At 50.3% G+C, this 57,671-nt stretch carries 54 protein-coding genes and 2 pseudogenes (1 of these 56 running past the window's edge); 41 read left to right on the plus strand and 15 right to left on the minus strand.

Annotated features, from left to right (window positions below; genetic code table 11):
- Positions 1 to 143: 143 nt before the first annotated feature.
- The gene (gene ubiF / locus FFT88_RS08335; protein WP_135404599.1) at positions 144 to 1,319 is read right to left on the minus strand and encodes a 3-demethoxyubiquinol 3-hydroxylase; all 1,176 of its coding nucleotides are present in this window, start codon (positions 1,317 to 1,319) and stop codon (positions 144 to 146) included.
- A gap of 145 nt (positions 1,320 to 1,464) precedes the next feature.
- On the opposite strand from ubiF, the gene miaB reads away from it, so the two are divergent.
- The 5 genes from miaB (at position 1,465) to lnt (ending at position 7,252) form a co-directional block, all read left to right on the plus strand.
- Entirely contained in the window at positions 1,465 to 2,889 is a 1,425-nt protein-coding gene (miaB, locus tag FFT88_RS08340; RefSeq protein WP_000162740.1) for a tRNA (N6-isopentenyl adenosine(37)-C2)-methylthiotransferase MiaB, read from the plus strand.
- Between the two features lie 327 nt (positions 2,890 to 3,216).
- A complete protein-coding gene (locus FFT88_RS08345; RefSeq protein WP_001018040.1) occupies positions 3,217 to 4,257 on the plus strand; it encodes a PhoH family protein in 1,041 nt (346 codons plus the stop codon).
- Positions 4,254 to 4,721: an rRNA maturation RNase YbeY gene (gene ybeY / locus FFT88_RS08350; RefSeq protein WP_130206518.1), complete on the plus strand. Its 468-nt coding sequence runs from the start codon at positions 4,254 to 4,256 to the stop codon at positions 4,719 to 4,721. Before FFT88_RS08345 ends, ybeY begins: the two co-directional genes overlap by 4 nt.
- 89 nt (positions 4,722 to 4,810) lie before the next feature.
- Positions 4,811 to 5,689, plus strand: coding sequence for a CNNM family magnesium/cobalt transport protein CorC (gene corC, locus FFT88_RS08355; RefSeq protein WP_001278605.1), 879 nt, complete (start codon positions 4,811 to 4,813; stop codon positions 5,687 to 5,689).
- Between the two features lie 24 nt (positions 5,690 to 5,713).
- Complete coding sequence (gene lnt, locus FFT88_RS08360) at positions 5,714 to 7,252, plus strand: apolipoprotein N-acyltransferase (protein WP_135404600.1); 1,539 nt, start codon at positions 5,714 to 5,716, stop codon at positions 7,250 to 7,252.
- A 126-nt stretch (positions 7,253 to 7,378) separates the two neighbouring features.
- On the opposite strand, the gene FFT88_RS08365 is transcribed toward lnt, so the two are convergent.
- Positions 7,379 to 9,256, minus strand: a complete 1,878-nt coding sequence (locus FFT88_RS08365) for a rhomboid family intramembrane serine protease (RefSeq protein ID WP_135404601.1) — start codon at positions 9,254 to 9,256, stop codon at positions 7,379 to 7,381.
- 454 nt (positions 9,257 to 9,710) lie between these two features.
- Between FFT88_RS08365 and gltI the strand changes: the two genes are divergently transcribed.
- From gltI to hscC, 6 genes are all read left to right on the plus strand, one after another.
- Positions 9,711 to 10,619, plus strand: a complete 909-nt coding sequence (gene gltI / locus FFT88_RS08370; protein ID WP_001177085.1) for a glutamate/aspartate ABC transporter substrate-binding protein GltI — start codon at positions 9,711 to 9,713, stop codon at positions 10,617 to 10,619.
- 169 nt (positions 10,620 to 10,788) lie between these two features.
- Complete coding sequence (gene gltJ / locus FFT88_RS08375) at positions 10,789 to 11,529, plus strand: glutamate/aspartate ABC transporter permease GltJ (protein WP_000020944.1); 741 nt, start codon at positions 10,789 to 10,791, stop codon at positions 11,527 to 11,529.
- A complete protein-coding gene (gene gltK, locus FFT88_RS08380) occupies positions 11,529 to 12,203 on the plus strand; it encodes a glutamate/aspartate ABC transporter permease GltK (protein WP_000272824.1) in 675 nt (224 codons plus the stop codon). Before gltJ ends, gltK begins: the two co-directional genes overlap by 1 nt.
- On the plus strand, positions 12,203 to 12,928 hold the full coding sequence (gltL, locus tag FFT88_RS08385) for a glutamate/aspartate ABC transporter ATP-binding protein GltL (RefSeq protein WP_130219454.1): 726 nt from the start codon (positions 12,203 to 12,205) through the stop codon (positions 12,926 to 12,928). Before gltK ends, gltL begins: the two co-directional genes overlap by 1 nt.
- 117 nt (positions 12,929 to 13,045) lie before the next feature.
- A complete protein-coding gene (gene rihA, locus FFT88_RS08390; protein ID WP_135404602.1) occupies positions 13,046 to 13,981 on the plus strand; it encodes a pyrimidine-specific ribonucleoside hydrolase RihA in 936 nt (311 codons plus the stop codon).
- 83 nt (positions 13,982 to 14,064) lie between these two features.
- Entirely contained in the window at positions 14,065 to 15,735 is a 1,671-nt protein-coding gene (gene hscC / locus FFT88_RS08395) for a molecular chaperone HscC (protein WP_135404603.1), read from the plus strand.
- A gap of 110 nt (positions 15,736 to 15,845) precedes the next feature.
- Here the strand turns inward: hscC and djlC are convergent, their stop codons facing one another.
- Together djlC and FFT88_RS08405 are read right to left on the minus strand one after the other, a co-directional pair.
- Positions 15,846 to 17,297, minus strand: coding sequence for a co-chaperone DjlC (gene djlC, locus FFT88_RS08400; RefSeq protein ID WP_135404604.1), 1,452 nt, complete (start codon positions 17,295 to 17,297; stop codon positions 15,846 to 15,848).
- Positions 17,294 to 18,001 carry a DUF1266 domain-containing protein gene (locus FFT88_RS08405; protein WP_130222606.1) on the minus strand — a complete coding sequence of 236 codons (708 nt, stop codon included), beginning with the start codon at positions 17,999 to 18,001 and terminating at the stop codon, positions 17,294 to 17,296. The genes djlC and FFT88_RS08405 overlap by 4 nt, the downstream gene beginning before the upstream one ends.
- A 101-nt stretch (positions 18,002 to 18,102) precedes the next feature.
- On the opposite strand from FFT88_RS08405, the gene FFT88_RS08410 reads away from it, so the two are divergent.
- Positions 18,103 to 18,657: a tetratricopeptide repeat protein gene (locus FFT88_RS08410; RefSeq protein WP_130222604.1), complete on the plus strand. Its 555-nt coding sequence runs from the start codon at positions 18,103 to 18,105 to the stop codon at positions 18,655 to 18,657.
- Between the two features lie 9 nt (positions 18,658 to 18,666).
- Here FFT88_RS08410 and FFT88_RS08415 read toward each other — a convergent pair whose 3' ends face one another.
- Both FFT88_RS08415 and FFT88_RS08420 read right to left on the minus strand, forming a co-directional pair.
- A complete protein-coding gene (locus FFT88_RS08415) occupies positions 18,667 to 20,094 on the minus strand; it encodes a J domain-containing protein (RefSeq protein ID WP_135404605.1) in 1,428 nt (475 codons plus the stop codon).
- On the minus strand, positions 20,091 to 20,798 hold the full coding sequence (locus tag FFT88_RS08420) for a DUF1266 domain-containing protein (RefSeq protein ID WP_135404606.1): 708 nt from the start codon (positions 20,796 to 20,798) through the stop codon (positions 20,091 to 20,093). Before FFT88_RS08420 ends, FFT88_RS08415 begins: the two co-directional genes overlap by 4 nt.
- Before the next feature lie 163 nt (positions 20,799 to 20,961).
- Here FFT88_RS08420 and ybeQ point away from each other — a divergent pair, with 163 nt between their 5' ends.
- Positions 20,962 to 21,939, plus strand: coding sequence for a Sel1 family TPR-like repeat protein YbeQ (gene ybeQ, locus FFT88_RS08425; protein ID WP_135404607.1), 978 nt, complete (start codon positions 20,962 to 20,964; stop codon positions 21,937 to 21,939).
- A gap of 69 nt (positions 21,940 to 22,008) precedes the next feature.
- Here the strand turns inward: ybeQ and FFT88_RS08430 are convergent, their stop codons facing one another.
- Entirely contained in the window at positions 22,009 to 22,491 is a 483-nt protein-coding gene (locus FFT88_RS08430) for a zinc ribbon-containing protein (protein ID WP_001044880.1), read from the minus strand.
- Positions 22,492 to 22,726: 235 nt separating this feature from the next.
- Here FFT88_RS08430 and leuS point away from each other — a divergent pair, with 235 nt between their 5' ends.
- From leuS to lipA, 14 genes and pseudogenes are all read left to right on the plus strand, one after another.
- The gene (gene leuS, locus FFT88_RS08435; RefSeq protein WP_135404608.1) at positions 22,727 to 25,309 is read left to right on the plus strand and encodes a leucine--tRNA ligase; all 2,583 of its coding nucleotides are present in this window, start codon (positions 22,727 to 22,729) and stop codon (positions 25,307 to 25,309) included.
- A gap of 14 nt (positions 25,310 to 25,323) precedes the next feature.
- The gene (gene lptE / locus FFT88_RS08440; protein WP_064528965.1) at positions 25,324 to 25,902 is read left to right on the plus strand and encodes an LPS assembly lipoprotein LptE; all 579 of its coding nucleotides are present in this window, start codon (positions 25,324 to 25,326) and stop codon (positions 25,900 to 25,902) included.
- Positions 25,902 to 26,933, plus strand: a complete 1,032-nt coding sequence (gene holA, locus FFT88_RS08445) for a DNA polymerase III subunit delta (protein WP_135404609.1) — start codon at positions 25,902 to 25,904, stop codon at positions 26,931 to 26,933. Before lptE ends, holA begins: the two co-directional genes overlap by 1 nt.
- Before the next feature lies 1 nt (position 26,934).
- The gene (gene nadD, locus FFT88_RS08450) at positions 26,935 to 27,576 is read left to right on the plus strand and encodes a nicotinate-nucleotide adenylyltransferase (RefSeq protein WP_135404610.1); all 642 of its coding nucleotides are present in this window, start codon (positions 26,935 to 26,937) and stop codon (positions 27,574 to 27,576) included.
- Between the two features lie 23 nt (positions 27,577 to 27,599).
- Complete coding sequence (locus FFT88_RS08455) at positions 27,600 to 28,211, plus strand: adenosylcobalamin/alpha-ribazole phosphatase (RefSeq protein ID WP_135404663.1); 612 nt, start codon at positions 27,600 to 27,602, stop codon at positions 28,209 to 28,211.
- Positions 28,212 to 28,470: 259 nt separating this feature from the next.
- Entirely contained in the window at positions 28,471 to 28,788 is a 318-nt protein-coding gene (rsfS, locus tag FFT88_RS08460; protein ID WP_001161662.1) for a ribosome silencing factor, read from the plus strand.
- Positions 28,789 to 28,791: 3 nt separating this feature from the next.
- Positions 28,792 to 29,259 (plus strand): 23S rRNA (pseudouridine(1915)-N(3))-methyltransferase RlmH, encoded by a 468-nt coding sequence (rlmH, locus tag FFT88_RS08465; RefSeq protein ID WP_000776104.1) that lies wholly within the window; start codon positions 28,792 to 28,794, stop codon positions 29,257 to 29,259.
- A gap of 30 nt (positions 29,260 to 29,289) precedes the next feature.
- Positions 29,290 to 31,191 (plus strand): peptidoglycan DD-transpeptidase MrdA, encoded by a 1,902-nt coding sequence (mrdA, locus tag FFT88_RS08470; RefSeq protein ID WP_130219433.1) that lies wholly within the window; start codon positions 29,290 to 29,292, stop codon positions 31,189 to 31,191.
- Between the two features lie 2 nt (positions 31,192 to 31,193).
- The gene (mrdB, locus tag FFT88_RS08475) at positions 31,194 to 32,306 is read left to right on the plus strand and encodes a peptidoglycan glycosyltransferase MrdB (RefSeq protein WP_000131717.1); all 1,113 of its coding nucleotides are present in this window, start codon (positions 31,194 to 31,196) and stop codon (positions 32,304 to 32,306) included.
- Between the two features lie 9 nt (positions 32,307 to 32,315).
- A pseudogene (gene rlpA / locus FFT88_RS08480) lies at positions 32,316 to 33,391 on the plus strand (endolytic peptidoglycan transglycosylase RlpA).
- Positions 33,392 to 33,531: 140 nt separating this feature from the next.
- On the plus strand, positions 33,532 to 34,743 hold the full coding sequence (gene dacA, locus FFT88_RS08485) for a D-alanyl-D-alanine carboxypeptidase DacA (RefSeq protein WP_064528971.1): 1,212 nt from the start codon (positions 33,532 to 33,534) through the stop codon (positions 34,741 to 34,743).
- Between the two features lie 109 nt (positions 34,744 to 34,852).
- Entirely contained in the window at positions 34,853 to 35,116 is a 264-nt protein-coding gene (gene ybeD / locus FFT88_RS08490; RefSeq protein WP_130206481.1) for a DUF493 family protein YbeD, read from the plus strand.
- 99 nt (positions 35,117 to 35,215) lie between these two features.
- Positions 35,216 to 35,857 carry a lipoyl(octanoyl) transferase LipB gene (lipB, locus tag FFT88_RS08495; protein ID WP_130206479.1) on the plus strand — a complete coding sequence of 214 codons (642 nt, stop codon included), beginning with the start codon at positions 35,216 to 35,218 and terminating at the stop codon, positions 35,855 to 35,857.
- A 302-nt stretch (positions 35,858 to 36,159) separates the two neighbouring features.
- The gene (lipA, locus tag FFT88_RS08500; RefSeq protein ID WP_000042625.1) at positions 36,160 to 37,125 is read left to right on the plus strand and encodes a lipoyl synthase; all 966 of its coding nucleotides are present in this window, start codon (positions 36,160 to 36,162) and stop codon (positions 37,123 to 37,125) included.
- A 99-nt stretch (positions 37,126 to 37,224) separates the two neighbouring features.
- Here lipA and tatE read toward each other — a convergent pair whose 3' ends face one another.
- A complete protein-coding gene (gene tatE / locus FFT88_RS08505) occupies positions 37,225 to 37,428 on the minus strand; it encodes a twin-arginine translocase subunit TatE (RefSeq protein ID WP_064528973.1) in 204 nt (67 codons plus the stop codon).
- Positions 37,429 to 37,556: 128 nt separating this feature from the next.
- Positions 37,557 to 38,345 (minus strand): deaminated glutathione amidase, encoded by a 789-nt coding sequence (locus tag FFT88_RS08510; protein WP_135404611.1) that lies wholly within the window; start codon positions 38,343 to 38,345, stop codon positions 37,557 to 37,559.
- 92 nt (positions 38,346 to 38,437) lie between these two features.
- On the opposite strand from FFT88_RS08510, the pseudogene crcB reads away from it, so the two are divergent.
- Positions 38,438 to 38,822 (plus strand): annotated as a pseudogene (crcB, locus tag FFT88_RS08515) (fluoride efflux transporter CrcB).
- 53 nt (positions 38,823 to 38,875) lie between these two features.
- On the opposite strand, the gene cspE reads toward crcB, so the two are convergent.
- A complete protein-coding gene (gene cspE / locus FFT88_RS08520; RefSeq protein WP_000034825.1) occupies positions 38,876 to 39,085 on the minus strand; it encodes a transcription antiterminator/RNA stability regulator CspE in 210 nt (69 codons plus the stop codon).
- 174 nt (positions 39,086 to 39,259) lie between these two features.
- Positions 39,260 to 39,820 carry a lipid IV(A) palmitoyltransferase PagP gene (gene pagP / locus FFT88_RS08525; protein ID WP_135404664.1) on the minus strand — a complete coding sequence of 187 codons (561 nt, stop codon included), beginning with the start codon at positions 39,818 to 39,820 and terminating at the stop codon, positions 39,260 to 39,262.
- Between the two features lie 561 nt (positions 39,821 to 40,381).
- Here pagP and dcuC point away from each other — a divergent pair.
- Positions 40,382 to 41,767 (plus strand): anaerobic C4-dicarboxylate transporter DcuC, encoded by a 1,386-nt coding sequence (gene dcuC / locus FFT88_RS08530; RefSeq protein WP_130206471.1) that lies wholly within the window; start codon positions 40,382 to 40,384, stop codon positions 41,765 to 41,767.
- Between the two features lie 38 nt (positions 41,768 to 41,805).
- On the opposite strand, the gene dpiA is transcribed toward dcuC, so the two are convergent.
- Together dpiA and dpiB are read right to left on the minus strand one after the other, a co-directional pair.
- Entirely contained in the window at positions 41,806 to 42,486 is a 681-nt protein-coding gene (dpiA, locus tag FFT88_RS08535; protein ID WP_130206469.1) for a two-component response regulator DpiA, read from the minus strand.
- Complete coding sequence (gene dpiB, locus FFT88_RS08540; protein ID WP_135404612.1) at positions 42,455 to 44,113, minus strand: sensor histidine kinase DpiB; 1,659 nt, start codon at positions 44,111 to 44,113, stop codon at positions 42,455 to 42,457. The genes dpiA and dpiB overlap by 32 nt, the downstream gene beginning before the upstream one ends.
- A 378-nt stretch (positions 44,114 to 44,491) precedes the next feature.
- Here dpiB and citC point away from each other — a divergent pair, with 378 nt between their 5' ends.
- The 10 genes from citC (at position 44,492) to uspG (ending at position 53,585) form a co-directional block, all read left to right on the plus strand.
- Entirely contained in the window at positions 44,492 to 45,550 is a 1,059-nt protein-coding gene (citC, locus tag FFT88_RS08545) for a [citrate (pro-3S)-lyase] ligase (protein ID WP_135404613.1), read from the plus strand.
- Positions 45,551 to 45,564: 14 nt separating this feature from the next.
- Positions 45,565 to 45,861, plus strand: a complete 297-nt coding sequence (citD, locus tag FFT88_RS08550) for a citrate lyase acyl carrier protein (protein WP_135404614.1) — start codon at positions 45,565 to 45,567, stop codon at positions 45,859 to 45,861.
- Positions 45,858 to 46,766, plus strand: a complete 909-nt coding sequence (gene citE, locus FFT88_RS08555) for a citrate (pro-3S)-lyase subunit beta (RefSeq protein ID WP_000622357.1) — start codon at positions 45,858 to 45,860, stop codon at positions 46,764 to 46,766. Before citD ends, citE begins: the two co-directional genes overlap by 4 nt.
- Positions 46,767 to 46,776: 10 nt before the next feature.
- Positions 46,777 to 48,309, plus strand: coding sequence for a citrate lyase subunit alpha (gene citF, locus FFT88_RS08560; protein ID WP_130219423.1), 1,533 nt, complete (start codon positions 46,777 to 46,779; stop codon positions 48,307 to 48,309).
- 3 nt (positions 48,310 to 48,312) lie between these two features.
- Positions 48,313 to 48,864 carry a citrate lyase holo-[acyl-carrier protein] synthase gene (gene citX / locus FFT88_RS08565; RefSeq protein ID WP_000550408.1) on the plus strand — a complete coding sequence of 184 codons (552 nt, stop codon included), beginning with the start codon at positions 48,313 to 48,315 and terminating at the stop codon, positions 48,862 to 48,864.
- Positions 48,839 to 49,717 (plus strand): triphosphoribosyl-dephospho-CoA synthase CitG, encoded by an 879-nt coding sequence (citG, locus tag FFT88_RS08570; RefSeq protein WP_135404615.1) that lies wholly within the window; start codon positions 48,839 to 48,841, stop codon positions 49,715 to 49,717. The genes citX and citG overlap by 26 nt, the downstream gene beginning before the upstream one ends.
- A gap of 50 nt (positions 49,718 to 49,767) precedes the next feature.
- A complete protein-coding gene (gene citT, locus FFT88_RS08575) occupies positions 49,768 to 51,231 on the plus strand; it encodes a citrate/succinate antiporter CitT (protein WP_135404616.1) in 1,464 nt (487 codons plus the stop codon).
- A 113-nt stretch (positions 51,232 to 51,344) separates the two neighbouring features.
- On the plus strand, positions 51,345 to 52,151 hold the full coding sequence (rna, locus tag FFT88_RS08580; RefSeq protein WP_135404617.1) for a ribonuclease I: 807 nt from the start codon (positions 51,345 to 51,347) through the stop codon (positions 52,149 to 52,151).
- 239 nt (positions 52,152 to 52,390) lie between these two features.
- Complete coding sequence (gene rnk / locus FFT88_RS08585) at positions 52,391 to 52,801, plus strand: nucleoside diphosphate kinase regulator (RefSeq protein WP_130219417.1); 411 nt, start codon at positions 52,391 to 52,393, stop codon at positions 52,799 to 52,801.
- A 355-nt stretch (positions 52,802 to 53,156) separates the two neighbouring features.
- Positions 53,157 to 53,585 carry a universal stress protein UspG gene (gene uspG, locus FFT88_RS08590; protein ID WP_130206453.1) on the plus strand — a complete coding sequence of 143 codons (429 nt, stop codon included), beginning with the start codon at positions 53,157 to 53,159 and terminating at the stop codon, positions 53,583 to 53,585.
- Positions 53,586 to 53,704: 119 nt separating this feature from the next.
- On the opposite strand, the gene ahpF is transcribed toward uspG, so the two are convergent.
- Complete coding sequence (gene ahpF, locus FFT88_RS08595; protein ID WP_000887629.1) at positions 53,705 to 55,270, minus strand: alkyl hydroperoxide reductase subunit F; 1,566 nt, start codon at positions 55,268 to 55,270, stop codon at positions 53,705 to 53,707.
- Between the two features lie 170 nt (positions 55,271 to 55,440).
- Complete coding sequence (gene ahpC, locus FFT88_RS08600) at positions 55,441 to 56,004, minus strand: alkyl hydroperoxide reductase subunit C (RefSeq protein WP_130222584.1); 564 nt, start codon at positions 56,002 to 56,004, stop codon at positions 55,441 to 55,443.
- A gap of 373 nt (positions 56,005 to 56,377) precedes the next feature.
- Between ahpC and dsbG the strand changes: the two genes are divergently transcribed.
- Positions 56,378 to 57,124 (plus strand): thiol:disulfide interchange protein DsbG, encoded by a 747-nt coding sequence (gene dsbG / locus FFT88_RS08605; protein ID WP_135404665.1) that lies wholly within the window; start codon positions 56,378 to 56,380, stop codon positions 57,122 to 57,124.
- Between the two features lie 209 nt (positions 57,125 to 57,333).
- A protein-coding gene (locus FFT88_RS08610) for a LysR family transcriptional regulator (RefSeq protein WP_135404618.1) crosses the window boundary here: on the plus strand, positions 57,334 to 57,671 show its start. The gene runs 565 nt beyond the window's last position; only the first 338 of its 903 coding nucleotides appear in the window; it begins with the start codon at positions 57,334 to 57,336; the stop codon falls past the right edge of the window.

Raw genomic sequence — 57,671 nt, forward strand, 5'->3', positions numbered from 1 at the left:
GCTCGCTTCGGCGAGCTTTTTGCTTTTCTGCGTATATTCAATGCCGAATGTGATGCTGACACGTCTTATCCTTCAATGTCGGATGCGACGCTGGCGCGTCTTATCCGACCTACGGTTGGCATGCATCCGGCAATGTTGTAAGGCTACAACCCTAACGCATATTTCAACGCCTGACGTTTCAACACGCCAGCACGTTCCGCCGCCATCAAACCAAGATTACGTATAAAACGCAGCGGCGGCAGATTATTGCTGAATCCGGCATAAAACAGATCCATACCGCTTTGCATAATGAAGTTATCCGCCATGCGCCGCATCTGGTAACGTTTGAGCACAGGATAACTGGCCCACGCTTCGCCATAGCTGCGGGCGTTGACCAGAACATCAATCAGGGCATCAACATCACGATAACCAAGATTCACTCCCTGCCCCGCCAGCGGATGGATGGTATGCGCGGCATCGCCCACCAGTGCCAATCCCGGCTGAACATACTGCAACGCATGGCGACGCGTCAGCGGAAAAGCGCCAGCGGCAAGCGGCGTCACGTACCCAAGACGCGACGGGAAATGCTTCGCGATTTCCGCCTGTAACTGCGCCATATTCATATTCTGCAACTGGCGAATGCGCGCCGGAGAGTCATACCACACCAGCGATGCCCAGTTATCAAACAATGGCAGAAACGCACGCGGTCCGTCCGGGGTAAATTGCTGCCAGGTGCTGTCGCCGGGATCGTTCTCACACTGTACGCTAATCAACATACACGACTGCGCATACTGCCAGGCATGAACGCCAATTCCCGCCATCTGTCGCACCTGCGAATTTGCGCCGTCGGCACCAATCACCAGCTTCGCGCGGATCGTTTCACCGCCATTCAGTTCCAGCTCCTGAAGATCATTATGGCGATGCAGCGCAATCAGCGAAGTTGGCACACGTAACGTTACTTTCGGATGCGCTTCCAGCGTCTGCCACAACGCCTGTTGCAGGACAGTGTTTTCTACCATATAGCCCAGCAACGGTAACTTAAGTTCAGCGGCGTCAAACGCCACATGCGCCGTTTCCCACTCCCACGTTTCCAGTCTGCGATAAGGATGGCAACGCATGGCCTGTACCGCATCCCAGACGCCTAAACCTTTAAGCAATGATACCGAAGCCGCGCTGATCGCCGAGATCCGCACATCCGGCTGGCTGTCAGCGACAAACGGTGCAGGTTCTGCATGCTCGATTACCGTTACCGCAAATCCGTGCTGTGCCAGCCCCAGCGCCAGTGCGCCGCCGACCATTCCTCCGCCGACAATGGCAATTTCCGTTGGTTGATTTGTCATGGTCAATCATCCTGTTAGCAATATGCTTTAAGTTTACAGGATTTTTACCCCCAAGGGCTGATAACGCTCATACTGGTCACAACGGCAGCAAAGCATTACACTATGCGCCCTGCATTCCTGGCTACTATTTCGCAAGAGCAAGTCGATGACCAAAAAACTCCATATTAAAACCTGGGGCTGTCAGATGAACGAGTACGATTCATCGAAGATGGCCGATCTGCTGGATGCCACCCACGGCTATCAACTGACCGACGTGGCGGAAGAAGCGGATGTGCTGCTGCTGAACACCTGCTCAATCCGCGAGAAGGCTCAGGAAAAAGTCTTCCATCAGTTGGGTCGCTGGAAACTGTTAAAAGAGAAGAATCCAGACCTGATTATCGGCGTCGGCGGCTGCGTGGCATCGCAAGAAGGCGAGCACATTCGCCAGCGCGCCCACTATGTCGATATTATTTTTGGGCCGCAAACGCTGCACCGTCTGCCGGAGATGATCAACTCCGTGCGCGGCGACCGCAGCCCGGTTGTAGATATCAGCTTCCCGGAAATCGAGAAGTTTGACCGTCTGCCGGAACCGCGCGCCGAAGGGCCGACCGCGTTTGTCTCCATCATGGAAGGCTGCAATAAATATTGCACCTACTGCGTGGTGCCTTACACCCGTGGTGAAGAGGTAAGCCGTCCGTCCGACGATATTCTGTTTGAGATTGCCCAGCTTGCTGCTCAGGGCGTGCGTGAAGTCAACCTGCTCGGTCAGAACGTGAACGCCTGGCGTGGTGAAAACTACGACGGCACCACAGGATCGTTTGCCGATTTGCTGCGTCTGGTTGCTGCGATCGACGGAATCGATCGTATTCGCTTTACCACCAGCCATCCGATCGAATTCACCGACGATATCATCGAAGTGTACCGCGACACGCCGGAGCTGGTGAGCTTCCTGCACCTGCCGGTACAGAGCGGTTCCGATCGCATTCTTAACCTGATGGGCCGTACTCATACGGCGCTGGAGTACAAAGCGATCATCCGTAAACTGCGTGCGGCGCGTCCGGATATTCAGATCAGTTCTGACTTCATCGTTGGCTTCCCTGGCGAAACCACCGAAGACTTCGAGAAAACGATGAAGCTGATTGCCGACGTCAATTTCGACATGAGCTACAGCTTTATCTTCTCTGCACGTCCGGGTACGCCAGCCGCCGATATGGTTGATGATGTTCCGGAAGAAGAGAAGAAGCAGCGTCTGTATATTCTGCAAGAACGTATCAATCAGCAGGCGATGGCATGGAGCCGCCGGATGCTCGGTACCACCCAGCGTATTCTGGTAGAAGGTACATCGCGTAAGAGCATCATGGAGCTTTCTGGGCGTACCGAAAATAACCGCGTAGTCAACTTCGAGGGCACACCGGATATGATCGGTAAATTCGTCGATGTAGAAATTACCGACGTCTACCCGAACTCTCTGCGCGGTAAAGTGGTGCGAACTGAAGATGAAATGGGTCTGCGCGTGGCAGAAACACCAGAATCGGTGATTGCCCGTACCCGCAAAGAAAACGACCTTGGCGTGGGTTATTATCAGCCGTAATTCTCAGGCCCGCCGGTCTGGTAAGTTTTGAGACTGACGACAAACGCAAATTGCCTGATGCGCTACGCTTATCATGCCTACATAATTCCAGCAATATATTGAATTTGCATGAATTTGTAGGCCGGACAAGGCGTTTACGCCGCATCCGGCATGAACAACACGCACTTCGTCAATAATCACTGGCCCGCCGTTCCGGTGGGCCTTGTTTTTTCTCTCTTTATCCCCATCTTTATCGCAATGCTTGCGCCTTTTTCCTGTGGCGTGAATAATTTCGTTATAGGCCGGTGAATGTTCAGCTTCCGGCGGCATACAGATAAGAGGAACGGTTTGAACATAGACACTCGCGAAATCACCCTGGAGCCAGCAGACAACGCGCGTCTGTTGAGCCTGTGCGGCCCGTTTGATGACAACATCAAACAACTCGAACGCCGTCTCGGCATCGAAATCAATCGCCGCGATAACCACTTTAAACTGACCGGCCGCCCGATTTGCGTCACCGCCGCGGCAGACATTCTGCGCAGCCTGTATGTCGATACCGCCCCAATGCGCGGTCAGATTCAGGATATCGAACCAGAACAGATCCACCTTGCGATTAAAGAAGCGCGCGTGCTGGAGCAAAGCGCGGAGAGCGTGCCGGAGTACGGCAAAGCGGTCAATATCAAAACCAAACGCGGCGTAATTAAGCCGCGCACGCCAAACCAGGCGCAGTACATCGCCAATATTCTCGACCATGACATCACCTTCGGCGTTGGCCCGGCGGGTACGGGTAAAACCTACCTGGCAGTGGCTGCGGCTGTTGATGCCCTGGAGCGTCAGGAAATTCGCCGTATTCTGCTGACTCGTCCGGCAGTAGAAGCCGGTGAGAAACTGGGCTTTCTGCCTGGCGATTTAAGCCAGAAAGTAGACCCGTATCTGCGCCCACTGTACGACGCGCTGTTTGAAATGCTGGGTTTTGAGAAAGTCGAGAAACTGATTGAGCGCAACGTTATTGAAGTCGCGCCGCTGGCCTATATGCGTGGTCGTACGCTGAACGACGCGTTTATCATTCTTGATGAGAGCCAGAACACCACCATCGAACAGATGAAGATGTTCCTGACCCGTATCGGTTTTAACTCAAAAGCGGTTATCACCGGCGACGTCACGCAGATCGACCTGCCGCGTAATACCAAGTCTGGTTTGCGTCACGCCATCGAAGTGCTGGCCGATGTCGAAGAGATCAGCTTTAACTTCTTCCACAGCGAAGACGTGGTTCGTCACCCGGTGGTGGCGCGTATCGTTAACGCCTATGAAGCCTGGGAAGAAGCCGAACAAAAACGTAAAGCGGCGCTGGCGGCAGAACGCAAGCGCGAAGAACAGGAACAAAAATGAGTCAGGTGATCCTCGATTTACAACTGGCATGTGAAGATAATTCCGGGTTACCGGAAGAGAGCCAGTTTCAAACATGGCTGAATGCGGTGATCCCGCAGTTTCAGGAAGAGTCGGAAGTGACTATTCGCGTGGTCGACACCGCCGAAAGCCACAGTCTGAATATGACCTATCGCGGTAAGGATAAGCCGACCAACGTGCTCTCCTTCCCGTTTGAAGTGCCGCCTGGCATGGAGATGTCGCTACTGGGCGATCTGGTTATCTGCCGTCAGGTGGTTGAGAAGGAAGCACAGGAGCAAGGCAAACCACTGGAGGCGCACTGGGCGCATATGGTGGTGCACGGCAGTCTGCATTTGTTAGGTTACGATCACATCGAAGATGACGAAGCAGAAGAAATGGAAGCCCTCGAAACAGAGATTATGCTTGCTCTGGGCTATGAGGATCCGTACATTGCCGAGAAAGAATAATTTGCCAGGTATTTGACTGGCAGACGTCCCCGCCGTTGGTGATTAACGACGGCGTTTTGATTAACTAACATGAGAACCCATACGACGCCATGAGCGACGACAATTCACACAGTAGTGACACGATAAGCAACAAGAAGGGATTTTTCTCCCTGTTACTCAGCCAACTTTTCCACGGTGAACCGAAAAACCGTGACGAACTGCTGGCGCTGATCCGTGATTCCGGGCAGAACGACCTTATCGACGAAGATACGCGCGATATGCTCGAAGGAGTGATGGACATCGCAGACCAACGCGTCCGCGACATCATGATCCCCCGCTCCCAGATGATCACCCTGAAACGCAACCAGACGCTGGACGAATGCCTTGATGTCATCATCGAGTCCGCCCACTCACGTTTCCCGGTGATTAGCGAAGACAAAGATCACATTGAAGGGATTCTGATGGCGAAAGACTTGCTGCCGTTTATGCGCAGCGATGCTGAAGCCTTCAGCATGGACAAAGTGTTACGTCAGGCGGTTGTCGTTCCTGAAAGTAAGCGCGTAGACCGGATGCTGAAAGAGTTTCGCTCTCAGCGTTACCACATGGCGATCGTCATTGACGAATTCGGTGGGGTTTCCGGTCTGGTGACCATTGAAGACATCCTGGAACTGATTGTTGGTGAGATTGAAGACGAGTATGACGAAGAAGATGATATCGACTTCCGTCAGCTGAGTCGTCATACCTGGACCGTGCGCGCACTGGCTTCCATTGAAGATTTCAACGAAGCGTTCGGCACCCACTTTAGCGATGAAGAGGTTGACACTATCGGTGGTCTGGTGATGCAGGCATTTGGGCATCTTCCAGCGCGTGGCGAAACCATCGACATCGACGGTTACCAGTTCAAAGTGGCGATGGCCGATAGTCGGCGTATTATTCAGGTTCATGTCAAAATCCCGGATGACTCACCCCAGCCGAAGCTGGATGAATAAAACCGAAACTGGATAGATAACTACATGGCTTTTGCCTCATTAATTGAACGCCAGCGCATTCGCCTGCTGCTGGCGTTATTATTCGGTGCCTGCGGAACGCTGGCCTTCTCTCCTTACGACGTCTGGCCTGCGGCGATTATTTCGCTGATGGGGCTTCAGGCGTTGACCTTTAACCGCCGTCCACTCCAGTCTGCCGCTATTGGCTTTTGCTGGGGATTTGGCCTCTTTGGCAGCGGTATTAACTGGGTCTATGTCAGCATCGCGACCTTTGGCGGAATGCCTGGCCCGGTTAACATCTTCCTGGTGGTGCTGCTGGCAGCGTATTTGTCGCTGTATACCGGACTGTTTGCTGGCGTGCTGTCGCGCCTGTGGCCGAAAACCACCTGGCTGCGCGTGGCGATTGCCGCCCCTGCTCTCTGGCAAGTGACCGAGTTTCTGCGCGGTTGGGTACTGACAGGCTTCCCGTGGTTACAGTTCGGCTATAGCCAGATTGATGGCCCGTTAAAAGGGCTGGCACCGCTAATGGGCGTGGAAGCCATTAACTTCCTGCTGATGATGGTTAGCGGCCTGCTGGCACTGGCGTTAGTCAAACGCAACTGGCGTCCGCTGGTGGTGGCCGTCGTACTGTTTGCCCTTCCCTTCCCGCTGCGTTACATCCAGTGGTTTACCCCGCAACCGGAGAAAACCATTCAGGTTTCGATGGTTCAGGGCGATATTCCGCAATCGCTGAAGTGGGATGAAAGTCAGCTTCTTAATACGCTGAAGATTTACTACAACGCAACGGCACCGCTGATGGGCAAATCATCGTTGATTATCTGGCCGGAGTCGGCGATAACCGATCTGGAAATTAATCAGCAACCGTTCCTCAAAGCACTGGACGGTGAGTTGCGCGATAAAGGTAGCTCGCTGGTCACCGGGATTGTCGACGCGCGTCTCAATAAGCAGAACCGCTACGATACCTACAACACCATCATCACACTGGGTAAAGGCGCACCGTACAGCTATGAATCAGCCGATCGCTATAACAAAAACCATCTGGTGCCGTTTGGCGAGTTTGTCCCGCTGGAGTCGATTCTGCGTCCGTTAGCACCGTTCTTTGATCTGCCGATGTCGTCGTTCAGCCGTGGGCCATATATCCAGCCACCGCTATCGGTAAATGGTATTGAGCTTACTGCGGCCATTTGCTATGAGATCATTCTTGGCGAGCAAGTGCGCGATAACTTCCGCCCGGATACCGACTATCTGCTGACTATCTCCAACGATGCGTGGTTTGGTAAGTCTATTGGTCCTTGGCAGCACTTCCAGATGGCGCGAATGCGTGCGCTGGAGCTGGCGCGCCCACTGTTGCGCAGCACCAACAACGGCATTACGGCGGTGATTGGCCCGCAGGGGGAGATTCAGGCGATGATCCCGCAATTCACCCGCGAGGTGTTGACCACTAACGTGACGCCGACCACCGGACTCACACCGTACGCGCGTACCGGCAACTGGCCGCTGTGGGTGCTGACGGCACTGTTTGGTTTTGCCGCTGTGTTGATGAGTCTGCGAGCACGTAAACGTTAATGTGCCTGATGCGCTACGCTTATCAGGCCTACGCGATTTTTGCAATATGTTGAATTTACGTGATTTTGTAGGATAAAGCGTACTTTCTCAACACGCTGTGGGGCATGATTATCATGCCCCTTTTTCTTACGGCTCAGGGATACAAGCCACATTGCCATATTGGGGATGACGAATAATTGCCTGCGGATCAAGCGAGCGCGTCCTGTCCAGTTGGATTAACCCGTTCTTCGCCATAACAAATATTTTTCTACCATCCGCTGAAAAACGAAGGTGATTAACGTAGCTGGCAGGATAAACGCCAATAATCTGCCCGGCATTAATATTGAGCAGGATGACATAACCTTGCAGGCCATATGACACCAACGCTAAATATTGACCGTCCGGGCTAATACCCTCAACGGAATAAACACTCCTGCTACACCATTGCGTCATAATGCTGGCTTGTTGATCCCCTACGCTTATACGTGAAATCCCCTGGCTATCGGCAAAAATAACCTCACCATTTTTGGGTCGGAATCCCATCGCAGAAACGACACCACGCGCATCACCTGCGGGAAAGTCTTCTTTCTGATGCGTGATGGTATTGATCCGCACGATGTTACCTCTGCCTGCTCCCGGAACCAGTAATGTTCTTTCATCCGGGGAAAGTGCCATAACCCAGGCGCCTGGTTTACCGCTTGTCCCCGTCCCGTCGTATTTCTCCAGCGGGATATCCGCCACATGCTGATAAGCCACCAGATCAATAGCTGACACACTATTACTGGTGCGATTCATCACCCAGGCTTTTGTTCCATCATGCGAGAGGATAAGGCTGTCAGGATGTGCGCCGGTGGTAATCGACTGAATAATCTCCCCCGTCGCCACGTTAATGACCGATAACGCATTCGCTTCAAATGACGTCGCATAAAGCAACTTTTCATCCGGGCTTAATGCCAGCGATCTGATGCCCTGATCTTTACAGCCACCACAATGTTTGACTGACTTTTCTTTCGCTATGGGCGCTGTAAAGGTATGCAGGATTTTCTTTTGTCCGAGGTCGAAAACAACAATACTGTTCGTGTTTTCAATTGCGGCATACAACGTATTACCATCCCGACTGATCGCCATATCATGGATATCGGCAATCTCAGCGAGCAAATCACCACTGGCCTGTTCACGACTTACCGGAGCGGATAATGTTTCCCTGAGGGCGTTGCGTTCCTCCGCTAACTGTTGCTTTTTTTGCCGTCGCTCTTGTTCAATCTCCTGCGGATAAAACGCTTCACGCAGGCTTTGCCTGACCTGTAAAACTGATTCATCAATCTGCTGCTGCGCAAGCCAGATAGCCCCGATAAGAAGAAGACTGCCCGCAACAATAATCCCGCCTTCCGTAACAAGCCGGTTTTGCCCAGATAAACGCGCACTCAGCCACCCCAACGCGCCACCCGCAATCAGGCCGCCAATATGACAAGCATTATCTATTCCTGTTTGCCGGGCACCATACAACAGTGTCAGCGCCACCATACCCAACAGAGAAAATACTCGCCGCTGGTTTTTATGGTGTGTACCCGCACCTGAAGTAAGCTGTGTTGCTATCGCAGCGCCAGCTATCCCCATAATTGCCCCGGATGCCCCAACGCTGATGACTATCTGCTCACTTTCGCGTAACGCATAACAGGCGCTGATGAGTCCACCAATGACGCCGGAGAACAACCAGATAATCAGGAGTCGCCATTTCCCCAGAATCCGTTCCGCCACAGCCCCCACCACCAGGAGAGCAAACATATTCATCAGCAAATGGGAAAAACTACTGTGCAGAAAGACACTGCTCAATAAGCGCCAGGGTTCACCCGACAACGTGAGAGAAGCAACGTTTGCGCCGAGATGGATAAGTGCGGATTGATCGACTTCTTCATAACTCATCCATTGTGCGAGGTAACAAAATATCCCAACACAGAGCGCAAAAAGGATAAGGGTTATTGCGGGTAATTGAACATTTAACGGCTTAACCGTAGATGCAGACATAAGGTGATTCTTCCTTGAAAAGACAGGTAAAAAGCATTTTTCCCGTGTGCAGTTATCATCCCGGCAAACGTCCCATACCGAAAAGTTAACCCTGTCCGAAATATGACTTTTTCAGTCTAAAATTACAACCGTAATTAATTCACACCTAAGTATTTTTTGGCATGTATGTTGCTTTATTTACTGTGTAAGCAATGAAATCAGCCGCGACGCAACCGGGTTGCACCATCACAAATCAGCGGTAGCACCAAAAAGGTGCGATTTAAGAATTTTGCTTCGGAATGGTGCGGCGCATCTCGCAAAAACAAACAATAAAACAGCATTATCTTTACATTTAGCCAAACTAAATGTTACCTAACAAGCACAACACTGCACAATAAAGTTGCAGATGATAACAACACAAACACTCACAACGGGTATCCATGCGTTTTTAACGCAGAAGATAAAGGAGTTGGATATGCAATTACGTAAACCTGCCACAGCAATCCTGGCCCTGGCGCTTTCCGCAGGACTGGCACAGGCAGATGACGCCGCCCCGGCAGCGGGCAGTACGCTGGACAAAATCGCCAAAAACGGTGTGATTGTCGTCGGTCACCGTGAATCTTCAGTGCCTTTCTCTTATTACGACAATCAGCAAAAAGTGGTGGGTTACTCGCAGGATTACTCCAACGCCATTGTTGAAGCAGTGAAAAAGAAACTCAACAAACCGGACTTGCAGGTAAAACTGATTCCGATTACCTCACAAAACCGTATTCCACTGCTGCAAAACGGCACTTTTGATTTTGAATGTGGTTCTACCACCAACAACGTCGAACGCCAAAAACAGGCGGCTTTCTCTGACACTATTTTCGTGGTCGGTACGCGCCTGTTGACCAAAAAGGGTGGTGATATCAAAGATTTTGCCGATCTGAAAGGCAAAGCCGTAGTCGTTACTTCCGGCACTACCTCTGAAGTTTTGCTCAACAAACTGAATGAAGAGCAAAAAATGAATATGCGAATTATCAGCGCCAAAGATCACGGTGACTCTTTCCGCACCCTGGAAAGCGGTCGTGCCGTTGCCTTTATGATGGATGATGCTCTGCTGGCTGGTGAACGTGCGAAAGCGAAGAAACCAGACAACTGGGAAATCGTCGGCAAGCCGCAGTCTCAGGAAGCCTACGGTTGCATGTTGCGTAAAGACGATCCGCAGTTCAAAAAGCTGATGGATGACACCATCGCGCAGGTGCAGACCTCCGGTGAAGCGGAAAAATGGTTTGATAAATGGTTCAAAAATCCAATTCCGCCGAAAAACCTGAACATGAATTTCGAACTGTCAGACGAAATGAAAGCACTGTTCAAAGAACCGAATGACAAGGCACTGAACTAATTACAAGAACCAGGGGCGGAAATTCCAGCCCTCTCGATTGTTACGTAGCACGGACAGACTATACGCCTGATGGTCGTTCCCCATCGGGCCTGAAAACCGCAATACGCTGGGTAACAATCTTCGAGGGTAGCAGTTAACGCTGCTACCCTCTTTTTTCTGGAGTAGATTTATGTCTATAGACTGGAACTGGGGTATTTTTTTACAACAAGCCCCGTTCGGCAACACCACCTATCTTGGTTGGATCTGGAGTGGTTTTCAGGTGACGATCGCTTTGTCGATCTGCGCCTGGATTATCGCTTTCCTCGTCGGTTCATTTTTCGGCATTTTACGTACCGTTCCAAACCGTTTTCTCTCCGGTCTGGGTACGTTGTATGTCGAACTGTTCCGCAACGTGCCGTTGATTGTGCAATTCTTTACCTGGTATCTGGTGATCCCGGAGCTGCTGCCGGAGAAAATCGGCATGTGGTTTAAGGCCGAGCTGGATCCCAATATTCAGTTTTTCCTTTCATCCATGCTCTGCCTGGGGCTGTTTACCGCCGCCCGTGTTTGCGAACAGGTACGCGCCGCCATTCAGTCGCTGCCGCGCGGGCAAAAGAATGCCGCGCTGGCGATGGGGCTGACGCTGCCGCAGGCTTACCGCTATGTACTGTTGCCTAATGCTTATCGCGTTATCGTCCCGCCAATGACCTCCGAGATGATGAACCTGGTGAAAAACTCCGCCATCGCCTCGACTATCGGTCTGGTGGATATGGCGGCGCAGGCGGGTAAATTGCTCGATTACTCAGCCCACGCCTGGGAATCGTTTACCGCTATTACGTTGGCGTATGTGTTGATTAACGCGGTTATCATGCTGGTGATGACGCTGGTTGAACGTAAAGTTCGCCTGCCCGGCAACATGGGAGGCAAATAATGTACGAGTTTGACTGGAGTTCCATTGTCCCTTCCCTGCCATATCTGCTCGACGGGCTGGTGATCACCCTGAAAATCACCGTCACGGCAGTCGTGATTGGTATTTTGTGGGGCACCATGTTGGCGGTGATGCGCTTGTCCAGCTTTGCGCCCGTAGCGTGGTTTGCCAAAGCCTACGTTAACGTATTCCGCTCGATTCCTTTAGTTATGGTTTTGCTGTGGTTTTACCTGATTGTGCCGGGTTTTCTGCAAAACGTGCTGGGATTATCGCCAAAAAATGATATCCGTTTAATTTCGGCGATGGTGGCGTTTTCGATGTTTGAAGCGGCCTACTATTCAGAGATTATCCGCGCCGGTATTCAAAGTATTTCTCGTGGTCAGTCGAGCGCCGCGCTGGCGTTGGGAATGACTCACTGGCAGTCGATGAAACTGATTATTCTGCCGCAGGCGTTCCGCGCGATGGTGCCGCTGCTGCTCACTCAGGGCATCGTACTGTTCCAGGATACCTCACTGGTGTATGTGTTATCTCTGGCTGATTTCTTCCGTACCGCCTCAACCATTGGTGAACGTGATGGTACGCAGGTTGAGATGATCCTGTTTGCCGGGTTTGTTTATTTCGTTATTAGCCTTAGCGCGTCGTTGTTGGTCAGCTACTTGAAAAGAAGGACAGCATAATGATTACCCTGAAAAATGTTTCAAAATGGTATGGTCACTTTCAGGTGCTGACCGACTGCTCAACCGAAGTGAAAAAAGGCGAAGTGGTGGTGGTTTGCGGCCCGTCTGGTTCCGGCAAATCAACGCTGATTAAAACCGTCAACGGCCTCGAACCGGTGCAGCAAGGTGAAATCACCGTCGATGGTATCGTGGTTAACGACAAGAAAACCGATCTGGCGAAGCTGCGTTCCCGCGTCGGGATGGTGTTCCAGCATTTCGAGCTGTTCCCTCATCTGTCGATTATCGAAAACCTGACCCTGGCGCAGGTGAAAGTGCTTAAACGCGATAAAGCACCGGCTCGTGAAAAAGCATTGAAATTGCTGGAGCGCGTGGGACTTTCCGCACATGCCAATAAGTTTCCGGCGCAGCTTTCCGGCGGTCAGCAGCAACGTGTGGCAATTGCTCGAGCATTGTGTATGGATCCTATTGCGATGCTGTTCGACGAACCGACATCGGCGCTGGATCCGGAGATGATCAACGAAGTGCTGGACGTGATGGTCGAACTGGCGAACGAAGGAATGACCATGATGGTGGTGACCCACGAAATGGGCTTTGCCCGCAAAGTGGCGAATCGGGTTATCTTTATGGACGAGGGAAAAATTGTCGAAGACTCGCCGAAAGAGGCTTTCTTCGATGATCCGAAATCGGACCGCGCAAAAGACTTCCTCGCGAAAATCCTGCATTAATCCTTCCGGCGCGCATACCCAGGTGCGCGCCATCTCACGCTTTCTCGTTTCGGCCCTCGTATCTGTTACATTCCGGCGTTACCCTTGTCGCAAAGAAACACACAACAAGGAGCAACAATGGCACTGCCAATTCTGTTAGATTGCGACCCAGGTCATGACGACGCTATCGCAATAGTTCTCGCCCTCGCCTCACCAGAGCTTGATGTCAAAGCCATCACATCTTCAGCCGGAAACCAGACGCCCGATAAAACATTACGCAATGTTCTGCGTATGCTGACCTTGCTTAATCGCACCGATATTCCGGTAGCAAGCGGTGCGGTAAAACCGTTAATGCGTGAGTTGATTATCGCGGACAACGTACACGGCGAAAGTGGACTGGACGGCCCGGCATTACCAGAACCGACGTTTGCACCGCAAAACTGTACGGCGGTGGAGCTGATGGCGAAAACGCTGCGTGAAAGTACGGAACCTGTCACCATTGTTTCTACCGGACCGCAAACTAACGTCGCCTTGCTGCTCAATAGCCATCCGGAACTGCATAGCAAAATTGCCCGTATCGTGATTATGGGCGGCGCAATGGGGCTTGGTAACTGGACGCCTGCGGCTGAATTTAATATTTATGTTGACCCGGAAGCGGCAGAAATCGTCTTTCAGTCCGGAATTCCGGTGGTGATGGCCGGTCTGGATGTCACTCACAAAGCACAAATCCACGTTGAAGACACCGAGCGTTTCCGCGCGATTGGTAACCCAATTTCAACCATAGTTGCCGAACTGCTGGATTTCTTCCTCGAATATCATAAAGACGAAAAATGGGGCTTTGTCGGCGCGCCGTTGCATGACCCATGCACCATTGCCTGGCTATTGAAACCCGAGTTGTTTACCACCGTGGAGCGCTGGGTCGGCGTTGAAACACAGGGGAAATATACCCAGGGGATGACGGTTGTTGATTATTACTATCTGACCGGTAATAAACCGAATGCCACTGTAATGGTCGATGTTGATCGTCAGGGCTTTGTTGATTTACTGGCTGAACGTCTGAAATTTTACGCTTAATACTCCTTATTGATTAAGATCACCACGTTTTACCAGGGTGGTCTTAATCTGGTTATCTCTTTTTCTTTCAAGATATAAATGCAATGGATAATGCAGAACTCGCCATTGGTATCGATCTCGGTACTACCAATAGTTTAATTGCTGTCTGGAAAGACGGTGCCGCACAATTAATTCCAAATAAATTCGGTGAATATTTAACACCATCCATAATTAGCATGGATGAAAATAATCATATTTTAGTCGGAAAACCGGCTGTATCACGGCGTACTTCGCATCCGGATAAAACCGCAGCGTTATTTAAACGTGCAATGGGCAGTAATACCAACTGGCGTTTAGGCGGTGACACATTTAATGCACCGGAATTGTCCTCTTTGGTATTGCGTTCATTAAAAGAAGATGCTGAAGAATTTCTGCAACAACCGATTAAAGATGTGGTGATCTCCGTTCCGGCTTATTTCAGTGATGAACAACGCAAGCATACCCGTTTAGCAGCAGAGTTAGCCGGGCTAAATGCAGTGCGCCTGATTAATGAGCCAACGGCAGCCGCGATGGCGTATGGCCTGCATACGCAGCAAAATACCCGCTCGCTGGTTTTTGATCTCGGTGGCGGCACGTTTGACGTCACGGTGCTCGAGTACGCCACGCCGGTGATTGAAGTTCACGCCTCCGCTGGCGATAACTTCCTCGGTGGCGAAGATTTTACGCATATGCTGGTCGATGAGGTTTTAAAACGCACGGAAGTTGCCAAAACCGCGCTTAACGAGAGCGAACTGGCAGCCTTATACGCCTGCGTGGAAGCGGCAAAATGTAGCAATCAATCGCCAATGCACATTCGCTGGCAGTACCAGGAAGAAACGCGTGAATGCGAATTTTACGAGAACGAACTGGAAGATTTGTGGTTACCGCTACTCAACCGCTTGCGTGTGCCGATTGAACAGGCGTTGCGCGATGCACGTCTGAAGCCGAGTCAAATCGACAGCCTGGTACTGGTCGGCGGTGCGTCGCAAATGCCGCTGGTGCAGCGAATCGCCGTGCGTCTGTTTGGCAAACTACCGTATCAAAGTTACGACCCGAGCACCATTGTCGCGCTGGGCGCAGCGATCCAGGCCGCCTGCCGCTTACGCAGCGAAGACATTGAAGAAGTGATCCTCACCGATATTTGCCCCTACTCGTTGGGCGTTGAAGTTAACCGCCAGGGCATTTCCGGCATTTTCTCGCCAATTATTGAACGAAACACCACTGTGCCCGTGTCGCGTGTAGAAACTTACTCAACCATGCACCCGGAACAGGATTCAATTACGGTTAACGTCTATCAGGGAGAAAACCACAAAGTTAAAAATAACATTCTGGTAGAATCATTCGATGTGCCATTGAAGAAAACCGGGGCTTATCAGTCGATTGATATTCGCTTTAGTTATGATATCAACGGGTTGCTTGAAGTTGACGTGCTTCTGGAAGACGGCAGCGTTAAGTCCAGAGTCATTAATCACAGTCCGGTAACATTGAACGCTCAGCAGATTGAAGAGAGTCGGGCGCGGTTATCCGCATTGAAAATTTATCCGCGCGATATGCTCATCAACCGTACCTTTAAAGCCAAACTGGAAGAGTTGTGGGCGCGTGCACTGGGTGACGAGCGAGAAGAGATTGGCCGGGTGATCACCGATTTTGATGAGGCGTTGCAGTCAAACGATATGGCCCGCGTCGATGAAGTTCGTCGACGGGCGAGCGATTATTTGGCCATTGAGATCCCTTAAACACGGCTGCCGGATGCGGCGTGAACGCCTTATCCGGCCTACTCGTAGGTCGGATAAGATGCATTAGCATCGCATCCGAAATTGAAAGATAAGATGCGTCAGCATCGCATCTAACTGAGCAACATCGCGATTTTGCCGAGAGCATAACCTATCACCAGCACCGTTAAGCTGATTTTAATAATGCTGGTAATGCTCTGTGGTTTTTCATCCTCATCATTTATCTCTTCATGATTTTCAGGTATAGGCTCATCGACATCTTCATCCACCGGCTCGAGTTTCACTTTCGTTAACAGCATCCGGGTGATAATGGCCTCTAATGGATGAGCGTCTCCGCCTTCCAGCCTTGTATTAAGACGGGCCAGCATCTCTTGTTTCGGAAATGCTTCCAGTACTACCTGTTCCGCTACCCGATACAGATCCAGTAAGGGTGAATCTTGCCCTGTCTCGCTACCGACTCTCGATTTCCACCACGCCCATGCTTTGCGTTTGAAGAATAACGACTCGATAAACGATTGACCTAACGGCGATAATTTTCCGCTATGTAAAATTTCCGCCCATAACAGCCGCGTCCGGGCGCTCTCACCAGGAACATATTTCAACGGTTTACCTTGCACATCAACCATGCTCTGCGCTTCGATAACCATCACTAACAGCGCGAAATAATCCGGGCAATGTTGTGCGCTCCACTGCAACAACAAATTATCGGCTTGTGTAGATGGGTAACTCTCCCGGTATGCGCAGAGATCGGCAAGCAGGCTTTCCCCCTCGCCGCAGTACAAACGTTGTGCACACTGGTAATACCGGGCATCTTCGCTTTCTGGTTCTTCCGTTTGCCACTGTTGGGCAACAGGAATGAGTTCCGCCATACCTGTTTGTACCGAGCTGTACCAGCGCAACAGTTTGCGATGTAACTTTGCATCATCAGGAATGAACCACGGACCTTCCATCGCCAAAAACGCAGTGACATAGTCAGGATGGTAACGGCAGCAACGTTCCAGCGCGAAGTAATACTCAACAGTCTGGTTCTGCAACGCAACAGGATATTCCAGAAGGCTACGGAAATCGAAACAATCACCAGCCTGAATAGCCTCAAGAAAAGCCTCCCGCTCTTCTTCATCCATTCCTTCGCTGTCACTAAATGAATGCCAGTTCAAACGCTCTGCCAGCAAAGAAGCACAATTTAATGAAAGATATCGCGCTTCTATAGCGATTGCACACAGCGGCCAGCGTAATTGTTCGACATCCTCCATGTTCCAGGTATTTAATTGCTGAATAAATTTCTGCCAGGCGGAGGGCTGAAAACGATCACTTTCTGAATCCAGTAATGTCCTGAATGCACGTAGTATTTCATGTTCAGCGGCGGCATCTTTATCTTCATCATCTACTTCCTCGACAGGATTGACCGCCAGCCGCAACGCCTCTTCATAGGCCTGACGTAACGCTTTAAACCCCTGCGGATCGGTTTCGGGATGACACAACGGTAAACGAGCAAGATAAGCCTGACGGATAATATCAACTTGTGTTGTGCTTTCGATTTCGAGGATTTGCCAACATGTTTTCATAGGTCGCTCACATCCTTAAGCGTTACCGGGCATTCAGGTTGGGCAGTTAATGGCTGCCAGGGAAGCGTGGCATAGAAACGATCGCTTCCCGCTACCAGCTCTTCGAACATCCGACTCCCGGCGCTATCATATTTGTACAAGGTCAGCGCCTCGCGTAGCGAAGCATTGTCTTCGCACTGAGCGGATTGCCAGTAGAGACGTCCTAACGAATAGGCGGAAAAATAGTGCATCCAACTCTGATAGTAATGGTGTGCTCGTTCATAGACGCGCGATTGCAGCCATAAACTCTCTTCTTCCGTCAGCCACTTGTTGAGCACACCGACCCGTGACAGAAACCCCATTCGAACATAATCCCAGGCTTTGATTCCCCCTTCCCCGCAGCACATAGCGGTTTGTGCAACAAATTGGGTATAAATCAGCCCTCTGTCAGAGCTACCAGCAATTAATGCTTTCCACTCTTCAGGTGAAGAGCGATGCCATGCCAGATATAACCCGGCTAAATCATTTGCGTGACCATCATCGGTCATTTGGTAAATAGTCTGAATTAAATCATCACGATTATTTATTCCCCAGGATGATGACAGATCAAACTCTTTTATTCCGGTATACATTTTTGGCGAGTCATGTGCCGGCTTGCATCCCTTATTAAGAATCTCCATTGGCGTAGAAAGCGCAAATAGAAGGCGTTGTTCTTCCTTATCCATTTATTAACAATCCTTTCAGTACATTAACTGACTACTTTTTTATTAATGATGAGTATAAACTTGACGCTTTCAAAATAAAAAGAAAATCGAAGTATTGATAAATGAACAAAAAAATATATTTTATATTCGCAATATTTATAGTTGCGGCTATCACTTGTATTAGCCAACCTAAGAAAACGACCTTGCGCGATAAAGCTATGGTGAATTATGTCTTTGATTATTTAAGATCACCAGGCAGCCTTCCGTTTACCACGGCAGCAACGGAGCTTTCCGCGATTCATGGTCACTCAACGTCGCAATATCGCCTTGGCGAATTTTATCTTCATGGTAGCGGCGGTAAACCACTGGATTATACACAGGCGAGATACTGGTATGAGCAATCAGCAGAACAGGAAAATCCGCGCGCACAAAGCAAACTGGGGTGGATCTACCTGAAAGGCCTGGGAGTCAAACCCGATACCCGTAAAGCAATTCTCTGGTATAAGGAAGCAGCTGAACAAGGGTATGCTCATGCTCAATATACTTTGGGTTTGATCTACAGAAATGGCACTGGTATTAATGTTAACCATTATGAATCTCAAAAATGGTTAAAACTGGCCGCCAAACAACATTACAAAAATGCGGAAAGATTGCTTGCCGGGCTTCCCGCACATTAACGTCGACTGTCACCCGAAGAGATGGAGTATTTTCCCTATCAAACCAGCAAAAATAAAAATATAGAAAATAATTTTAATGATGCCCAGACAGCCCGGCCCACCATCATCAACAGGCATTGGCTGCGGTTGCGGCTCCGGTTCGACGGTTTGCTTCTCGGTAAAATTCGCCGACTGAATTAATAATCGACGAATAATTAATGCTTCCAGTGGGCAACGATCTTCTGCATCAAGACGAGCGACGATCGGCATTAATGATTCTTCTGTAGGCTGGTTCGCCAGTACTAATTGTTTAGCAACTAAATATAATGGCCATAAGGGATGCTCTGTATCACGCGTGAGTGAGATTCGCGGCTTACGCCCTTTGTGCAAAACCATCTCGACCAGAGAACGCCCCAGCGCAGAGAGTTTTTCATCGCTGAGTATTTCGTATAATTGAAAGCGCGTACGGGCGCTGTCGCCAGGAACATAAAGTAACGGTTTTCCCTGATCGTTAACCAGTTCACGAGCTTCAATCATCATCACCACTAACGGGTAATAATCGACCCGATGCTCACGGCACCATTGCAACATTAAAGCATCCGCCTGGGTAGAGGGAGACTCGCGCCAGTAATCACAAAGTTCTGCCAGCAGGTTTTCGCCTTCCCCACAATAGACGCGTTGCGCGTATTCATAATAACGCGCATCTTCATTATCAGGTTCAGCTTCCCGCCACGACCGAGCGTAATCCAGAAGTTCAGGTAATCCCAGGCGGCTTGAGGTATACCAGCACAGTAAATTTCTGTGCAGTTTTGCATCATCGGGGATAATCACTGCGCGATGTTGCGCTAAATACAGTGTCAGCCATTCTGGATGCGATGACCAAATCCGAGCGAACATTTGGTAAAAATCAATGGTGTCATTTTGCACGGCAACGGACAGATGCAGGATGGTCTGGAAGTTAAAAATATTCCCCTTCGCAATGGCATATAAAAAGGATTCCAGTTCTTCTTCGTCTATTTCCCCGGTGTTTTCCTCCTGCAACCACCGCAATCTTTCTGCTAATAACACCACGCACTCGAAGGATAAATGGGCAGTGTTCATAGCTATCGCGCACAACAACCAGCGTAATTCATCAATCTCTTCCATCGAGCAATAATTTAATTGCTGAATGAATCGCTGCCAGGCTGAGGGCAGAAAACGTTCGCTATCAGAGGCAAGTAACGCACGAAAGGCGAGCAGAATTTCATGTTCTGCAACTTCATGTTCTTCTGGTTGCCAAACAGATTTAGCTGGCGACTGCGCAATCCGTAGCGCGTCTTCATACGCCTGACGCAGTTGTTTAAAGCCCTGTGGATCGGTTTCTGGATGAAAGGACGGTAACAGCGCCAGATAAGCGCGACGGATAATATCGACATCAGTTGTTTCCTCTATGTCGAGGATCTTCCAGCAATTTTTCATAGGTCGCTCATATCCTTAAGCGTTTCCGGGCATGCGGGGTAGTCAGCCAGTTGTTGCCAGGGTAAGGTCGCGTAATATGCATCGTCACTGGCAAATAATTGATAAAACATATCATTGCCGGAATCGTCGTATTCTTTACGCGCTAAGAATTCATGTAATAAAGGCAGATTATCATCCTCGGGAGACTGCCAATATTGCCGACCAAAGGTATAACCGGCAAAGTATTGCCGCCAGTTACTATAATAACGTAGCGCCCGTAGATGAATGCGCGACTGGATCCATAGACTTTCTTCTTCACTCAACCAGTTATTAAGTACGCCCATTCGGCTTAAAAAACCCATCCGGACATAATCCCAGGCTTTGATCCCCCCTTCGCCACAGCATTCGGCGGTGCTGGCGACAAATTGCGCGTAAGCCTGACCTTGCTCATTTAATTCAGCAAGATAGTCACGCCATTCACATGGCGAATAACGAAACCAGTGGTGATAAAACCCAGCCAATCGTGCAGCATGACCGTTATCGATCATTCGGTGAATTGTGCGCAGCAGGTCATCACGGTCATCAATTCCCCAGGAGGAAGAAAGGTCAAAAAAGCATGTACCTAAATACATTTTGGGGGATGAATGAGAAGGTAAACAGCATTCATTGCGTATTTCCATCGGAGTGGAAAGTGCAAACAATATTTTTTGCGACTCCATGTCCATATAATTTATCCTTAAACATTCATTTAATGAATGCAAACCACATTACGAGGCTCATTTATTTATACTTTTCTGACGCAACATAATACGCATAAAATAAGGCTTACGCAAAAATGGAACATATAAAAATATAATATGCTTTATCTGCAACCATAAGGAAATGATAATGATTTTTACGTCAAGTTGCTGCGATAATTTATCAATAGATGAGATTATCGAACGTGCTGAACAAGGCGATAGTGAGGCTCAATATATTGTTGGATTTTATTACAATCGCGATAGCGCAATTGACTCTCCGGACGACGAAAAGGCCTTTTACTGGCTAAAGCTTGCCGCCGGGCAAGACCATTGTGAAGCACAATATTCCTTAGGGCGGAAATACTCCGAGGATAAAAGCCGTCATAAAGATAATGAGCAAGCCATCTTTTGGCTGAAAAAAGCTGCCCTACAAGGCCATACTTTCGCTTCCAACGTCCTTGGCTGGATACTGGATCGTGGAGAAGACCCCAACTATAAAGAAGCGGTTGCCTGGTATCAGATAGCCGCAGAGAGCGGAATGTCTTATGCGCAAAATAATCTTGGGTGGATGTACAGAAATGGCAACGGAGTCGCACAAGACTATACGCTGGCATTTTTCTGGTACAAACAAGCTGCATTGCAAGGCCATAGTGACGCGCAAGACAATCTGGCCGATCTTTACAAAGATGGAGAAGGCGTTGCTCAAAACAAGACACTCGCCGCATTCTGGTATTTGAAAAGCGCACAGCAGAGTAATCGGCACGCCCAGTTTCAAATTGCGTGGGCTTATAACGCTGGCGAAGGGGTAGACCAGGACTATAAACAAGCGATGTACTGGTATCTGAAGGCTGCCGCTCAGGGAAGCATCGGCGCTTACGTTAACATCGGCTATATGTATAAACATGGGCAAGGCGTTGAGAAAGATTATAACGCGGCCTTTGAATGGTTTACGAAAGCCGCTGAATGCGATCACGCCACTGCCTGGTATAACCTGGCCATTATGTATCACTACGGAGAAGGAAGACCTGTTGATCTCCGACAGGCTCTCGACCTGTATCGTAAAGTTCAGTCATCCGGTACCAGAGATGTCAGTCAAGAAATCCGTGAGATTGAAGATTTACTGTAGAGATAAAAACAAGGGCCGGGGAATTTCATTCGGCCCACATTCTCTTTATTAGTGTGCGAAATCAAACTATTACGGCTCGAACGGGCGTCTCTGGAACTGATCATGACCACACTTCGGGCATAGCGTCAGCACTTCCGGCGTGTAGATCGGGAGATGGAAGTGACATTTCTCGCAGACCAGATTCCCCAGCCCTACCACTTCTCCGCTGTGATAAACCCCGTGATGATTGAGATCCTGGAAAACTTCACGCCATTCAAGCTGCGTTTTATCGGTGATGTCCGCCAGTTCCTGCCAGAGGCTTTCTTTAATCACCCGCATAAAAACGCTGTCAGATTCTTCCTTCAGGCTCTCTTCATAACTCATGGCGAACTCTTCCAGGTCACGTCTGACGGCCCGAGTCAATTCATCGACCTCGGTCCGCGTTAACTCCCCTGTTTTTATTACACGCTCACGCGCCTGTTCTACCAGTGCATCGATATCGCGTTCGCCATTACGCAGTCGCTCGCTTAATGACGCCACCAGTTCACGGTAATATTGAGCAACCTTGTTCATCATTTCATCTCCCGTGTCGTTAACTGGCTATAATAATAGACGTTATTTACGCTCAACTTTGCAAGACTGCCCACAGAGTGTGTAAATTCGTGCAAGGATTACCGCTGTGCGATTTCAACGTCGAGTGCGCGAAAGGCTGTTTTGACGCGGACGTTTGGGCTATGCTATGCGGATCTGAAAAACCACCTCTAACGCTACTTTTGTAGCCGTAATGAAAACAGGACCACTGGCTGCCATGCAAGAGCAATACCGCCCGGAAGAGATAGAATCCAAAGTACAGCTTCATTGGGATGAGAAGCGCACATTTGAAGTAACCGAAGACGAGAGCAAAGAGAAGTATTACTGCCTGTCTATGCTTCCCTATCCTTCTGGTCGACTACACATGGGCCACGTACGTAACTACACCATCGGTGACGTGATCGCCCGTTACCAGCGCATGCTGGGCAAAAACGTTCTGCAGCCGATCGGCTGGGACGCGTTTGGTCTGCCTGCGGAAGGCGCGGCGGTAAAAAACAACACCGCGCCAGCACCGTGGACGTACGACAACATCGCGTACATGAAAAACCAGCTCAAAATGCTGGGCTTTGGTTATGACTGGAGCCGCGAGCTGGCAACCTGTACGCCGGAATACTACCGTTGGGAACAGAAATTCTTCACCGAGCTGTATAAAAAAGGTCTGGTATATAAGAAGACCTCTGCGGTCAACTGGTGCCCGAACGACCAGACCGTACTGGCGAACGAACAAGTTATCGACGGCTGCTGCTGGCGCTGCGATACCAAAGTTGAACGTAAAGAGATCCCGCAGTGGTTTATCAAAATCACCGCTTACGCTGACGAACTGCTCAACGATCTGGATAAACTGGATCACTGGCCAGACACCGTTAAAACCATGCAGCGTAACTGGATTGGTCGTTCCGAAGGCGTAGAAATCACCTTCAACGTTAACGACTATGACAACACGCTGACTGTTTATACTACTCGCCCGGACACCTTTATGGGTTGTACCTACCTGGCGGTAGCGGCAGGTCATCCGCTGGCGCAGAAAGCGGCGGAAAATAATCCAGAACTGGCGGCCTTTATTGACGAATGCCGTAACACCAAAGTTGCCGAAGCTGAAATGGCGACGATGGAGAAAAAAGGCGTCGATACTGGCTTTAAAGCGGTTCACCCATTAACGGGCGAAGAAATTCCGGTTTGGGCAGCAAACTTCGTATTGATGGAGTACGGCACGGGCGCAGTTATGGCGGTTCCGGGTCACGACCAGCGCGACTACGAGTTTGCCTCTAAATACGGCCTGAACATCAAACCGGTTATCCTGGCGGCTGATGGTTCTGAACCCGATCTTTCTCAGCAAGCCCTGACTGAAAAAGGCGTGCTGTTCAACTCTGGCGAGTTCAACGGTCTTGACCATGAAGCGGCCTTCAACGCCATCGCCGATAAACTGACTGCGATGGGCGTTGGCGAGCGTAAAGTGAACTACCGCCTGCGCGACTGGGGCGTTTCCCGTCAGCGTTACTGGGGCGCACCGATTCCGATGGTGACGCTGGAAGACGGTACTGTAATGCCGCCCCCGGACGACCAGCTGCCGGTGATCCTGCCGGAAGATGTGGTGATGGACGGCATTACCAGCCCGATTAAAGCAGATCCGGAGTGGGCGAAAACCACCGTTAACGGTATGCCAGCGCTGCGTGAAACCGACACTTTCGACACCTTTATGGAGTCCTCCTGGTACTATGCGCGCTACACTTGCCCAGAGTACAAAGAAGGTATGCTGGATTCCAAAGCGGCTAACTACTGGCTGCCGGTGGATATCTACATTGGTGGTATCGAACACGCCATCATGCACCTGCTCTACTTCCGCTTCTTCCACAAACTGATGCGTGATGCAGGCATGGTGAACTCTGACGAACCAGCGAAACAGTTGCTGTGTCAGGGTATGGTGCTGGCAGATGCCTTCTACTATGTTGGCGAAAACGGCGAACGTAACTGGGTTTCCCCGGTTGATGCTATCGTTGAACGTGACGAAAAAGGCCGTATCGTGAAAGCGAAAGACGCGGCAGGCCATGAACTGGTTTATACCGGCATGAGCAAAATGTCCAAGTCGAAGAACAACGGTATCGACCCGCAGGTGATGGTTGAACGTTACGGCGCGGACACCGTTCGTCTGTTTATGATGTTCGCTTCTCCGGCGGATATGACTCTTGAATGGCAGGAGTCCGGCGTGGAAGGGGCTAACCGCTTCCTGAAACGTGTCTGGAAACTGGTGTACGAGCATACTGCGAAAGGTGATGTTGCGGCACTGAACGTCGATGCACTGACTGAAGATCAGAAAGCGCTGCGTCGCGATGTGCATAAAACGATCGCTAAAGTGACCGATGATATCGGCCGTCGTCAGACCTTCAACACCGCAATTGCGGCGATTATGGAGCTGATGAACAAACTGGCGAAAGCACCGACCGATGGCGAGCAGGATCGCGCCCTGATGCAGGAAGCGCTGCTGGCGGTAGTTCGTATGCTTAACCCGTTCACCCCACACATCTGTTTCACGCTGTGGCAGGAGCTGAAAGGCGAAGGCGATATCGACAACGCGCCGTGGCCGGTGGCTGACGAAAAAGCGATGGTGGAAAACTCCACACTGGTCGTTGTTCAGGTTAACGGTAAAGTCCGTGCCAAAATCACCGTTCCGGTGGATGCAACGGAAGAACAGGTTCGCGAACGTGCAGGCCAGGAACATCTGGTAGCAAAATATCTTGATGGCGTTACCGTGCGTAAAGTGATTTACGTACCGGGTAAACTCCTCAATCTGGTCGTTGGCTAAGCGCGGGAGGAAGCGTGCGATATCTGGCAACATTGTTGTTATCTCTGGCGGTGTTAATCACCGCCGGGTGTGGCTGGCATCTGCGTGATACCACGCAGGTCCCTTCCACTATGAAGGTTATGATCCTGGACTCCGGTGACCCGAACGGGCCGTTAAGCCGTGCAGTGCGTAATCAGTTACGTCTGAACGGCGTCGAGTTGCTCGATAAAGAAACCACGCGTAAGGATGTTCCATCCCTGCGCCTGGGCGCTGTATCAATCTCACAGGATACCGCGTCGGTTTTCCGTAATGGTCAAACTGCGGAATATCAGATGGTGATGACGGTTAGCGCGTCGGTATTGATTCCTGGACGAGATATCTACCCGATTAGCGCCAAAGTCTTCCGTTCGTTCTTCGATAACCCGCAAATGGCGTTAGCGAAAGATAACGAGCAGGACATGATCATTAAAGAGATGTACGACCGTGCCGCCGAACAGCTTATTCGTAAGCTGCCAAGCATTCGCGCTGCGGACGTCCGTTCCGACGAAGAAACGTCGACAACAACGGATACCACAGCAACGCCTGCACGCGTCTCCACCACGCTGGGTAACTGATGATTCGGTTGTACCCGGAACAGCTCCGCGCGCAGCTCACTGAAGGGCTGCGCGCGGCCTATCTTTTACTTGGTAACGATCCCCTGTTGTTGCAAGAAAGCCAGGACGCCATTCGTCAGGTCGCCGCCGCACAAGGGTTTGAAGAACACCATACTTTTTCCATTGATCCCAACACGGACTGGAACGCAATATTTTCGCTATGCCAGGCAATGAGCCTGTTTGCCAGTCGGCAAACTTTGTTGTTAGTGCTACCTGAAAATGGACCAAATGCGGCGATCAATGAACAACTCCTCACGCTCACCGGATTGCTGCATGACGATCTACTGTTGATCGTCCGCGGTAATAAATTGAGCAAAGCGCAGGAAAATGCCGCCTGGTTTACTGCGCTTGCAAACCGTAGCGTGCAGGTTACTTGCCAGACCCCAGAACAAGCCCAGCTTCCTCGCTGGGTTGCCGCGCGAGCAAAACAGCTCAATTTAGAACTGGATGACGCGGCGAATCAGGTGCTCTGCTACTGTTATGAAGGAAACCTGCTGGCGCTGGCACAGGCACTGGAGCGTTTATCGCTACTCTGGCCGGACGGCAAACTGACACTGCCGCGCGTTGAGCAAGCGGTGAATGATGCCGCTCATTTCACCCCTTTTCATTGGGTTGACGCTTTGTTGGGTGGCAAAAGCAAGCGTGCATTGCATATTCTTCAGCAGTTGCGCCTGGAAGGCAGTGAGCCGGTGATTTTGTTGCGCACTTTGCAACGTGAGCTGTTGCTGCTGGTTAATCTGAAGCGTCAGTCTGCTTATACTCCACTGCGTACGCTGTTTGACAAGCATCGGGTATGGCAGAACCGTCGTAACATGATTAGCGAAGCGCTAAATCGCCTGAGTCAGCCACAGTTACGTCAGGCTGTACAACTCCTGACACGAACGGAACTTACTCTCAAACAAGATTACGGTCAGTCCGTGTGGGCAGAACTGGAGGGATTATCTCTTCTTTTGTGTCATAAACCACTGGCAGACGTATTTATCGACGGTTGATATGAAATCTTTACAAGCTCTGTTTGGCGGCACCTTCGACCCGGTGCACTATGGTCATCTAAAACCTGTGGAAACGCTGGCGAATCTGATTGGTCTGACGCGAGTAACGATTATCCCTAACAACGTTCCTCCGCATCGCCCCCAGCCTGAAGCGAACAGCGTGCAGCGAAAACACATGCTTGAACTGGCGATTGCCGACAAGTCGCTGTTTACCCTTGATGAACGCGAGTTAAAGCGTAATGCCCCCTCTTACACGTCGCAGACGTTAAAAGAGTGGCGGCAGGAGCAAGGCCCAGATGTGCCGCTGGCGTTTATTATCGGTCAGGACTCGCTGCTGAACTGTCCGACCTGGTATGAATACGAAACGATTCTCGACAATGCACATTTGATAGTCTGTCGACGTCCAGGTTATCCGCTGGAAATGGCACAACCGCAGTACCAGCAGTGGCTGGAAGATCATTTGACGCATAATCCGGAAGATCTGCATCTTCAGCCTGCTGGTAAAATTTATCTCGCCGAAACGCCGTGGTTCAACATCTCGGCGACAATCATCCGCGAACGTTTGCAAAACGGCGAATCTTGTGAGGAATTGTTACCAGAATCAGTACTGACTTACATTAACCAACAAGGCTTGTATCGCTGATATCTGCCGTCACGGAGGGAATGATGCGACTGTGGTTAATTCGTCACGGTGAAACGCAAGCGAATGTCGACGGGTTATACAGCGGTCATGCGCCTACACCACTTACGGAGCGCGGTATCGCGCAGGCGAAAAGCTTGCATACACTGCTACGTGATGTTCCCTTCGATAGGGTTTTATGCAGTGAACTGGAACGGGCGCAGCACACCGCGCGCCTGGTTCTTGACGACCGTCAACTCCCTGTGCAAATCATCCCTGAACTCAACGAAATGTTTTTTGGTGACTGGGAAATGCGGCATCATCGCGAGCTGATGCAAGAAGATGCCGAAAACTATAGTGCCTGGTGCAATGACTGGCAGCATACCGTCCCTACTCGCGGTGAAGGCTTTCAGGCATTTTCACAGCGGATAGAAAGGTTTATTGCCGGACTTGGTGAGTATCAGCAGCACAAAAACATATTGATCGTTAGCCACCAGGGTGTGTTGAGCCTGTTGATTGCCCGCTTAATCGGCATGCCTCCCGAGGCAATGTGGCATTTTCGTGTAGACCAGGGCTGCTGGAGCGCCATTGATATCAATGACGAGTTCGCAACACTACGCGTCCTCAATAGCCGCGCCATCTGGTGCGAAGATGCATAACTTTTCTGTTTTTTTACAGGTAAGCCGCAACGGACATTGACAGGCCCGGGCAGGCTGATATTCTCCGCAACCTGACTTTTCCGCCATACACGACTTTGTAGAAATTGTTTTACAAAAATGGCGATGCAATCTGTGGCGCGGGGTGGGATGATAGCCCACTTTCAAGAGCCGATTTGCTGACATTTGTCCCGAAATCGCCTCTGCTTCAGGTATACTGACAGACCATTTTTATCTTTTTTATTTCACCCAGGGGGAAAACTTGCAGGGTAAAGCACTCCAGGATTTTGTTATCGACAAAATTGATGACCTCAAAGGTCAGGACATCATCGCCTTAGACGTTCAGGGCAAATCCAGTATCACCGACTGTATGATCATCTGTACGGGTACATCCAGCCGCCATGTTATGTCCATTGCTGACCACGTGGTTCAGGAATCTCGCGCTGCGGGTTTATTGCCTCTCGGCGTTGAAGGTGAAAACGGCGCCGACTGGATTGTGGTCGATCTGGGTGATGTGATTGTCCATGTTATGCAGGAAGAGAGCCGTCGCCTGTATGAGCTGGAAAAACTCTGGAGTTAATGCGTGAAGCTGCAACTTGTCGCCGTGGGAACGAAAATGCCGGACTGGGTACAAACCGGTTTTACCGAGTACCTGCGTCGTTTTCCGAAAGATATGCCTTTTGAACTGATTGAAATTCCGGCGGGAAAACGCGGCAAGAACGCGGATATCAAGCGCATACTCGACAAAGAGGGTGAGCAAATGCTGGCGGCTGCCGGTAAAAACCGCATTGTCACCCTCGATATCCCAGGCAAGCCCTGGGACACGCCGCAGTTAGCCGCTGAACTGGAACGCTGGAAGCTGGATGGCCGCGATGTCAGCTTGCTGATTGGCGGGCCGGAAGGGTTATCGCCTGCCTGTAAAGCGGCGGCAGAACAAAGCTGGTCACTTTCGGCGCTTACCCTCCCCCATCCGCTGGTTCGCGTACTGGTCGCAGAGAGTCTGTACCGGGCGTGGAGCATTACCACCAACCATCCTTATCACCGTGAGTGATATGGTAGCCTTAAGTAGAAAACGCAGCGGATGAAATTACAGAACTCTTTTCGCGACTATTCGGCAGAGTCCGCGCTGTTTGTGCGCCGGGCGCTGGTCGCCTTTTTGGGGATTTTGCTGCTAACCGGCGTGCTCATCGCCAACTTGTATAACCTACAAATTGTTCGCTTTACCGATTACCAGACCCGTTCTAATGAAAACCGCATTAAGCTGGTGCCTATCGCCCCCAGCCGCGGCATTATCTACGACCGTAACGGTATCCCTCTGGCGCTCAACCGAACTATCTATCAGATAGAGATGATGCCGGAGAAAGTCGATAACGTGCAGCAGACTCTGGACGCCCTGCGCAGCGTGGTTGACCTGACCGATGACGATATCGCCGCGTTTCGAAAGGAGCGTGCACGTTCGCACCGTTTTACCTCTATTCCGGTGAAAACCAACCTGACTGAAGTTCAGGTGGCGCGTTTCGCCGTTAACCAGTACCGTTTTCCAGGTGTGGAAGTTAAAGGCTATAAACGTCGTTACTATCCCTATGGTTCAGCGTTGACCCACGTTATCGGTTATGTCTCGAAAATTAACGATAAAGACGTCGAGCGACTAAATAATGACGGCAAACTGGCCAACTATGCCGCAACACATGATATCGGCAAGCTGGGGATTGAACGTTACTACGAAGATGTTCTGCACGGCCAGACGGGTTATGAAGAAGTTGAAGTTAACAACCGCGGTCGCGTCATCCGCCAGTTAAAAGAAGTATCGCCGCAGGCCGGGCATGATATTTACCTGACAATTGATCTCAAGCTCCAGCAGTATATTGAAACACTGCTGGCGGGCAGTCGTGCCGCTGTTGTAGTCACCGATCCGCGTACAGGTGGCGTGCTGGCGCTGGTTTCCACGCCAAGTTACGACCCTAACCTGTTTGTTGACGGTATCTCCAGCAAAGATTATTCCGCGTTGCTGAACGACCCGAACACACCACTGGTGAACCGTGCCACGCAGGGGGTTTATCCGCCAGCGTCGACGGTTAAACCTTATGTGGCGGTTTCGGCATTAAGTGCAGGGGTGATCACCCGTAATACCAGCCTGTTTGATCCTGGATGGTGGCAGTTGCCAGGGTCTGAAAAGCGTTATCGTGACTGGAAAAAATGGGGCCACGGTCGCCTGAATGTCACTAAATCGCTGGAAGAGTCAGCAGATACCTTCTTCTATCAGGTTGCCTACGATATGGGCATCGACCGTCTTTCTGAATGGATGGGTAAATTTGGCTACGGTCATTACACCGGTATCGACCTGTCGGAAGAACGTTCCGGTAATATGCCGACCCGCGAATGGAAACAGAAACGCTTTAAAAAACCGTGGTATCAGGGTGACACCATTCCGGTCGGTATCGGTCAGGGGTACTGGACAGCGACCCCTATCCAGATGAACAAAGCACTGATGATCCTGATTAACGACGGTATTGTGAAGGTTCCGCATTTGCTGATGAGCACCGCCGAAAATGGCAAACAAGTGCCGTGGGTACAGCCGCATGAACCGCCGGTAGGCGATATTCATTCTGGTTACTGGGAACTGGCGAAAGACGGCATGTTTGGTGTTGCTAACCGTCCTAACGGTACGGCACATAAATACTTTGCCAGCGCGCCCTACAAAATTGCGGCGAAATCCGGTACCGCGCAGGTCTTCGGCCTGAAGGCGAACGAAACCTATAATGCGCACAAAATTGCCGAGCGTCTGCGCGACCACAAACTGATGACCGCGTTTGCGCCGTATAACAATCCGCAAGTCGCTGTCGCTATGATTCTGGAAAACGGCGGGGCTGGCCCGGCGGTCGGTACGCTGATGCGCCAGATCCTCGACCATATTATGCTTGGTGACAACAACACCGATCTGCCTGCAGAAAACCCGGCGGTTACTGCTGCGGAGGACCATTAATCATGACGGATAATCCGAATAAAAAAACATTCTGGGATAAAGTCCATCTTGATCCCACAATGCTACTGATCTTACTGGCATTACTGGTCTACAGCGCCCTGGTAATCTGGAGCGCCAGCGGCCAGGACATCGGCATGATGGAGCGTAAAATCGGCCAGATCGCGATGGGGCTGGTCATTATGGTGGTGATGGCCCAAATTCCGCCGCGCGTTTATGAAGGCTGGGCGCCCTATCTCTATATCATCTGTATTATTTTGCTGGTAGCGGTAGATGCCTTTGGGGCCATCTCCAAAGGCGCTCAACGTTGGCTGGATCTCGGTATCGTTCGTTTCCAGCCCTCGGAAATCGCCAAAATAGCTGTGCCGCTCATGGTGGCTCGCTTTATCAACCGTGACGTTTGCCCGCCGTCGTTAAAAAATACCGCCATCGCGCTGGTGCTGATTTTTATGCCCACGTTGCTGGTGGCAGCGCAGCCTGACCTGGGGACCTCAATCCTCGTTGCGCTTTCCGGTCTGTTTGTACTGTTTCTCTCCGGACTTAGCTGGCGCCTGATTGGCGTTGCAGTGGTACTGGTGGCAGCATTTATCCCAATCTTGTGGTTCTTCCTGATGCATGATTACCAGCGCCAGCGCGTAATGATGCTACTCGACCCGGAATCAGACCCACTTGGCGCGGGCTATCACATTATTCAGTCTAAAATTGCTATTGGCTCCGGCGGATTACGCGGTAAAGGCTGGCTGCACGGTACCCAGTCACAGCTTGAATTTCTGCCCGAACGCCATACCGATTTTATCTTCGCGGTACTGGCGGAAGAGTTGGGATTAGTGGGTATTTTGATTTTGCTTGCTCTCTATATTCTGCTCATCATGCGCGGACTGTGGATTGCAGCCAGAGCACAAACTACCTTTGGTCGCGTCATGGCTGGCGGCTTAATGCTGATATTATTCGTTTATGTCTTCGTAAATATTGGTATGGTAAGCGGTATTCTGCCGGTTGTAGGGGTTCCACTCCCGCTGGTCAGTTATGGAGGATCGGCGCTCATAGTGCTGATGGCTGGGTTTGGGATTGTGATGTCAATCCACACCCACAGGAAAATGTTGTCGAAAAGCGTGTAAGAGGTGCGAATGCGTAAGCAGTGGCTCGGGATCTGCATCGCGGCAGGAATGCTCGCGGCATGTACTAGCGATGATGGTCAGCAACAGACGGTAAGTGTGCCGCAGCCTGCGGTATGTAACGGCCCTATAGTTGAAATTAGCGGGGCGGAACCACGTTTCGAACCACTGAACGCGACGGCAAATCAGGATTATCAGCGCGACGGCAGAAGCTACAAAATCGTGCAGGACCCTTCACGCTTTAGCCAGGCGGGCCTTGCAGCCATTTATGATGCCGAACCAGGCAGCAATCTGACGGCATCTGGCGAAGCATTTGATCCAACGCAGCTGACGGCGGCGCATCCAACGCTCCCCATCCCCAGCTACGCCAGAATCACCAACCTGGCTAACGGGCGGATGATCGTGGTGCGCATTAACGATCGCGGTCCCTACGGCAACGACCGTGTGATTTCACTTTCACGCGCGGCAGCTGACCGTCTTAACACCTCGAACAATACAAAAGTTCGTATCGATCCTATTATCGTCGCCCAGGATGGTTCATTTTCTGGCCCAGGCATGGCGTGTACTACCATTGCCAAGCAGACTTACGCCCTGCCCGCGCCGCCCGATTTAAACGGCGGCAGCGGAACAAACTCTATGTCTGTCCCGCAGGGTGATATTCTCCCGGTCAGCAACTCGACGCTGAAAAGCGAAGATCCGACCGCGCGCCGGTAACCAGCAGCGGCTTCCTCGGTGCACCGACCACCCTGGCGCCCGGCGTACTGGAAGGCAGCGAACCGACGCCTGCACCACAGCCCGTTGTCACCGCTCCTGCAACAACACCTGCAATGGTGACACCGCAAGCCGCTTCGCAAAGCGCCAGCGGTAACTTTATGGTGCAAGTGGGGGCCGTTAGCGATCAGGCACGCGCGCAACAGTATCAACAGCAACTGGGACAAAAATTCGGTGTACCCGGTCGCGTGACCCAAAACGGCGCGGTCTGGCGTATTCAGCTTGGTCCATTCGCCAACAAAGCTGAAGCCAGTGCCTTACAGCAACGTTTACAAACCGAAGCCCAATTACAGTCATTTATTACCACCGCGCAATAACGTAAAGCAGGCATCTGAAATGTCAATTTCTGTAAATGACGTTAACAAAGTCACGCGGAAAGTCAGATGCCTGGCGGTAGTGCATTTGCTATAGTAGGGCACTTATTTTAAATTCCATCACGGATGTCGTAGTTCAGACCATGAATACCATTTTTTCCGCTCGTATCATGAAGCGCCTGGCGCTCACCACGGCTCTTTGCACAGCCTTTATCTCTGCTGCACATGCCGATGACCTGAATATCAAAACCATGATCCCGGGTGTACCGCAGATCGACGCGGAGTCTTACATCCTGATCGACTATAACTCCGGCAAAGTGCTCGCCGAGCAAAATGCGGATGTCCGTCGCGACCCTGCAAGTCTGACCAAAATGATGACCAGCTACGTTATCGGCCAGGCAATGAAAGCAGGTAAATTCAAAGAATCTGATTTAGTGACCATCGGCAATGACGCCTGGGCCACCGGTAACCCGGTGTTCAGAGGTTCTTCGCTGATGTTCCTCAAACCTGGCATGCAGGTACCGGTTTCTCAGCTTATCCGTGGTATCAACCTGCAATCTGGTAACGATGCTTGTGTTGCCATGGCTGACTTCGCCGCCGGTAGCCAGGATGCTTTCGTTGGTCTGATGAACAGTTACGTTAACGCCCTGGGCCTGAAAAATACCCACTTCCAGACTGTACACGGTCTGGACGCTGACGGTCAGTACAGCTCCGCGCGTGATATGGCGCTGATCGGTCAGGCCCTGATTCGTGATGTACCTAACGAATACGCTATCTATAAAGAGAAAGAGTTTACCTTTAACGGTATTCGCCAGCTCAACCGTAACGGTCTGCTATGGGATAACAGCCTGAATGTCGACGGTATCAAAACTGGCCATACTGACAAGGCGGGCTACAACCTTGTCGCCTCCGCAACGGAAGGTCAGATGCGTCTGATCTCCGCAGTCATGGGCGGACGCACGTTCAAAGGCCGTGAAACCGAAAGTAAAAAACTGCTGACCTGGGGCTTCCGTTTCTTCGAAACGGTTAACCCGCTGAAAGTTGGCAAAGAGTTCGCCTCTGAACCGGTATGGTTTGGTAATACTGACCGCGCTTCGTTAGGGGTTGATAAAGACGTTTACCTGACCATTCCGCGTGGCCGCATGAAAGACCTGAAAGCCAGCTACGTGCTGAACAGCAGTGAACTGCATGCGCCGCTGCAAAAGAACCAGGTCGTTGGCACCATCAACTTCCAGCTTGATGGCAAAACTATCGAACAACGCCCGCTGGTGGTGTTACAGGAAATTCCGGAAGGTAACTTCTTCGGCAAAATCATTGATTACATTAAATTAATGTTCCATCACTGGTTTGGCTAAAAATTGAACACTTGAAAGTGTAATTTCCGCCCCCATATACTAAGCATCAGTAAAAAACTCCCGCCCTCTGGCGGGAGTTGCTATTTAATTACGTTACGCCGGAGCTGACATGAAAACCAAACTTAACGAACTGCTTGAATTCCCTACTCCTTTTACCTACAAAGTAATGGGGCAGGCGTTACCTGAGCTGGTTGATCAGGTGGTTGAAGTGGTACAGCGCCATGCGCCAGGTGACTACAACCCAACGGTAAAACCAAGCAGCAAAGGCAACTACCACTCGGTATCTATCACTATCAACGCAACTCATATCGAGCAGGTTGAAACTCTGTACGAAGAACTGGGCAAAATCGATATCGTCCGTATGGTTCTGTAATTCGCTTCTCCGTTACCCGGCCTCTGGTCGGGTAACTCCCCTCCCCTCGCTGTGATATAATTTTCCCCACTTTTACTCATTCTCCACGGAGATGCCGTTTTGTATCAGGATAAAATTCTTGTCCGCCAGCTCGGCCTTCAGCCTTACGAGCCTATTTCTCAGGCTATGCATGAATTCACCGATACCCGTGATGAAAATACCCTTGATGAAATCTGGTTGGTTGAACACCATCCTGTATTTACCCAGGGACAAGCAGGTAAAGCGGAACATATTTTAATGCCGGGTGATATTCCGGTGATCCAGAGCGATCGCGGCGGCCAGGTAACTTATCACGGGCCGGGGCAACAGGTGATGTATGTGTTGCTTAACCTCAAACGTAGGAAGCTGGGCGTGCGTGAACTGGTGACCTTGCTCGAACAAACGGTAGTGAATACCCTGGCCGAGCTGGATATTGAAGCGCACCCTCGGGCTGATGCTCCAGGTGTCTACGTTGGGGAAAAGAAAATTTGTTCGCTCGGATTGCGTATTCGCCGCGGCTGTTCATTCCACGGTCTGGCATTAAACGTCAATATGGATCTTTCGCCATTTTTACGTATCAACCCTTGTGGTTATGCCGGGATGGAAATGGCAAAAATATCACAATGGAAACCTGATGCGACCACCGATAATATTGCACCACGCTTACTGGCAAATATTTTAGCGCTACTCAAAAATCCTGACGTAGAATATATCCCTGCTTAATTCCCCCTCATTAATGACCCAAATCATATTGGGTCATTGTAGTCAGCGTGTTCCAATGCTTCGCGGGGAACTGATGCTATCGAATGTGTTTTGAAAAAGTATCGTTACATAGCGTTCACAGCGCAGAACGATAAAATGGCACAAACCAACAACAATTTTACATTTTCGCGACCGCTTTGGCTGCTTTCTGGGCCGTTTCAATGATATACTGCCAGTCGTTAATTCAAAAATAGTTGATAATTACAACAATCCATTGAATTGAAACGCTTTCCTTCGTAATTCGCAACTGGAACACGCACGCTATGAGTAAACCCATTGTGATGGAACGCGGTGTTAAATACCGCGATGCCGATAAGATGGCCCTTATCCCGGTTAAAAACGTGGCAACAGAGCGCGAAGCCCTGCTGCGCAAGCCGGAATGGATGAAAATCAAGCTTCCCGCGGACTCTACACGTATCCAGGGCATCAAAGCCGCAATGCGCAAAAATGGCCTGCATTCTGTCTGTGAGGAAGCCTCCTGCCCTAACCTGGCAGAATGCTTCAACCACGGCACAGCAACGTTTATGATCCTCGGCGCCATTTGTACGCGCCGTTGTCCGTTCTGTGACGTTGCCCACGGTCGCCCGGTCGCCCCGGATGCCAACGAGCCGGTAAAACTGGCGCAGACCATTGCTGATATGGCGCTGCGTTATGTGGTTATCACCTCCGTTGACCGCGATGACCTGCGCGATGGCGGAGCCCAGCACTTTGCGGATTGCATTACTGCCATCCGGGAAAAAAGCCCGGAAATCAAAATCGAAACTCTGGTGCCGGATTTCCGTGGTCGTATGGATCGCGCGCTGGATATTCTGACCGCCACGCCGCCAGACGTGTTCAACCACAACCTGGAAAACGTACCGCGTATTTACCGTCAGGTACGCCCGGGCGCAGATTACAACTGGTCGCTAAAACTATTGGAACGCTTTAAAGAAGCGCATCCGGAGATCCCAACCAAATCCGGTTTGATGGTGGGACTGGGTGAAACCAATGAAGAGATTATTGAAGTCATGCGCGATCTGCGCCGCCATGGTGTAACCATGTTGACACTGGGGCAATATCTGCAGCCAAGCCGCCATCACCTGCCGGTACAACGCTACGTTAGCCCGGATGAGTTTGATGAAATGAAGGCCGAAGCGCTGGCGATGGGCTTTACCCATGCTGCATGCGGTCCGTTTGTCCGCTCTTCGTACCACGCCGACTTGCAGGCGAAAGGGATGGAAGTTAAGTAATCGCGTAATAATTGCTTACATCTGTCTGATAAAAAACCCGCTATCTGAAGCGGGTTTTTTTATCGAACAAGATATTGAGGGAGCGTCCTGCTCGCCACGTCACTCTTTATGAGAGAGCTTTTCAGCCTGAATATCAACGTCTGCGCCTTTTTTAGCCGCAGCGTCATCATCATTCATCGCTTTCTTGAACCCTTTAATGGCCGCTCCCAGGTCTCCGCCCAGCGTACGTAACTTCTTAGTCCCAAACAGCAGAACGACCAGCGCCGCAACTACCAGCAGTTTGGTAATACTAATCTCACCCATAGATACCTTCTTGACATAAAACTGGCAACAGAACGCGCCTTAAAAACCAGAGAATATTAACGGTCATTCGACGCGCGCACACAATAGCAATCTGTAACAAGGTGAATCAAGCGCCGAGTAAAAAAACATCATAATAATTGCGGCGGCGCAAAGCGACGGTTGTTTAAGACGGGAAGTTGCGCGCGCACCTGACGCACACGTTCGGGCGTCACTTCCGCCATAATGAGTGCAGGCATTTCTGCCGCTGCCGCAATGGTGACGCCAAAGGGATCTATAATCCGGCTTTGCCCGATATTTTTGTTCCCGCACTCCCCCGCTGCCACCATATAACAGGTGGTATCCAGAGCACGAGCGGCTAGCAAGGTTGACCAGTGGTGCTCTTTGAGTGGCCCGCGAACCCAGGCCGCTGGCAGGATCAGGATTTCCGCCCCCTGTAATGCCAGGGCTAATGCCAACTCTGGAAAGCGTAAATCATAGCAGGTCATCAGCCCCACTTTCATGCCTTCAACCTCCAGTAAAGGGGCTATTTCATCACCTGCATCCACATGGCGCGATTCCTGAATGGCAAACGCATCATAGAGATGCAATTTGGCATAGTGGGCGACAATTTTCCCCGCCTGCAGCGCCACCAGCATATTCCACGCGCGCCCAGGGGTTGAGGGAACATGAATCGTCAGAATCGTCGTCATCATGTTACGTTTACTTTCCCGCAGTAAACGTTCGAGGAATTCCCCTTCCAGCAACTGTGCCGATTTAACTGACAAATTCGGGTCAAGATCGTCGCGCGCCAGAAGCGCTTCCGGCAGGACAAACAGCGATACGTCGTTTTCCGCCGCCTGTGCCATTAACGAGGCGCAAATCTCAGCGTTCTTTTCCCATATTGATGTAACAGCAAATTGTCCTGCGGCAACCAGCATTGCCACCTCCTGTCAGAGTTGTAAAATTCGCCAACGACGAATATTCGGCGTTAAACTTATCACTCATACAAATCAAATAGCAGGATTTAGCTGTGTTACAACTCCTTTTAGCAGTTTTTATTGGTGGTGGTACGGGAAGCGTGGCGAGATGGATGTTAAGTATGCGGTTTAACCCACTGCACCAGGCTATTCCACTCGGAACTCTGGCAGCAAACCTGATTGGGGCATTTATCATAGGAATGGGGTTTGCCTGGTTTAGCCGCATGACTAATATCGATCCGGTGTGGAAAGTATTAATCACCACTGGTTTTTGTGGCGGGCTAACGACTTTCTCAATCATTTTCGGCAGAAGTGGTGTTTTTATTGCAGGAGGGGCGTTTTGGCTGGGCGCTACTGAACGTCTTCGTTAACCTGTTAGGTTCCTTTGCCATGACCGCACTGGCTTTTTGGCTATTTTCAGCATCAACCGCACACTGAAGACCAAAAAAAACCCGCTGAATAAGCGGGTTTTGAATTCTTGCTGACGTATCTTACAGAGCGATTACGTTTGCAGCAGAAGGGCCTTTGGCACCGTTAGTGATTTCGAACTCTACGCGCTGACCTTCAGCAAGAGTTTTAAAACCATTAGTCTGGATTGCAGAGAAGTGTACGAACACATCTTTGCTGCCGTCTTCCGGAGTAATGAAACCGAATCCTTTGGACTCATTAAACCACTTAACGTTACCTTTAATCTTAGACATCAAAATTACCTTTACATGAAAAATAGACACAAATGCTGTGTCGGTTACCAGTACACCAATTGTGGTACGCTTTGTCCAGTGCAACTTTACGAAAAAGTGATAAAAGTCGCGTTATTTTTGATGTTAATTTCATTACATACTGATTTTTAAGGTTTTTATTAAAACGTGACTTGTCTAAAACTGAAACCGCATCCAAGCAAAATAAACATTGCCATTGTTGTAAGTGCCAGGGATATAGGTCATCTGAAAAGTTGCAGGGCCATAGCCCACAGAAGCCAATGGCAGTATCAGCGGAACAGGTATGTAGTTCCAGTTATCACGCGCCATCACACCAGCGGTGAATCCCAGACCGACATGAAAGTTTTCATCGGCAAGCGGTCGCCAGGTACTTTCCCAACCGTATCCGGCAATGGGCTCCCATTTATTCCACGAATCCTTAAACGCCATCGCGTACAAACCGTGCCAGTTGCCTTTCTCATCCCAACGCGACTGACCAAAACCGCCACCCCACGGTCTTTCGTTGTAGCGATCGGTTTTTTCTTTGTCATAAGCGAAACGTGCATGCCAGGTAATGGCGGGAATATACAGATCATAATGTTCTGGCCGCAGCCAGGTTTCTGCGACATTATCTTTAAATGTCGCAATCCATTGCTCTGCACTAGCAGAAACTTCTTCAATGCTGATTAACTGAATAAAAGTAAAGGAAAATACGGTAACACATTTACTAGCGCCCATTAGCAACCACAGAAAACTTATCAAAAATATATTACCAGCATAGCCAAAGAAAAATAAATACAACCTTAACAAGGCAAACATAAAGAATAATCCGAGTGTCTGAAAAAATTTATTTCATGAAATTTACTAATAAAACCATCGGATTATTCCGGAGACTAAGAAATATTTTCAGCTAAAGAACAACTCATGCAAATAAAAGTTACACCCATAAAAATAATTATCATTCATTTATTTTTCAATTAGATACAATAAACCATCAATAAAGTCATTGTTTGCATTGCCACATGATACGCATACAAGATTATTTTTTGGACGGACAAAATACCACAAAATAATTAACAAAATCGCATCAATTATTCATCAGTTTATAAACATCACCATGTTGTAATTACTCCCCCTAAAATAAATTTTGTTATCCAGGTATAAAAACAACAACATCAATGTCTTAATGACAGCTTTCTTGATTTCAATCAGCATCCGATGTCAATTTATTCGGCATATTTTTTTCTTATTTTAGGACTTTTTTATTATTTATTGTAGATTCTGGAGACAGGAAAGAATATGCAGACATTTATTGAACTCCTTATTGGGGTTGTCGTTATTGTGGGTGTAGCTCGCTACATCATTAAAGGGTATTCCGCCACCGGGGTGCTATTTGTTGGCGGCCTGCTACTGCTGATCATCAGCGCTATAATGGGACACAAAGTTTTACCTTCCAGCCAGACTTCCACTGGCTACAGCGCCACAGATATCGTTGAATACATTAAAATATTACTGATGAGCCGTGGCGGCGATCTCGGCATGATGATCATGATGCTGTGTGGCTTTGCCGCTTACATGACCCACATTGGCGCAAACGATATGGTTGTCAAACTGGCATCAAAACCGCTGCAGTACATTAACTCCCCTTACCTGCTGATGATTGCCGCCTACTTTGTCGCCTGTCTGATGTCACTGGCAGTCTCTTCCGCAACCGGTCTTGGCGTTTTACTGATGGCAACGTTGTTCCCGGTGATGGTGAACGTTGGTATCAGTCGCGGCGCGGCAGCTGCCATTTGTGCCTCACCAGCAGCAATTATTCTCGCACCAACATCTGGTGATGTGGTGCTGGCAGCACAGGCTTCTGAAATGCCGCTGATTGACTTCGCCTTCAAAACAACACTTCCTATCTCAATTGCCGCGATTATCGGCATGGCGATTGCCCACTTTTTCTGGCAGCGTTATCTGGACAAAAAAGAGCACATCTCTCATGAAATGTTAGATGTCAGCGAAATAACAACCACCGCGCCCGCGTTTTACGCCATTCTGCCGTTTACACCGATCATTGGCGTGCTATTTTTTGACGGCAAATGGGGTCCGCAATTGCACATCATCACCATTCTGGTGATCTGTATGCTGATTGCCTCTGTTCTGGAATTTCTTCGCGGCTTTAATACGCAAAAAGTCTTTTCGGGCCTCGAGGTAGCTTACCGCGGCATGGCTGATGCCTTCGCTAACGTAGTCATGTTATTAGTTGCCGCAGGGGTTTTCGCTCAGGGCCTTAGCACCATCGGCTTTATCCAGAGCCTGATCTCAATCGCCACCTCGTTCGGTTCGGCGAGCATTATCCTGATGCTGGTGCTGGTTATCCTGACAATGCTGGCAGCAGTCACCACGGGTTCCGGCAATGCGCCTTTCTATGCCTTTGTTGAGATGATCCCGAAACTGGCACACTCTTCCGGCATTAACCCGGCGTACCTGACAATCCCGATGCTGCAGGCGTCAAACCTGGGGCGCACGCTTTCGCCAGTCTCTGGCGTGGTGGTTGCCGTTGCGGGGATGGCTAAAATATCACCTTTTGAAGTGGTTAAACGCACCTCGGTGCCGGTGCTTGTTGGGCTGGTGATTGTCATTGTGGCTACAGAGTTGATGGTGCCCGGTACTACCGCCGCGGTTGCTGGTAAGTAATTTCCCAGGCCGGAGGAGCGCATCCTCCGGCACCCTCTTCATCCGCTGTGGTAAATGCGCTGCGGCCGGCCGACTTTGCCGTGAACAATCTCGGCGATGATCAGATGTCGGCTGGCGCAATATTCAAGATAACGTCTCGCGGTGGTGCGGCTTATGGTCAAAGCCTGCGCTACTGTCTCAGCCGTATGTTGCACACCAGGCTCCTTGAACAGTTTTCTCACTGCGTTTAGCGTCAACGCGTCAATGCCAGTTGGCAGCTCATCCTTTGGTTCACCGCGAGCGTAAGCGTTGAACATCTCATCAATTTGCTTCTGACTGGCGCTATCAATACTTTCCAGCATGTGTCTACGCTGGCGATAACGAGTTAATGTCTGCCCCAGACGCTCATAAGCGATTGGCTTGATTAAATAATCAAACACACCGCAGCGCACAGCCTCAGATACCGTTTCCATATCGCTGGCGGCAGTGGTAAACACCACATCGCCGGGGTAATGCGTCTGCACCAACTCATGCAACAAATTAATGCCCCTACCATCAGGAAGATAGTTATCCAGCAAGATAAGCCCCGGCTTAAAACGCTCAATCATCATTCGGGCCTGCGCCAGGTTTCCCGCCAGCAATATCTGACTGAAGCCGGGAATGTGACGAATATATTCCGCATGCATTTCTGCCAACGGTGTTTCGTCCTCAACGATCAATAGGGTTAATGGAGCTGTCATCAGGTTTCACTTTCGGAATATAGATTGAAAATAAAGTACCGCAGGGATCATTCTCTTCGAGAGTGATAACTCCACCGCAGCGCGTTACATAGCTGGCAATAAGATACAACCCAATGCCATGCTCACCGGGTTCATCAGCACGCGTACTGACGCCCTGCTCAAATATTTTGTCGCGAAGAGACTCTGGAATGCCGCAGCCCTGATCGGCCACTTCGATTACCACGTCGTCGCCTTCATCGCTCAGGTATAATTCGACTGCCTTATTCCCTTTATCACTATGCAGACTGGCTTCGAAGGCATTATCGAGTAAGTTGCCCACTATCGCCGCAAATTCAGTGCTGTCCAGCCCTTGCGGCAGTTGTGAAAGTTGGCTGCCTGGAACAATCGTCATTTTTAGCCCCAGCTCCCGGGCGCGCTGCACTTTACCAAAAAGAAGCCCCGCCACCTGGCGATCGGCAAATGCTTCACGCAGACTATCAATAAGTTGCTGCTGAGCCTGGGACTCCCCCTGAACCATCGCCAGCACACGATCATACTCTTTCATCTGCAACAGACCATTGAGCGTAGACATCCAATTGAGATGTTCATGACGTAGTGTGCGCAGGCTTTCAACATATTGTTTAATTTGCGTCAGTTGCGCATTAAGGGTAGATATTTCGTCTTTACTACGAAAACTAATAATTGCACCTAGCAAATCATCACCAGAACGAATAGCTTCACGGTTAGCAATAACGCTCAGACCATTAAAATTCGCCACCACATCCTGACGTTTTTCATCAATTTGTTCGGTAAAAAAATCAGCCGGTCTAACAACCTCTGCAATAGGTCTGCCCAGCCACTGCCGTCCGGGAGAACTCAGCCCCAACATTTTTCTTGCATTGCGGTTGATGGCAGTAATATGCCCATACGGGTCCACCGCAATCAGCCCTTCATAAACCGAACTAAAAAGCGCCTCTTGCTGGCGGACCACGCGCGCAATCTGCTTTGGTTCCATACCCATCATCTGGCGGCGGATATGCGCAGCTAAGAACCACGACAGCAGCATCAGAATGCCTAACAGCACGACAAACACACCCACCATCGGTAATAAAAACTCAGCCCGCCAGCTATCGATTTTACTCACCAGATACCCCACCGACACCACGCCGATGACTTTGCCATCGTCATCAAAGATCGGCGTTTTAGCGCGCATTGCCATACCTATCGACCCTTTGCCGGTGATGAAGTAACTCTCCCCTCTTTCCAGCGCTCCCGGTTTGGTAAACTGCATGGGGTAGCCAATTTTTTCCGGATTAGGATGGTAAAGGCGGATCGAATCCCGGTCACCAATCACCACATAATCGAAGTCGGTATCTCTTTGCAATTTGTTGGCAATAGTAGCCAGTCGTTTGTAGTCACGCGTTTTCACTGCGGTGATGATACTGTCATTGGAGGCAATAATTTTCGCTTGATTCATTGCCATATCACGAACATGAAGCGTTAAATAGTCCTCAAAGCTGGCCGTAAAATATTGCGCCAACGCAGCGATGACAAATATCGAGAACACCAAAATCAGCAAAAAAATACGCAGCGGGAACGCCAGTCGTTGGAAAAAAGCAAACTGTTTATTCTCATTAAGCTGCAACATTGTTTTCCTTGCGGGGTAAGCCCTGTTTTTTGGCGGATGTAATTAAAATGTTGAATCTCGATTTATAAATATCAAATATGATCGTGACAAATTTCATTCATTAAATCAATTAAATCAATTAAACCTATGGGTCAATTCGTAATTACATTAATTAAAAAACTTAAAACCATTAAATAAATAAAAAACCACTAACTCTATGTGAAATAAATCAAAATTTCACGATGCAATACTCCTTAGGATGTATGGCGAAAGGAGAAACAGAAATACCTCACTCACAGCCCTTTCTCTCAACTGAAAATAAAAGGTTATCAATTTGCTACATCGAACAACATTTGTTGCAAACCGATAACAACATGCACCTTCAGGATACTATTTATTATGTTCGGCAATGATATTTTCACCCGGGTAAAACGTTCAGAAAATAAAAAGATGGCGGAAATTACCCACTTTCTGCATGAAAATGATTTGAGTGTTGACACCACGGTCGAGGTATTTATTACCGTAACCCGTAACGACCGCCTTATTGCCTGCGGCGGAATTGCCGGAAATATCATTAAGTGCGTCGCTATCAGTGAATCGGTTCGCGGTGAAGGACTGGCACTGACATTAGCCACCGAACTGATAAACCTCGCCTATGAACGGCACAGCACGCATCTGTTTATTTATACCAAAACCGAATACGAGGCGCTGTTCCGTCAGTGCGGTTTCTATACGTTAACCAGCGTACCTGGCGTGATGGTGTTGATGGAAAATAGCGCCACACGTCTGAAACGCTATGCCGAATCGCTGAAGAAATTCCGTCATGAAGGGAAGAAGATTGGCTGTATCGTCATGAACGCCAATCCCTTTACTAACGGCCACCGTTATCTGATTCAACAAGCTGCGGCACAGTGCGACTGGCTGCATCTGTTTTTAGTCAAAGAAGATTCTTCACGCTTTCCCTATGACGACCGGTTAGATCTGGTGTTAAAAGGCACCGCCGATATTCCGCGTCTGACCGTGCATCGCGGCTCCGAGTACATCATCTCCCGCGCCACGTTCCCCTGCTACTTCATTAAAGAACAGAGCGTCATCAACCATTGTTACACCGAAATTGACCTGAAAATTTTCCGTCAGTACCTCGCGCCCGCGCTGGGCGTTACTCACCGCTTTGTTGGTACTGAACCCATTTGTCGCGTGACCGCCCAGTACAACCAGGATATGCGCTACTGGCTGGAAGCACCGACCATCTCCGCACCGCCCATCGAACTGGTTGAAATTGAGCGACTGCGTTACCAGGAACTGCCGATATCCGCTTCCCGGGTACGTCAACTGCTGGTGAAAAACGATCTCACGGCTATCGCGCCACTGGTCCCGGCACCCACTCTGCATTACTTGCAGAATCTGCTTGAACACGCCCGCCAGGACGCGGCAGTTCGTCAAAAGACCCCCGCATAAGAAACAGGTGAAAAATGAAAATAAACCAGCCCGCCGTTGCAGGCACCCTTGAGTCTGGGGATGTGATGATACGCATCGCCCCACTCGATACGCAGGATATCGACCTGCAAATCAACAGCAGCGTTGAGAAACAGTTTGGCGATGCGATTCGCACCACCATTCTGGACGTTCTCGCCCGCTATAACGTGCGCGGCGTACAGCTGAATATCGATGACAAAGGCGCACTGGACTGCATTTTACGTGCACGACTGGAAGCCTTGCTGGCGCGCGCCAGCGGTATCCCGGCACTGCCTTGGGAGGATTGCCAATGATTTCTGCTTCGCTGCAACAACGTAAAACTCGCACCCGCCGCAGCATGCTGTTTGTGCCTGGCGCCAATGCCGCGATGGTCAGCAACTCCTTCATCTACCCAGCTGATGCTCTGATGTTCGACCTCGAAGACTCCGTGGCGCTGCGTGAAAAAGACACTGCACGTCGTATGGTCTACCACGCGCTGCAACATCCGCTGTATCGCGATATTGAAACCATCGTACGTGTGAACGCGCTGGATTCTGAATGGGGCGTTAACGACCTGGAAGCCGTCGTTCGTGGCGGCGCAGACGTTGTGCGTCTGCCGAAAACCGATACCGCTCAGGACGTTCTGGATATCGAAAAAGAGATCCTGCGTATCGAAAAAGCCTGCGGTCGCGAACCCGGCAGCACGGGGCTGCTGGCGGCGATTGAATCTCCGCTGGGCATTACCCGCGCGGTGGAAATCGCTCACGCTTCCGAGCGTTTAATAGGTATCGCCCTCGGTGCAGAAGACTACGTGCGCAACCTGCGTACAGAACGCTCCCCGGAAGGAACTGAACTGCTGTTCGCTCGCTGCTCTATTTTGCAGGCCGCACGTTCTGCGGGTATTCAGGCGTTCGATACCGTCTATTCCGACGCCAACAACGAAGCCGGATTCCTGCAAGAAGCCGCCCACATCAAACAGCTGGGCTTTGACGGCAAATCGCTGATCAACCCGCGTCAGATTGATCTGCTGCACAACCTCTACGCTCCAACCCAGAAAGAAGTGGATCACGCACGCCGCGTCGTAGAAGCCGCTGAAGCCGCCGCTCGCGAAGGCCTTGGCGTCGTTTCCCTGAACGGCAAGATGGTTGACGGTCCGGTTATCGATCGCGCCCGTCTGGTGCTCTCCCGTGCAGAACTTTCAGGCATCCGCGAAGAATAAGGCAATCAAAATGACGCAGAAAATTGAACAATCTCAACGACAAGAACGGGTAGCAGCCTGGAATCGTCACGCTGAATGCGATCTTGCCGCTTTCCAGAACTCGCCGAAACAAACCTATCAGGCTGAAAAAGCGCGCGATCGCAAACTGTGCGCCAACCTGGAAGAAGCCATTCGTCGTTCTGGTTTACAGGACGGCATGACTGTTTCCTTCCATCACGCTTTCCGTGGCGGTGACCTGACCGTCAATATGGTGATGGACGTCATCGCGAAGATGGGCTTTAAAAACCTGACCCTGGCGTCCAGTTCCCTGAGTGATTGCCATGCGCCGCTGGTAGAACACATTCGCCAGGGCGTGGTTACCCGCATTTATACCTCCGGCTTACGCGGCCCACTGGCAGAAGAAATCTCCCGTGGCCTGCTGGCTGAACCGGTACAAATCCACTCCCACGGCGGTCGCGTGCATCTGGTACAGAGCGGCGAACTGAACATCGACGTTGCTTTCCTCGGCGTCCCGTCCTGTGATGAATTCGGTAATGCCAACGGCTACACCGGAAAAGCCTGCTGCGGCTCCCTCGGTTATGCAATGGTTGATGCCGACAACGCAAAACAGGTGGTGATGCTCACCGAAGAACTGCTGCCTTATCCGCATAACCCGGCGAGCATTGAACAGGATCAGGTTGATCTGATCGTCAAAGTTGATCGTGTCGGCGATGCCGCAAAAATCGGCGCTGGCGCAACCCGTATGACCACTAACCCGCGCGAACTGCTGATTGCCCGCAGCGCTGCGGATGTGATTGTCAACTCTGGCTACTTCAAAGAAGGTTTCTCCCTGCAGACCGGCACCGGCGGCGCTTCGCTTGCGGTAACCCGTTTCCTGGAAGACAAAATGCGTAGCCGCGATATTCGCGCCGACTTCGCCCTCGGTGGCATTACCGCAACGATGGTTGATCTGCACGAAAAAGGTCTGATCCGCAAACTGCTGGATGTGCAGAGCTTTGACAGCCACGCTGCGCAATCGCTGGCCCGTAACCCCAATCACATCGAAATCAGTGCCAACCAGTACGCTAACTGGGGCTCTAAAGGCGCATCGGTTGATCGTCTCGACGTGGTGGTACTGAGCGCGCTGGAAATTGATACCCAGTTCAACGTCAACGTGCTGACCGGCTCTGATGGCGTGCTGCGTGGCGCTTCCGGCGGTCACTGCGATACCGCAATTGCCTCTGCGCTTTCCATCATTGTTGCGCCGCTGGTGCGCGGTCGTATCCCGACTCTGGTGGATAACGTGCTGACCTGCATTACCCCAGGGTCCAGCGTCGATATTCTGGTCACCGACCACGGCATCGCTGTTAACCCGGCACGTCCGGAACTGGCAGAACGTCTGCAGGAAGCAGGCATTAAAGTGGTTTCCATTGAGTGGCTGCGCGAACGTGCGCGTCTGCTGACCGGTGAACCACAGCCGATTGAATTCACCGACCGCGTCGTTGCCGTCGTGCGCTACCGCGATGGCTCGGTGATTGACGTTGTGCATCAGGTGAAGGAATAAGCCATGCACCTGCTTCCTGAACTCGCCAGCCACCATGCGGTGTCAATTCCCGAGCTGCTCGTCAGCCGGGATGAAAGGCAAGCACGGCAACACGCCTGGCTCAAGCGCCATCCTGTTCCACTGGTCTCCTTTACCGTGGTTGCGCCGGGTCCGATTAAAGACAGCGAGGTCACACGCCGAATTTTTAATCATGGCGTGACAGCCTTGCGTGCCTTAGCCGCAAAACAGGGCTGGCAAATTCAGGAGCAGGCTGCACTGGTTTCCGCCAGCGGGCCGGAGGGCATGTTGAGCATTGCCGCTCCAGCTCGCGACCTCAAGCTCGCCACCATTGAGCTTGAACATAGCCATCCTCTCGGGCGTTTATGGGATATCGATGTCCTGACGCCCGAAGGCGAAATTCTCTCCCGCCGCGATTATTCGCTGCCGCCTCGCCGCTGCCTGCTATGCGAGCAAAGCGCAGCCGTCTGCGCGCGTGGAAAAACCCACCAACTGACCGATTTACTCAACCGCATGGAGGCGCTGCTGAACGATGTCGATGCCTGCAACGTCAACTAAAACCACAAAGCTTGCGACGTCATTAATCGATGAGTACGCCCTGCTGGGCTGGCGCGCCATGCTGACTGAAGTCAATCTGTCACCGAAACCAGGCCTCGTGGATCGCATTAACTGCGGTGCGCACAAAGATATGGCGCTGGAAGATTTCCACCGTAGCGCACTGGCGATCCAGGCCTGGTTACCCCGTTTTATCGAATTTGGTGCCTATAGTGCAGAAATGGCCCCCGAAGCAGTACTCCACGGATTACGCCCAATTGGTATGGCCTGTGAAGGCGATATGTTCCGTGCCACAGCGGGCGTAAACACGCATAAAGGCAGCATTTTTTCTTTAGGGCTACTGTGCGCGGCGATTGGCCGTTTGCTTCAGCTCAACCAGCCGGTAACGCCCGCAACCGTTTGTTCTACGGCGGCAAGTTTCTGCCGTGGTCTGACCGATCGCGAACTGCGTACCAATAATCAACAACTGACCGCAGGTCAACGGTTGTACCAGCAACTAGGCCTTACCGGCGCGCGCGGTGAAGCCGAAGCAGGTTATCCACTGGTGATCAACCACGCCCTGCCGCACTACCTCACTCTGCTGGATCAGGGGTTAGATCCTGAACTGGCATTGCTCGATACCTTGCTCCTACTGATGGCTACCAACGGCGATACCAATGTTGCATCGCGCGGTGGCGAGGGGGGCCTGCGCTGGCTACAGCGCGAGGCGCAAACATTATTGCAAAAAGGGGGCATTCGAACCCCCGCCGATCTCGATTATCTCCGGCAGTTCGACAGGGAGTGTATCGAACGAAATCTCAGTCCAGGCGGCAGTGCCGACCTGCTGATCCTTACCTGGTTTTTAGCACAGATTTAATTATTTAAGCACTTGATAAATTTGGAAATATTAATTTTCGGAGAGCCCGTATGTCTTTAGCAAAAGATAATATATGGAAACTATTGGCCTCACTGGTGGTGATGGGTGTCATGTTTCTTATCCCTGTCCCCGACGGTATGCCGCCGCAGGCATGGCATTACTTCGCTGTGTTTGTGGCAATGATTGTCGGAATGATCCTCGAGCCAATCCCGGCAACAGCGATCAGTTTTATTGCGGTTACTATTTGCGTGATTGGCAGTAATTACCTGCTCTTTGATGCCAAAGAATTAGCTGACCCAGCGTTTAATGCGCAAAAACAGGCGCTGAAATGGGGGCTGGCTGGTTTTTCCAGTACCACAGTCTGGCTGGTATTTGGCGCATTTATTTTTGCATTAGGATATGAAGTTTCCGGGTTAGGTCGTCGCATTGCCCTTTTCCTGGTGAAATTCATGGGCAAACGCACGCTGACGTTGGGTTATGCGATTGTCATTATCGACATTCTGCTGGCACCGTTTACACCGTCCAACACCGCGCGCACCGGGGGTACGGTTTTCCCGGTCATTAAAAACCTGCCGCCGCTATTTAAATCATTCCCGAACGATCCGTCCGCGCGTCGTATTGGCGGCTATTTGATGTGGATGATGGTCATTAGTACCAGTCTGAGTTCTTCCATGTTTGTCACTGGTGCAGCACCAAACGTGCTGGGTCTGGAGTTCGTCAGCAAAATTGCTGGCATCCAGATTAGCTGGTTGCAGTGGTTCCTCTGCTTCCTGCCGGTTGGGGTTATCTTGCTTATCATTGCGCCGTGGCTTTCCTACGTGCTGTACAAACCGGAAATCACACACAGTGAAGAAGTGGCAACCTGGGCGGGTGATGAACTAAAAACCATGGGGGCGCTGACACGCAGAGAGTGGACGCTGATTGGCCTTGTATTACTCAGCTTAGGTTTATGGGTATTTGGCAGCGAAGTGATTAACGCCACTGCGGTTGGTCTGCTGGCAGTTTCGCTGATGCTGGCCCTGCACGTTGTGCCGTGGAAAGACATTACCCGCTATAACAGCGCATGGAACACGCTGGTTAACCTGGCAACGCTGGTCGTCATGGCTAATGGCCTGACTCGTTCCGGATTTATCGACTGGTTCGCCAGCACCATGAGTACGCATCTGGAAGGTTTTTCGCCAAATGCGACGGTTATCGTCCTCGTGCTGGTGTTCTATTTTGCTCATTACCTGTTTGCCAGTCTGTCTGCGCACACTGCAACCATGCTGCCGGTCGTTCTGGCGGTCGGTAAAGGGATTCCGGGCGTACCGATGGAACAACTGTGTATTCTGCTGGTGCTGTCTATCGGTATCATGGGCTGTCTGACCCCATATGCTACTGGCCCTGGTGTGATTATTTACGGCTGCGGCTATGTGAAATCAAAAGATTACTGGCGTCTTGGGGCTATCTTCGGGGTGATTTATATTGCCATGCTGCTTCTGGTAGGCTGGCCGATTCTCGCCATGTGGAACTAATACGTTCGCCAAACGCTGAATAAATCACCGCGCCCGCCAGGTTAGCCAACCTGGCGGGCTTTTTTATGATTTAATAGATAGTATTCAGTGCATGTATGAGTTCCACACCCACTATGAAAACATTCTGGCGTAACGCCGCTTTACTGGCGGCTTCTCTGCTCCCCTTATCTTCTGTCAACGCCGCTGCATTACAGGCAAAACAATATGGCGATTTTGATCGTTACGTTTTAGCTCTTTCCTGGCAAACCGGGTTTTGCCAGAGTCAGCACGATCGAAATCGTAACGAACGCGATGAGTGTCGACTGCAAACCGAAACGAACAACAAGGCCGATTTTCTGACCGTTCATGGCCTGTGGCCAGGATTGCCTAAATCGGTTGCTGCGCGTGGCGTTGATGAACGCCGCTGGATGCGCTTCGGCTGCGCCACTCGCCCAGTCCCAAACCTGCCGGAAGCTCGCGCCAGCCGGATGTGTTCTTCACCGGAAACAGGGTTATCGCTGGAAACAGCAGCTAAATTGAGTGAAGTTATGCCGGGCGCAGGTGGTCGTTCCTGTCTGGAACGTTATGAATACGCGAAACACGGCGCCTGCTTTGGTTTTGATCCGGACGCTTACTTCGGTACGATGGTACGTCTGAATCAAGAAATTAAAGAGAGCGAAGCCGGAAAATTCCTTGCGGATAACTACGGTAAAACAGTGAGCCGCCGTGACTTTGATGCCGCCTTTGCCAAAAGCTGGGGAAAAGAGAACGTCAAAGCAGTCAAGTTAACCTGCCAGGGTAATCCCGCATATTTGACTGAAATCCAGATTTCAATCAAAGCTGACGCCATCAATGCGCCGCTTTCTGCAAACTCATTCTTGCCACAACCACACCCAGGCAACTGTGGCAAAAACTTTGTGATTGATAAAGCAGGTTATTGAGATCCAGCGCAGCGGAAGTTAATCCATCACGAAAATTTATCCCTTACGCTGTTTTTCGATTAAGATTTATACAAATCGCTCAGCATTAAGGAATTACCTGAATGTGATGTAAATCACTTCAAAGAGTGAGCAACAGTCAGTATCATCATATGAGCTAAACCCTCGCCGCCTGACGGTGAGGGTTTTCTTTTGGGTATGTTTATCTGCGACACTCGCAGTACCGACGACATGGAGTAAAAATGTCCAGACCAACAATCATCATTAACGACCTGGATGCCGAACGCATCGATATTCTGCTGGAGCAACCTGCCTATGCCGGTTTGCCAATCGCCGACGCGTTAAACGCAGAGTTGGATCGCGCCCAAATGTGTTCGCCAGAAGAGATGCCACACGATGTGGTGACGATGAACAGCCGGGTTAAATTCCGCAATCTTAGCGATGGCGAAGTCCGTGTGCGTACACTGGTGTATCCGGCAAAGATGACCGACAGCAATACTCAACTTTCCGTTATGGCTCCGGTTGGTGCCGCACTGCTGGGGTTGCGCGTTGGCGATACCATCCACTGGGAACTTCCGGGCGGCGTTGCTACCCACCTTGAAGTGCTGGAACTCGAATACCAGCCTGAAGCCGCTGGCGAGTACCTGCTTTAATCCCATCTGCACAAGCGTTATTCGCTTTGCCCGGAGGATGCTTCTGCATCCTCTTTCCGCTCAAATATCAACCAGATTTATCATTTTGCTCTTCACCGCTGCGTTCTAATCTGAACAAGTTATCCACCAGCGGATCCCCCCTATGAGCGAAGCTCTCGGTATTACTGCGTTTTATATATTCATTGCAGCAATTATTGTTGTGGCAGTGCTATATCTTGAGCAACGCTGGTAGTAGCTGACTTAATCCATTTTCCAGATCAATTGCTATCCCAGATCAAATCAACTTCGCAAATCATAGAATCATAATCAATAATATGCTGTTATATGTTCATGCAATAGCAAGGAGGGAATGCTTATGTACAAAACAATCATTATGCCAGTAGACGTATTTGAAATGGAATTGAGCGACAAAGCCGTTCGTCACGCTGAATTTCTCGCCCAGGATGATGGCGTAATTCATTTACTCCATGTATTACCGGGCGCCGCAAGCCTTAGTCTGCACCGTTTTGCTGCTGATGTGCGTCGTTTCGAAGAACATTTGCAACATGAAGCCGAAGAACGCTTACAGACAATGGTCGGCCATTTCAATATTGATCCATCCCGTATCAAACCACATGTCCGTTTTGGTAACGTGCGAGATGAAGTGAACGAATTAGCTAAAGAACTGGATGCGGATGTTGTGGTTATCGGTTCGCGAAATCCATCGATTTCAACCCATCTGTTAGGTTCCAACGCTTCCAACGTGATCCGCCACGCCAATCTGCCGGTATTAGTCGTTCGTTAACAAATTAACGCATTTATGACGCCCTGCCCTGAGCAATCCCGGCAGGGCGTTTTTTATAAAAAAAGCCGCCAGGTTTGACCCCGGCGGGCTAAGCAATTGCAGGTGAATCTTACTTCTTCTTATGCAGTTTTGGTGCGAATCAGGTAGTCAAAAGCGCTCAGAGAGGCTTTAGCACCTTCGCCAGTAGCGATGATGATCTGCTTGTACGGAACCGTCGTACAGTCACCGGCAGCGAACACGCCTTTGACGTTGGTTTCGCATTTCGCATCAATGATTATCTCACCCATACGATTACGTTCGACTGCGCCTTCCAGCCAGTTGGTGTTCGGCAGCAGACCAATCTGGACGAAAATACCGGCCAGTTCGATGTTGTGAATATCGCCGCTGACACGATCTCGATATTCCAGACCAACGACTTTGCTGCCGTCGCCTTTCACTTCCGTGGTTTGCGCATTCAGAATAATGTCGACGTTTTTCAGGCTGCGCAGTTTATCCTGCAGAACCTGGTCAGCTTTCATTTCTGGGGCAAATTCCAGCAGCGTTACGTGTTCAACAATCCCTGCCAGGTCGATTGCCGCTTCCACACCGGAGTTACCGCCGCCGATGACCGCTACGCGTTTGCCTTTAAACAGTGGGCCGTCGCAGTGCGGGCAGTAGGTCACGCCTTTGGTGCGATACTGATCTTCGCCCGGAACGTTCATGTTGCGCCATTTTGCACCGGTCGCCACGATAATGCTGCGAGCTTTCAGTACCGCGCCAGAAGCTGTTTCAATCTGATGCAGGCCGCCTTCAACCGCTGCCGGGATCAGTTTGCTCGCGCTCTGGCTATCAATCACATCAACATCGTATTCATCAACGTGAACCTTCAGCGCGCCTGCCAGTTTTTGGCCTTCGGTTTTCGGCACAGAGATGTAGTTTTCGATATCAACAGTATCGAGGATCTGACCGCCGAAACGTTCGCCCATCAGACCCGTACGGATGCCTTTACGTGCGGAGTAAATTGCTGCCGCAGCCCCTGCCGGGCCAGAACCGACAATCAGCACATCGTAAGCGTCACGCTTGTTCAGCTCTTCTGCCGCACGTTTTTCAGCGCCAGTATCAATTTTGGCGACGATTTCAGTCAACGTCATGCGGCCCTGACCAAACTCTTTCCCGTTTACGAACACTGCCGGAACGCCCATCACGTTACGATCGGTGATCTCGTTCTGGAAGGTGCCGCCATCAATTGCTGTGTGCTTAATACGCGGGTTCAGTACGCTCATCAGATTCAGCGCCTGCACCACGTCCGGGCAGTTGTGGCAAGAGAGCGAATAATAAGTTTCGAATTCAAAATCACCGTCAATATGGCGAATCTGCTCCAGCAGAGACTGTGCTTCTTTCGACGGATGACCACCGGTCCACAGCAACGCCAGTACCAGTGAGGTGAACTCATGACCCAGCGGGGAGCCTGCAAAACGCGGCCCCTGGTTGGAACCTGGGTTGGTGATCAGGAAAGACGGCTTACGCACCGGCAAGCTGTTATCTTCTTTAAAGGTGACTTTGTCTGACAGTTCTGCGATTTCAGCCAACAGTTCCTTGATTTCTGCCGATTTAGCGCTGTCATCCAGCGTGGCAATCAACTCAACAGGCTTGGTCAATTTCTCAAGATAGGCCTTGAGTTGAGTTTTCATATTTGTGTCGAGCATGTTTATCTCCTGGGCTTTAAACATCATCATGCAAGCGGCCTCTGCGGCTACCTGGATGCAGCTTGCATCATGGTGCGGGGAACAAAATCGGGTGCCGCAGCACCCGAAGAATTAGGTGAATTTCCGAAGTATTTCGCGCCGGAGTTGGTAGCGCGAAAGACGAAGGAAATTTAGATTTTACCAACCAGGTCCAGAGACGGAGCCAGAGTTGCTTCACCTTCTTTCCATTTAGCCGGGCAAACTTCACCTGGGTGAGAAGCTACATACTGAGCAGCTTTGATTTTACGCAGCAGGTCAGACGCGTCACGGCCAATGCCTTCAGCGGTAACTTCGATTGCCTGGATGATACCCTGCGGGTCAACAACGAAGGTCGCGCGGTCAGCCAGACCTTCGTCTTCACGCATGTTGTCGAAGTTACGGGTCAGGGCGCCAGTCGGGTCGCCGATCATTGCGTATTTGATTTTCGCGATGGTTTCAGAGCTGCTGTGCCATGCTTTGTGGGTGAAGTGAGTATCGGTAGATACTGCGTATACATCTACGCCCAGTTTCTGCAGTTCTTCGTAATGGTCTGCAACGTCGCCCAGTTCGGTCGGGCATACGAAAGTAAAGTCAGCCGGGTAGAAGAAGAAGACGCTCCAGCGGCCTTCGGTATCTTTCTCGGTTACTTCAATGAATTCGCCGTTTTTGAATGCCTGGTTTTTAAAAGGTTTAATTTTGGTGTTAATCAAGGACATCTATACTTCCTCCGTGTTTTCGATGAGATGTAAGGTAACCAATTTTTGCCGATTCGGCTAATGCGTTTCCATTATCAAATCGATAAGTTTTACCTTACAACCTTCGTAAGACAACTTTGTGAACTTTGCACCGCCAGCGGCGATAAAAAGTAAAATGGGCCCCCTTTCCAGGTGACCGTGTAATCTGAACTACCCTTTGGTATCTTCAGCGCCTGTTCAGCAGGCTGCGGTGTTGCCCTTACAAATGCAACAACGACATGGATTACAACACCCTCATAAACAAAGGGCAATCACCTGTTCTAAGCTCTTACCTATGACAGTGATAGGTTATGCCTTTTACTCAAATTTTGCACTGACTGAAAAGGACAAATTAATGTTAAAAAAGATACTTTTATTGGCTCTGCTTCCTGCAGTCGCCTTCGCAGAGGAACTTCCAGCCCCAGTAAAAGCCATTGAAAAACAGGGTATTACTATCCTCAAATCTTTTGATGCCCCCGGGGGAATGAAAGGTTATCTCGGAAAGTATCAGGATATGGGAGTTACTATCTACCTGACACCAGACGGCAAGCACGCCATCTCAGGTTATATGTACAACGAAAAAGGTGAAAACCTGAGTAACACGCTTATTGAGAAAGAAATTTATGCGCCAGTCGGTCGAGAAATGTGGCAACGGATGGAGCAATCCCACTGGATCCTCGACGGCAAAAAAGATGCGCCTGTTGTGGTTTATGTCTTTGCCGATCCATTTTGTCCGTATTGTAAACAGTTCTGGCAGCAGACGCGCCCGTGGGTTGAGGCTGGTAAAGTTCAGCTTCGCACACTACTGGTTGGCGTAATCAAACCGGAAAGCCCAGCGACCGCTGCGGCGATCCTCGCGGCTAAAGATCCGGCTAAAGCATGGCAAGAGTATGAAGCATCAGACAAGAAGCTAAAGCTAAACATTCCGGCCACCGTTGGTGCAGAGCAAATGAAAATCTTAAGTGCCAATGAAAAACTGATGGATGAACTTGGCGCAAACGTCACGCCTGCTATCTACTACATGAGCCCGGAGAATACATTGCAACAGGCGGTCGGATTACCGGATCAAAAGACCTTAAATATCATCATGGGAAATAAATAATATTAAATCATGGATAACTGGAATATATACGGCTTTTCAGTTATCCTGAAAAACGCAAGAATTGATCACAAACAATAAATCGGCTATGCTATTTTAGAAAAACTTAATCATGAGTTAAGTAAAAGAACATAATAAATACAAATATATTAATTCATATTATATATTTGATGAATATCATGATGAGTGCAATGATATGAATGGAGTACATCATGGCCAATCTTTACGACTTAAAAAAATTTGACTTGAATTTACTGGTAATCTTCGAGTGCATTTACCAACATCTCAGCATTAGTAAGGCTGCAGAATCGCTATATATAACGCCCTCTGCGGTTAGTCAGTCCCTGCAGCGCTTACGTACGCAATTTAATGATCCTTTGTTTACTCGTGCCGGAAAAGGTATTACGCCAACGACTACTGGGTTAAATCTTCATCATCATCTTGAGAAAAACCTTAGAAACCTGGAACAAACAATAAATATCGTCAATAAATCTGAATTAAAGAAAAAATTTATAATTTATGGTCCACAATTCATCTCTGCGACAAACAG

It is taken from the genome of Escherichia sp. E4930 (assembly GCF_005845405.1).
Classification (GTDB): Bacteria; Pseudomonadota; Gammaproteobacteria; order Enterobacterales; family Enterobacteriaceae; genus Escherichia.

What these genes read in the sequence shown, in the direction of transcription:
- rihA (WP_135404602.1), top strand. Translation starts at nt 13,046, where the DNA reads ATGGCACTGCCAATTCTGTTAGATTGCGACCCAGGTCATGACGACGCT.
- ybeD (WP_130206481.1), top strand. Translation starts at nt 34,853, where the DNA reads ATGAAAACCAAACTTAACGAACTGCTTGAATTCCCTACTCCTTTTACC.
- miaB (WP_000162740.1), top strand. Translation starts at nt 1,465, where the DNA reads ATGACCAAAAAACTCCATATTAAAACCTGGGGCTGTCAGATGAACGAG.
- FFT88_RS08415 (WP_135404605.1), bottom strand. Translation starts at nt 20,094, where the DNA reads ATGAAAAATTGCTGGAAGATCCTCGACATAGAGGAAACAACTGATGTC.
- ahpF (WP_000887629.1), bottom strand. Translation starts at nt 55,270, where the DNA reads ATGCTCGACACAAATATGAAAACTCAACTCAAGGCCTATCTTGAGAAA.
- citF (WP_130219423.1), top strand. Translation starts at nt 46,777, where the DNA reads ATGACGCAGAAAATTGAACAATCTCAACGACAAGAACGGGTAGCAGCC.
- hscC (WP_135404603.1), top strand. Translation starts at nt 14,065, where the DNA reads ATGGATAATGCAGAACTCGCCATTGGTATCGATCTCGGTACTACCAAT.
- ahpC (WP_130222584.1), bottom strand. Translation starts at nt 56,004, where the DNA reads ATGTCCTTGATTAACACCAAAATTAAACCTTTTAAAAACCAGGCATTC.
- mrdB (WP_000131717.1), top strand. Translation starts at nt 31,194, where the DNA reads ATGACGGATAATCCGAATAAAAAAACATTCTGGGATAAAGTCCATCTT.
- dcuC (WP_130206471.1), top strand. Translation starts at nt 40,382, where the DNA reads ATGCAGACATTTATTGAACTCCTTATTGGGGTTGTCGTTATTGTGGGT.
- uspG (WP_130206453.1), top strand. Translation starts at nt 53,157, where the DNA reads ATGTACAAAACAATCATTATGCCAGTAGACGTATTTGAAATGGAATTG.
- citC (WP_135404613.1), top strand. Translation starts at nt 44,492, where the DNA reads ATGTTCGGCAATGATATTTTCACCCGGGTAAAACGTTCAGAAAATAAA.
- FFT88_RS08455 (WP_135404663.1), top strand. Translation starts at nt 27,600, where the DNA reads ATGCGACTGTGGTTAATTCGTCACGGTGAAACGCAAGCGAATGTCGAC.
- citX (WP_000550408.1), top strand. Translation starts at nt 48,313, where the DNA reads ATGCACCTGCTTCCTGAACTCGCCAGCCACCATGCGGTGTCAATTCCC.
- citT (WP_135404616.1), top strand. Translation starts at nt 49,768, where the DNA reads ATGTCTTTAGCAAAAGATAATATATGGAAACTATTGGCCTCACTGGTG.
- djlC (WP_135404604.1), bottom strand. Translation starts at nt 17,297, where the DNA reads ATGAAAACATGTTGGCAAATCCTCGAAATCGAAAGCACAACACAAGTT.
- nadD (WP_135404610.1), top strand. Translation starts at nt 26,935, where the DNA reads ATGAAATCTTTACAAGCTCTGTTTGGCGGCACCTTCGACCCGGTGCAC.
- holA (WP_135404609.1), top strand. Translation starts at nt 25,902, where the DNA reads ATGATTCGGTTGTACCCGGAACAGCTCCGCGCGCAGCTCACTGAAGGG.
- corC (WP_001278605.1), top strand. Translation starts at nt 4,811, where the DNA reads ATGAGCGACGACAATTCACACAGTAGTGACACGATAAGCAACAAGAAG.
- rna (WP_135404617.1), top strand. Translation starts at nt 51,345, where the DNA reads ATGAAAACATTCTGGCGTAACGCCGCTTTACTGGCGGCTTCTCTGCTC.
- leuS (WP_135404608.1), top strand. Translation starts at nt 22,727, where the DNA reads ATGCAAGAGCAATACCGCCCGGAAGAGATAGAATCCAAAGTACAGCTT.
- FFT88_RS08410 (WP_130222604.1), top strand. Translation starts at nt 18,103, where the DNA reads ATGAACAAAAAAATATATTTTATATTCGCAATATTTATAGTTGCGGCT.
- pagP (WP_135404664.1), bottom strand. Translation starts at nt 39,820, where the DNA reads ATGGGCGCTAGTAAATGTGTTACCGTATTTTCCTTTACTTTTATTCAG.
- dacA (WP_064528971.1), top strand. Translation starts at nt 33,532, where the DNA reads ATGAATACCATTTTTTCCGCTCGTATCATGAAGCGCCTGGCGCTCACC.
- dpiA (WP_130206469.1), bottom strand. Translation starts at nt 42,486, where the DNA reads ATGACAGCTCCATTAACCCTATTGATCGTTGAGGACGAAACACCGTTG.
- gltL (WP_130219454.1), top strand. Translation starts at nt 12,203, where the DNA reads ATGATTACCCTGAAAAATGTTTCAAAATGGTATGGTCACTTTCAGGTG.
- rnk (WP_130219417.1), top strand. Translation starts at nt 52,391, where the DNA reads ATGTCCAGACCAACAATCATCATTAACGACCTGGATGCCGAACGCATC.
- cspE (WP_000034825.1), bottom strand. Translation starts at nt 39,085, where the DNA reads ATGTCTAAGATTAAAGGTAACGTTAAGTGGTTTAATGAGTCCAAAGGA.
- lnt (WP_135404600.1), top strand. Translation starts at nt 5,714, where the DNA reads ATGGCTTTTGCCTCATTAATTGAACGCCAGCGCATTCGCCTGCTGCTG.
- citD (WP_135404614.1), top strand. Translation starts at nt 45,565, where the DNA reads ATGAAAATAAACCAGCCCGCCGTTGCAGGCACCCTTGAGTCTGGGGAT.
- tatE (WP_064528973.1), bottom strand. Translation starts at nt 37,428, where the DNA reads ATGGGTGAGATTAGTATTACCAAACTGCTGGTAGTTGCGGCGCTGGTC.
- ybeY (WP_130206518.1), top strand. Translation starts at nt 4,254, where the DNA reads ATGAGTCAGGTGATCCTCGATTTACAACTGGCATGTGAAGATAATTCC.
- FFT88_RS08430 (WP_001044880.1), bottom strand. Translation starts at nt 22,491, where the DNA reads ATGAACAAGGTTGCTCAATATTACCGTGAACTGGTGGCGTCATTAAGC.
- ybeQ (WP_135404607.1), top strand. Translation starts at nt 20,962, where the DNA reads ATGATTTTTACGTCAAGTTGCTGCGATAATTTATCAATAGATGAGATT.
- FFT88_RS08420 (WP_135404606.1), bottom strand. Translation starts at nt 20,798, where the DNA reads ATGGACATGGAGTCGCAAAAAATATTGTTTGCACTTTCCACTCCGATG.
- citE (WP_000622357.1), top strand. Translation starts at nt 45,858, where the DNA reads ATGATTTCTGCTTCGCTGCAACAACGTAAAACTCGCACCCGCCGCAGC.
- gltK (WP_000272824.1), top strand. Translation starts at nt 11,529, where the DNA reads ATGTACGAGTTTGACTGGAGTTCCATTGTCCCTTCCCTGCCATATCTG.
- gltI (WP_001177085.1), top strand. Translation starts at nt 9,711, where the DNA reads ATGCAATTACGTAAACCTGCCACAGCAATCCTGGCCCTGGCGCTTTCC.
- ubiF (WP_135404599.1), bottom strand. Translation starts at nt 1,319, where the DNA reads ATGACAAATCAACCAACGGAAATTGCCATTGTCGGCGGAGGAATGGTC.
- mrdA (WP_130219433.1), top strand. Translation starts at nt 29,290, where the DNA reads ATGAAATTACAGAACTCTTTTCGCGACTATTCGGCAGAGTCCGCGCTG.
- lipA (WP_000042625.1), top strand. Translation starts at nt 36,160, where the DNA reads ATGAGTAAACCCATTGTGATGGAACGCGGTGTTAAATACCGCGATGCC.
- dpiB (WP_135404612.1), bottom strand. Translation starts at nt 44,113, where the DNA reads ATGTTGCAGCTTAATGAGAATAAACAGTTTGCTTTTTTCCAACGACTG.
- FFT88_RS08405 (WP_130222606.1), bottom strand. Translation starts at nt 18,001, where the DNA reads ATGGATAAGGAAGAACAACGCCTTCTATTTGCGCTTTCTACGCCAATG.
- citG (WP_135404615.1), top strand. Translation starts at nt 48,839, where the DNA reads ATGTCGATGCCTGCAACGTCAACTAAAACCACAAAGCTTGCGACGTCA.
- gltJ (WP_000020944.1), top strand. Translation starts at nt 10,789, where the DNA reads ATGTCTATAGACTGGAACTGGGGTATTTTTTTACAACAAGCCCCGTTC.
- FFT88_RS08365 (WP_135404601.1), bottom strand. Translation starts at nt 9,256, where the DNA reads ATGTCTGCATCTACGGTTAAGCCGTTAAATGTTCAATTACCCGCAATA.
- FFT88_RS08510 (WP_135404611.1), bottom strand. Translation starts at nt 38,345, where the DNA reads ATGCTGGTTGCCGCAGGACAATTTGCTGTTACATCAATATGGGAAAAG.
- dsbG (WP_135404665.1), top strand. Translation starts at nt 56,378, where the DNA reads ATGTTAAAAAAGATACTTTTATTGGCTCTGCTTCCTGCAGTCGCCTTC.